The following is a 57,671-nucleotide window of genomic DNA, read 5'->3' on the forward strand; positions in this document are numbered from 1 at the left end:
GCTGAGTCGTACGGGAAATGATCGGCGTCTGAGTAGCATGGAAGCCGGAAAGAGCTCCGCAGGAAATAGTAAGAAACAACAGCGGGAAGATCGGCGCATTATCCGGGTGCATATTCGTAAGGCTGAGCTCAGGAATTGGTGCTCCTGTCACAATCAACGAGATGCCGACACCAAGAGCACTGACAACTAGAAGGGCGCCGAAGATCGGATAGAACCGCCCGATGATTTTATCGATCGGAAGCATCGTCGCCAACAGATAGTAAACGAAAATAGCTGCTAGAATTACAGGTAGAGACAACCAGCTGCTCGTCATATTGTGCAGAAGATCTGCAGGGGCGGTGACGAATACCGTTCCCACAAGGACCAGCAAAAGAATAGCAAAGGCATTCACCACATGCTTCATCACTTTACCAAGGAATTTACCGGCAAGCTCAGGAAGGTGCGCACCACGGTTACGGATCGAAATCATACCTGTCAAATAATCATGGACGGCACCGGCAAAGATACAGCCGAACACAATCCATAGAAACGCAACAGGACCGTATAAAGCACCAAGGATCGGACCGAAGATGGGACCGACACCGGCGATATTCAGTAATTGAATCAAGGAATTTCTCTTCTCTCCCATCGGCAGATAATCGACCCCGTCGCCGTGGGAATAAGCAGGCGTCTGACGTTTTTCATTGACACCGAAAACTTTCTCTACGTACTTACCATATGTGAAGTAACCGACAATTAAAATAGCAATACTGACCAGAAACGTAATCATGGATTTTCCTCCCCATCATTGTAATCGCTTACAAATAATGTACCAGGATAACGCTTTCATGAGTCATTTCCAGCTTAAGATGTCGAATAGGCGGTCCAACACGTCAAATACCCGTACTGAAAAACAGCACGGGTATTCCTATAGCTCTAATTGTTTACGCAAGCCTTTCACATAGTTTCTGCTGACAGACAGACGCTCCTCGGTTCCTTTCAATTCGAGCTGATACGCTCCGTTGAACCATGGAGTCAACCGATCGATATAGTCCAAGTTAACAAGATAGCTTTTGTGAATCCGATAAAAGGAATAAGACCGCAGCCGCTCTTCGATTTCCTTCAAAGGAGCCTTCGTCTCGTAGGTGCCGTTTCTTCCTGCAATCTTGGTCACCCGCCCATCGCGGTACACATACATGATATCTCCGGGGTCGATGTAATCAATACGCTCCTCCCCCTCGACAGCAAGCCTTGACGGGCCGGTTTGAGACAAAGTTTCCGTTTCCGGCTGCATCAGCCGGATCACCCGTTCCACCGTCTCGTTCAGGCGCTCTTCCTCAAACGGCTTCAATAGATAGTCCACCGCCTGGTGACGGAACGCTTCGACAGCAAAATCGGGATATGCCGTTGCAAACACAATAATGGGCTGTTTCTTTAATTCCTGAACAGCTTTCGCTACTTCCATGCCGTCCATCTTCGGCATCTCCACGTCCAGGAATAATACGTCCGGTTGAAGCTGGAGCGTCTTCATCACCGCTTCTTCTCCGGACCCTGCTTCTCCTACCACTTCGAGCTCTGGGTATTGATCCAGAAGAAAGTTCAATTCTTCTCTGCTGAAACGTTCATCATCAACGATCACTACACGTATTTTCTCCATCATCGTGTAATCTCCTGCCTTTCCACGGGCAATAAAAACGTAATTTCCGTACCCGCTCCATGCTCACTTTTAATCGAAAGTGTGGATCCTTTTCCATGCATGTGCTCCAACCGTCTGTTCACGTTATAAATACCAAAGCCGGTACCATTATGTGAATCGACGTAATCTGTTCCGAGCGTTTCCAAGCGTTCGGGATCGATCCCCGTGCCATTATCTTCTATGGAGACACGGACGCCGTCCTCCTCTGCTTTGACAGAAATCCGGATAACCGCTTCTCCATCCTGATCTTTAATTCCATGCTTCATACAGTTCTCCACTAAGGGTTGAAGCGTCAATGGGGCTATCCTTGCTGTCAAAGCAGCTTCATCTACGTCGTAATAGACGTGGAGCCGGTCCACAAATCGTGTCTCTTCGATCAACAGGTATGCCTTCACATGCTTCAATTCTTCTTCTAAGGTAATCCAGGTTTTCCGTGTCGCATTGAGGTTCTGGCGGAAGAACTTAGAGAGCGCTATTAACAAGGAGCGGGCACGGTCCGGCTCTGTTCTCGTCAAGGATACGATTACGTTTAAGGAATTGAACAGAAAATGCGGATTCACCTGCGCCTGGAGAGCTTTCACTTCCGCTTCTCTAGCAAGTTCCTGCGCTCTTTCCGCATCGGCAAGTTCCAGTTGTTGGCTGAGGAGCGCACTCAACCCTTGAATCAACTCAATCAGTACATTGGATATATCCTTTTCGGAACGCACATAGAATTTCAACGTGCCCACTACTTCCTGCCGCTTCATCAGCGGAGCGATGACTGCCGCTCCTAATGGGCATCCTGCCGTTTGACAATGAATCTCTTCGTGACCTGCTATCGCCATCTTTCCGTCTCTGATGACCTGCTTCGTCGCATCTGTCTGAATCGGAACTCCGGACTTATGATGATCATCAGCAAGACCTACATGGGCAAGGATATCATTCTTATCCGTCATGGAAATTGCGCTGACATCCACTTCTTCATAAATGATACGGCAGGCCTGTCCTGCCGACTGGGCAGACAATCCTTTTCTTAAATGAGAAACGGTGGACTCCGCCAGCTTTAATGCTTTCTGAGCTTGAAGAGCTCCTACTTTCTCTTCTTCATGAAGCACATTCCGTATGATTAACAGGAACAATGCAGCCCCGACACCGTTCGCGGCAATCATGGGTAAGCCGATTTCCTGAACAAGCCCCCACGCTCTTGAAAAAGGGGACGCAGTAAGGAGAATGATGCCCATCTGCACCGTCTCCGCCAATGCACCGACGAGCAGGGCCGTTGTCAGCTTCAATGGTCTGTCTTTCTTATGGAACAAGCCGGCAAGGAGCCCGGCCACGACAGCAGAGATTCCGCAGGCAAGACCGGTGAAACCACCAAGAGAAAACCGGTGCAGCCCCGCGATTACGCCTGCGCCGATTCCAATCCGGTACCCTCCGAATAATCCGGCAGCCACAATTCCGATGACTCTGGAATTAGCAAGCGCTTCCGATTCTCCTAAATTAAAGGCCCACCTCCCGAAATCCAATGAATTCGTATTGTAGGTAATCCCTGTATAGGTGCCGATGATACCGAACACCCCGAAAAAGACGACAGCCATGAACTGCTGTCCGGAATCCAAGGTCTTTTTATCGATCAGTTCCCGAAAAAAACGGAACCTCGTTATGATGAAAGCGACGGTCACGATGATACCGAGTCGCTCCAACATGGGAAGGAACAGTTCAAACATCGCTCGCCTTCCTCTCTGTACTTTTTTCACTTATTGTACCATGTTTGAAAACGGTTCATGTAAAGGAGCAAAACGAGATATATTCAGAAAATACAGGCAATCCCCCGCTTTCTTTGGTACACTTTTGGAAATGAGGTGATCCTAATGATGAAGAAAATAGCTATTATTCAAATGAACATTGTACTTGGCGACCCGGAGGCAAACCGGAAAGCGGCAGCTGTAAAAATCAAAGAGGCAGCTGAAAACGGGAGCTCTGTAATTGTGTTACCTGAACTATGGACGACGGGTTACGATCTATCCCGTTTCGATGAACTTGCAGAAACGATGAGTGGACCAACACATCTGTTAATGAAAGAAATGGCATGTGATTATGAAGTGACCATTATGGGATCGGTTGCCGAACGGGAAGATGACGTCTTTTACAACACATTTGTCGCGTATGACCCCTCGGGTGAGCGGATCCTGTCCTATCGAAAAGCCCACCTGTTCCGACTGATGGACGAAGAAAAGTTCCTGGAATCAGGGAACGAGAAAGGCTTGTTCCATTTGGAGGGCGCTCCGCTGGCCGCCGTTATCTGTTACGATATCCGCTTTCCGGAATGGCTGCGTTCCCATATGATTCATGGAGCCAAAGCACTGTTCGTCACTGCCGAATGGCCGAAGCCGCGCGTGGATCATTGGCGAAATCTTCTGATCAGCAGAGCGATTGAAAACCAGTGCTTCGTGATCGCCTGCAACCGTGTCGGCTCTGATGAAGCCAACACATTCCGCGGCCATTCCGTCATCATCGACCCATGGGGGAAAGTACTTGCCGAAGCTGGGTCCGAAGAAGAAATCCTATACGCAGAAGTAAATTGGGAAGCTGTAGAGGATATCCGAAAACAAATTCCTATTTTCCAGGACCGACGCCCGGATTTATATGAATAAAAAAGAACCTTGCATCGATTACTCCGGTGCAAGGTTCTTCTTATAAGCAGGTTCCTGATAAAAATAGTTCGGTGTTTCGATCCGGTTCTCATAACTGGAATGAAAAATGTGCGTCGAAGCAGGAGAAACCGGCGGAATCAGCCAAGACCAATCGCCGGTGACTTCACGGCCGCATTGGTGCTCTTTGTTCTCAAAGAGCTGGAATTGTTGAGCTGCCGTATGGTGATCAACCACGCTTACCTTATCTTCTTTGTAAGAATGGAGGACTGCCTGATTAAGCTCAATCAAGGCCCGATCCTTCCATAGCGTTCTATTCCTTTTCGTATCGAGCCCCATCGCTTCTGCAACAACAGGAAGCAGATTATAGCGGAATTCGTCTGCCAAGTTTCTGGCCCCAATTTCTGTTTCCATGTACCATCCGTTAAACGGCGCCGCTGTATAATGGATGCCGCCTATTTCCAAGCGCATATCGGAAATCACAGGCACAGCATGCCAACGAAGACCAAGGTCTTCGAACCACTCCAACTCCGGGTGACGAAGAGACACTTCCAATATGCTTTCCTGTGGAATATCAAACATCTCAGGTTCCTGATCACCGATTTGAACGAGAAGAGGCAGGACATCGAACGCCCCCCCTGAACCGGACCAGCCCCGCGCCATACACTCTTTCGTTATATCGATGGAAGCAGGATCCCCGACAATACCGCTTTCCTCTTCATAACCAGCGTATCGGATCAGCTGGTGATTCCATATTCGTACGGCTCCCTCTTCTTGTTCCGGTCGAAATATAGTGATGGTGGAGCGGATTCTTCCGTTATTCGTAGCATAATCCAGATGATCAATAAGAGCATGGAAGATATCCTCTTCTGTATTCAGGTGACGACGGTCAAACACCTTCAAACTGTTCCAGAATAATCGGCCGATACACCGGTTGCTGTTTCTCCAAGCGGCTTTCGCACCGTACTCCAGCTCTTCAAAAGTGTGGGTATAGGTCCCTGTCAGGCTGATCTCCTGTTTTATCTGCTCAAGCCTCTCTTCCGAACCGGTCGCCCCTTGTTCATGGTAGTATTGGCGGATGAACGATTCCGCTTTTTCATATAGATCTATATTCACAGCTTGAATCCTCCTGTACGTTCCTTACTGCTTTTATCCTACCATAAATGGTGGAACCTCTAGTAAGAAACGCTTATTCAGCTCGACGGGAAGCCTGTTGTATCGGATCCCATACGCTGTTGAACGGAGGAGCATACGATAAATCCAGGTCCTGAAGATCATCCACTGTCATGTCATGATAGAGAGCGGTTGCAAGGACATCCACCCTTTTATCCACACCCCTTCCTCCGATGATCTGCCCGCCGAGCAGACGCCGGGAAGACTGGTGATAGACGAGCTTTACCGTCATCGGATCATCCTTGGAATAATAGCCGGCTGCATGGGTGGAATCGATGGTGACCGACAAATGAGGAATCTTCTCCCTCTCTGCTTCTTTAGCACTTAAACCTGTTCGTCCAAGGGACAAGTGGAAGAATTTCAGAATAGAGGTCCCGACAATTCCGTGAAACGACTTGTGCTGGTCAACCATATTCAACCCGGCAATCTGCCCCTGTTTGTTCGCATGCGTACCAAGGGGTATATAATCAAGCTTCTGTTTGACCCGGTGGTACTGCATAGCGCAGTCACCAGCAGCATAGATGTCGAGAATACTTGTCTCCATAAAGGCATTGACCGAAACAGCATCCTTCAGACCCTTGAAGATGCCTGTTCCCTCAAGAAAAGAAGTATTAGGCGTCACACCGACTGCTACGATGACAAGGTCCGTGTCATACTCCCCTTGATCTGTACAAACGGTACGAACCCGCCCTTCCCCGCGGAAGGCTTCTACCGACTCATTAAGATGCAGATCCACTCCGTGCTTTTCCGCTTCCTCATGGATGGAGGAGGCCATTTCCTCATCAAACATTTCACCGAGCTGGGACCCCCGCTGAATCAGGCGGACTTCCTTACCGATCGTTACGAAACTTTCCGCCAACTCAAGTCCGATATAACCGCCCCCAATGATTGTCACTCGTTTCGTATCGGGAGTCATGTCTTTCCTAATGGCCTCCACATCCGGGATCGTCTTCAAGGTGTAAATGCCGGGAAGATCCTTTCCCTCCCATGGCGGCAGAACAGGAGAAGCACCGGAAGCAATTAATAGCCTGTCGTACTTTTCTTCAAAGGCTTCCCCGGTTCTGTCGTCGGTTCCATGGACGACCTTTCGATCACAATCCACCTTCTCGACCAAGTGGTTCGTCCGCACGTCGATTCCGTATTTAGACCGAAACGTCTCCGGGTCACGTGCGATTAAGTCTTCCGCATCGTCCACGTCTCCACTCAGTACATAAGGCAGGCCGCACTGACCGTAGGACGTTATTTCTCCCCTCTCAAACACGATGATTTCATGACCTTCACTATTGCGTACTATCTGCATCGCTGCACTCATCCCCGCAGCATCTCCTCCGATGATCAGTAACTTCATCTGCTTTCACCTCATCCTTATCTGCTTTCCTATTCTTTGCACCTATTGTTCCCACACGCGTCATCATCATGTTACACTATCTTTAATGTTTTTTTGTTCGACTTTTCCAACAACTAACCGAGGTGATACCTATGAAACAATTCCCGCAATCCAAAGCGTTAAAGCGTCTTCCTGATCAATTTTTCGCTACACTGATCGATAAACTGGCCGCATTTGAGAAAGAAGCGACCATGGAGGTCCTTAACTTGGGACAGGGAAACCCAGACCAGCCGACCCCGAATCATATCGTAGAATCGCTCCAGCAAGCTTCTGAAAATCCGGAATATCACAAATATCCACCCTTCCACGGTTTCGATTTCCTGAAAAACGCCGTCTCCGAGTACTATCAGCGGGAGTACGGGGTCGATATCGATCCAAAGACAGAGGTAGCCATCCTCCCTGCCAGTAAAACCGGCCTGGTGGAATTATGCCAATGTTTACTTGATCCGGGTGATATCGCGCTGGTTCCAGATCCCGGGTACCCGGATTATTGGTCTGGAATTGAAATGGTCGGCGCGGAAATGAAGTCCATGCCCCTTCTGGAAGAGAACGATTTTCTGCCGGATTACGACCAGATCGATGAAGAGAGCTTCCAAAAAGCGAAAATGATGTTCCTCAATTACCCTAATAACCCGACCGGTGCGATCGCCGATCGTGAATTTTTCGAACGGACCATTGCGGAAGCCGAGAAAAACGATGTCTGTGTCATCCACGACTTCGCCTACGGGGCGATTGGATTCGACGGAAAGAAACCTCTCAGCTTCATGGAAGTCGATGGTGCCAAGAACGTCGGAGTCGAAGTATATACCATGTCCAAAACCTATAACATGGCCGGGTGGCGTGTCGGGTTCGCTGTAGGCAATCCAAGTGTCATCGAAGCGCTTGAGCTTATTCAGGATCACTACTTCTGCAGCTTATTCGGTGCCTTACAGGAAGCATCCGCCACCGCTCTACTCAGCTCCCAGGCGTGCGTCCATGAACTGAGAGATACGTATGAAGAGCGACGTGACCTCCTCGTTACCGGTTTAAAAGAAGCTGGATACAACGTCATGCCGTGCAAAGGGTCCTTCTTCGTATGGCTCAAAGTCCCGGAAGGATACGACTCCCAATCTTTTGCAGATGCCCTTTTACAAAAAGTCGGGTTGTTCGTAGCTCCCGGAGTCGGATTCGGTACTCACGGGGAAGGATACGTACGGATCGGACTCAACAATTCCGAAGAGAAGCTTCAGGAATCTGTCCGCCGATTCGAGGAATTCCTTTCCTACACGGAAGCATAAAAAAAGACGAGCGCTTATATGGAGCGCTCGTCTTTTTATTGTCGCTGCAGCGGCATCGAGCAGCATCGGAAAGACCCGCCGGATTTAATGATCTCTGAAAAATCGACCGGGACGACTTCAAAGCCTTCCGACTGCAGGACCCCGTTCAACCGATCGTTTTGAGGAAGACTGATTACTCGTCCTTCTCCGATGGAAAGCACATTCGGTCCCATATAAAACTGCTCTTTCTTTGTAACAGGTATCAGTCGAAAGCGTGACTTGATCTTCTCCAGTCCTTCTTTCGTGAATGCGGGAGGATAAATGATCGCTGTCTCAGGGCTTATGATATTAAAAACACAGTCCAGATGAAGGATGTCTTCCTGCAGGCAGAGCGGCTCCATGCGATAATCCGGAAGGCGGGCGGCCAGTTCACTTGCCCCTTCTTCGCTCGTCCTCCCGCTTATCCCCACCCAGATCGTATCCTCGTCGATGATGACGTCTCCGCCTTCAATAGAGGACGACAACGGCCTTTCTGCAGGGATACCTTCTTGTGTCAGCCACTTCGATAACGCTTCGGTTTCGCCTCTTCTTACGGCCTGTTTCATGGAGGCGATGAAAAGCCGGTCGTGAATGGTAAAGGCAATATCTCTTGTAAACACCTGCTCATTCAGCCGGTGTTCTGCTGGTATTTCCAACACTTCTACACCGAATTCCTGCAGGACACGGGCAAAGGCTTCATGCTGCTTTAAAGCAATGCTGGTATCGATACCAACGTCACCATAGTGCTTCTGCGTTTCGTTAATGACCTCTCCAATTTTCATATAAGCCGGTTTGCAAACAAGTACTTTCTTAAGTGTCGCATATTCCGTCCTGCAACCCACTTTTTCACTTTCCGTCACACCTTCCATCTTGCCCACCCTCCAATTTCTACTTATGCTCAACCATTCCCTTATCTTTCTTACGTTAACCAATTATTCGACAAAACATGTTTGAAATCCTTTGAGGAACGTTGCCCAACCCTTTTTCATAACTTGTGGAGGAAGCGATGATTCTTTCGCTGGAACAATCCTTGAAGGAGGGGACGGACATGAATCATTTCAAGAATGACCTGCAGAACTTGAACGTCGGGGAATACCGTGCTCAACCATTAACACCAAACGATCAGGCAAATGTGTACGGCAACGACGCCCGCTTGTGTGTATTCGGTTGTTTCGGATGCTTTAACTGCTTCCGATGTGCTGGTTGTGGTGGTTGTGGCGGATGCGGAGGTTGTGCCGGTTGTGCAAGATGCGGCGGGTGCGGTGGATGCGCCCGTTGTGGCGGATGCGCAAGATGCGGCCGTTAAGGAGATGAGATTGATCGACCCCTGCTGTGTTCGGTGCAGGGGTTTTTTCTATTCATAAGAGACAAACAGCTCTACATAGAATCAAAATGGAGTATGGTTTACGGACGAGGAGGAGGAGAATGACTCAATTAGCACCGTCGATGCGGCCGAAACTGAAAAAAGGGACCTTTTATATGCCGGAATCCGAAGACATTATGTATTTCCGTAACAATAATGGATCATTTCGTATGGAAGGGGGAAGCATCACGACCTGGATCGATAAACTGGTTCCCATGTACACGGGGGAACACACCCTGAAGAGCCTGATGGAAGGCCTTCCTGAGGCGTATGCACAGCGAATCCACGACATCACCTCCACCCTTTTCCACAATGGGTTTCTACGGGACACGGCATCGGACAAATCTCACCATCTGCCTGTTCACGCAGCAAAAAAATTCGGCTCACAGCTGGAGTATTTGGAGACTCGTGCAGATTCCCCGGGATGGCACATGGAACAATGGCGAAGGAAGCGCGTGCTTATCCTTGCAGAGGGGCGCAAAGCCACTACCCTTACTACCGCCCTGCTGCAATCCGGATTGACGTCCATCCATGTCCATATGACCGAAAAGAATCAGAAGGAGTTCTCGAAAATGAAAGAGCTCGGAACCAGGGAAGCAGCTAACGATCCGGACATAAACCTGCAGATTTCCTTCTCTCAAACGGGCAGCTGGAAAAAGTTCATCCATGACGTTGATGCCGTTTTGTTTGCCGGTGCAGCCCAAGAGCGCGAAAAATGCGAATCCATCTATAAGTTCTGTTGTGAACATGAAACTCCATTCTTTGCCTTGATTGATTTAGGAAGGAAAGCGATGGCCGGACCCGTCATCCACTCTGAAGACGGAGGATGGACATCGATTTGGAAACACCTCCCGGCGGATTGGGTCAGCGACAATGCCCCACCGTTCTCTGGTGTGACGGATGGACTCCTTGCCCATTCCCTGGTCTTTGAATGGTTCAAGCATGAAGCAGGCATTAACGAGCCTTATCATTCGAACTATTTCTATATCCTTGATAAAGAAACGCTGGAAGGTGACTGGCACTCCTGCAAGCCGCTCCCCCGTATGATGCACTCGAAAATCATGAGGAAAACGCCGACCACCAGGACAGAAACGAAAGATCTGCTTCTTTATTTCCAATCCTTAGCGGAATCCCCTCTTGGGATCTTTCATTATTGGGAGGAAGGGGACGCAGAGCAGCTTCCTTTATCGCGCTGTACCATTCAGGTAAAAAGTGCCGGCAGCGATTTCCCCGCCCTTCTTCCAGCGGTGAATGTCGCAGCCTTAACCCATGAAGATGCAAGGTGTGAGGCGGGGCTTGCAGGAATTGAACGGTATCTCCACTCCATGCAGTCTCAAGGAGAGCAGATGTCGATCGGAGCGGGCGGCTCGATACACGAAGCATCCCTGCGCGCTGTGCATTACTGGCTTCAGAAGCAGACGTTCCGTAAACGAGGAGAATACTTGGTTTTCGACGATGTAAGCGATCCGGAATGTCGTTACTACTTGAGAGCTTTACAAATGGTCCGTCCGGAAATGGAATGGATATTGAGTGAAAGCGAAGCCGGTTTTCCTGTCATTTGGCAGAAATCCAAAAGAGGTGCCTGGCATGGGTGCAGCGGCGCAAACCTGACACTGGCCATACGGGAAGCGGGCAAACTCGCCTTGTGCGAAGACATACGTCCCCCTAAGGGTACTTACGAACAAATAACCGCTGCATCAACCATTTCCGTAAATATTCCGTCTATCCATGAAGAGAAAGTTTTAATTGATCAAGTAAACCAAAGCTTGGAGAAGAACGGAAAAAAACTGGAATTCGTAGAAGTCCATGCTTCTCCGTTTACCGAAGACGGAGTCGTAGCCGTCTGCGGCGTTGTAGAGAAGGAGGAGAAGACATGACTCCATCGGTTACCCTTATTGGAAATGGAAGGTTGGCGGCGTGTATTCAGGAAGAATGGAACCTTCCGAATGATCTTCTGTATATGTCTTCCTGGCAGGAGAATTGGACACAGGAAACAGACTTATTGATTCTTGCGGATGACCACTGGAATCCAAGACTGCATCTTCAGGCAGAAAAAGCCGCAAGAGAAAACCACATTCCATGGGTGCGTTCCTTTTTTTCCTTCGGAGAAGGTATAATTGGTCCATTCGTTCAGCCGGAGAGAAAAGGATGCTCCCAATGTGCCGATTACCGCCGGCGTATGGCTTCTAATCATCGAAGAGACCTCTCTTCTATAAAGCATTTTCTTGTTGAAACGGGAAGAACTACCGAAGAATGCCCGGATCCGTTCCGTATCAGGAGCATGGCCATTATGCTGATAGAAGAGGTTAGAGCATGGGCGGAAGACAGACCGTTACGCACCACAGACCATATTGCCTTGTTTTCCACCCAAACAATGAAGCGTTCTTTGCATTATGTTCTTCCGGATTCGAATTGCTTCGTCTGCGGCACGGTTCCGGTTGACGACAGGGAGAATGCAAAAATCGATATACAATCAAACAGAAAAATATCGAGCACCACCTTTCGGACGAAGACGATGGAAGAACTCAGCCGATCCCTTTCAAATGATTACCTGGATACTCAGACCGGCTTACTTAACAGTAGAATGATAGAGCTTGACACACCGTTTTCCGATGTCATCGTCAACCTGCCTCTTCCACACGCAGATGAAGGGTCGGCAGGAAGAACCAATTCCTTTCAAATGAGTGAGAATACAGCGATTCTTGAGGGACTGGAACGATTCTGCGGAACAGATCCAAAAGGAAAAAGAACGACGGTTTACGATTGCTTTCAGAACCTTCCTTCCGCAGTCCATCCATTTTCATTAGGGGTGCACGCCGCAGAAGATTATGAAACAGAAAACCACCCGTTCACTCCTTTCGATCCTGAACGGAAAACGAACTGGGTATGGGGGTATTCCTTCCTTCGCAAGGAACCCGTATTGGTTCCGGAAAGGCTCGCCTATTACAGCACCGGTTGCGGAGATGGATTTGTCTTTGAAACATCCAACGGCTGTGCGATCGGGGGAAGCAGAGAGGAAGCGATTTTTTACGGAATCATGGAAGTACTGGAGAGAGATTCTTTCCTCCTCTCCTGGTATGCCAGGCTTCCACTTAAGAGGATAGATCCCTCCACTATACCTGATCAGGAATTACAATGGATGCTGCTGCGATTAGAAGAGATTTCGGGTTATGATCTCCACCTCTATGACGCAACGATGGAGCATGGAATTCCGAGTGTATTTACAATCATTAAAAATCGAAATCAAAAGGAGGAGCGACTGAATCTCCTATGTGCCGGCGGTGCACACCTCGATCCGATCAAAGCCATTAAAGGGGCATTGTTTGAAAGTGCAGGAATGATCGAACCGTTGAACAAAATATTCCGCCGGAATAAAGCATCCTATATGCCGATGCTCCATGATGATGCATTGGTTAGAAGTATGGATGACCATGGCATGCTGTATGGGGTGAAAGAAGCAGAAAAACGGCTGGATTTTCTGCTCCAGCAAAAATTGCCAGGGCATACATTCAGTGAATGTTACTCTCCTCCGCCCCGCCGGGAGGACTTGAAAGAGGACCTGATGGATGTCCTGCAACGTCTGCACCTTAACGATTTAGATGTCATCGTTGTGGATCAAACAACGGAAGAAATACGAAAAAACGGGCTTCATTGTGTAAAAGTAATCATACCAGGGGCACTCCCAATGACATTCGGCCATCACCTCAGAAGAATCACTGGTTTGAAACGAGTATTAGAAGTACCGAAAGCCTTGGGATACAAAGAAAGAAAATTAAGATTGGAGGAACTGAATCCTCATCCACATCCATTTCCTTAGCAATCGACAGGAGGAGCTTCTATGCACCCCGAGTCCTTTCTGTACCGTCTCCATTTTCAAAGCCAGGCGGTCATCCCTTCCGACTGGGAGGTAGATTGGGAAGATGCCCCCCTTCCCTACAAACTGTATAAAGAACTGCCATCCTTCTTACTGGATCACCATATCCCTTTGAACCCAAGCCCTCTAGGCAGAAGGAAATTAGAAGGGGCGGAATGGATCGGCCATTTTCTTTGGTTCGCATATGGACTCACCCAGTTTGCCCACACGGCGACGCCGGCAGACTCGGAGGAGAAGACATCTACATCCTTCCCTTCGCTTCGCCGCTTCGCACCTTCAGGAGGAGGACTGTATCCGAGCGAGCTGTATCTTTATGTAAAAGAGACGCCTTTTGCACAAGGCGTCTACCATTATGATGCCGCCCATCATCGTCTCGTATTAATAAGAGAAGGAAACTTCGATGACTATATAACGAAAACCCTTGGACTTCGTCTGGATGTTTCTTCATGCAAAGCCGTATGTTTCATCACAACGGTATATTGGAAGAATTTCTTTAAATACCATAACTTCTCATTCCGGCTGCAAGGCTTGGATGCGGGGGCAGTAATCAGCCAGACAGAGGAAACAGCACGTCAATTCGGCTTGCATTCACGTGTCCATCTTTCGTTCCTTCATAAGGCAGCTGATCACCTGCTCGGCCTCAATCGTCTGGAAGAAACGACGCTGGGCATCCTGGCGTTATCGGAACAAGAGATACCTGCTGCAACTGGGAAGGAAGAGCTTACAGGTGCATCTCTAATCGAGGAAATCCCAGCGGTGCAGACAACGTGTTACCAACGGTCGAAACATATAAAACCACACCAGGATATCCTCCAGCTCCATGAAGCAGCCGTTCTATCTTCTTCTTCCCTCTTCCGTACCAATGCATCCGTACCGCAGCAAGAAAAATACGGTAAAGACATTTATCCACTCTCTGAGTCGCGCGCCACCACCTCTTCCTTCAAAGATGCATGTATGAACCGCTGCTCGCCCGAAGGGGACTTTATAGATAGATCTATGGATGCCGGGAAAATAGCGGCCCTTTTGAAACAGTCCACTCTTCCGGATGTATCATCCATTTCCATCTATTTATGTATAAATGGTACTGACAGAATAGGTGCAGGAGCATACGAATACGACCCTGCCTCCCACTCTCTTCTAACCATAGAAAAAGGAGATTTCCGCCAGATGCTGCAGTCCGGGATGACCATGCATAACGTCCCGCTTCACCATACGCCTTTATGCATTCATGTGGCAGGAGCAAGGAATGTAGACGCAGGCGGTTATCGGATGCAGTTGATTCATGCCGGAAGGGTGATGCAGCGAATATTACTGGCAGCGAGCGCTTTAGGAATGAACGGACACCCCCTGCTTGGATTTCACGTTCCCATTCCCGACTCGATTTATCAATTAGACATCCGGAACCAGACGACACTCATCCAGATTCCGATCGGTTACCATACCCCGAAAAGCAGACTGTCCGGTGTTCTCCATGCCTAAAAAAACCCTGCGTCTTTGTCGGACGCAGGGTCTCCTTATTAAAATGGGTACTCACGGTATCCATTCATAACACCAATCCATTTGACAGTCGTAAATTTATCCAATGCCCACTCGCCATTAAAACGGCCGAGCCCGGATTCTTTTTCTCCGCCAAAGGCGACATGAGCTTCATCGTTCACTGATTGATCATTAATGTGAATCATACCGGTTTCAATTTGCTTGGCAACCTCCACTCCTCTGTGGATATCTGTCGTAAAGACGGAGCCGCTGAGACCATAGGGAGAACCGTTGGCTATTTCAATCGCTTCTTCTTCGGAAGACGCCTTAATTACTGCTCCCACTGCTCCAAACACCTCATTTTGAGCAATCGGCATATCATTGGTCACTCCAGTAAGGATAGTTGGGTGAAAAACATTCCCTTCCGCTTTTCCGCCTGTAAGGATTTCCGCTCCTTGCTCCACACTCGCGTTCATATCTTTCTGAATGCGTTCTACCGCATCTCTGTTAATTAAGGGACCGACCACTGTATCTTTTTCTCCCGGGTCGCCTACCTTCAGGCTTTCCACCTTTTGCTTAAACTTTTCAACGAATTCATCATGGACACGTTCATGAACAATGATCCGGTTTAACGACATACAGATCTGACCCTGATGCAGGAACTTCCCGAATGTCGCCGCCTGAACCGCACGATCGATATCCGCATCCTCTAATATGATCATTGCATTGTTACCACCGAGTTCCAACGCCGTATCTTTAATATGCTTTCCAGCCAATTCACCTATGTGGCTCCCTACCTCTGTCGAACCAGTGAAGGAAATTAATTTTGCATAAGGGTGTGTTACAAACGCATCCCCGATTTCCGATCCGCGCCCTACTACGACATTGATCACTCCTTCAGGGAATCCCGCTTCTTCAAAGAGGTCGGCAATCAAGAGCCCCGATGTCGCCGGCGCGTCAGAGGCCGGTTTAACGACGACTGTGTTTCCCGTAGCAAGTGCCGGCGCAATTGAACGAACAGCTAAATGAAGCGGGAAATTCCATGGACCAATGACACCGATCACACCTTTAGGCGAACGGTATATCCTATTCTCTTTCCCCGGAGTATTAGACGGAAGGATCTGTCCAGCCATACGGTTGGGGAACGTAGCCGATTCCCTGATAATTCCTACAGTCGCTTGAAATTCCACCTCGGCTTTAACCATCGTACTTCCCGATTCCTTGACGAGCCAGTCGACTATTTCACCTTTTCTATCTTGAACGACCTCCAGCAGGCGGTCGAAATAGCCCTGCTTTTCCCTTGGGGTTGTGTTCATCCAGTACTTCTGAGCTTGATAGGCAGCTTCATATGCTTCGTTCAAGTCTTCCTCATTTGCTGAGGGGATAGAAGCGATCGACTGTTCTGTGTAAGGATTAATATTTTCGACAAATTTATCGCTGGACCCATTCTTCCAGCGTCCGTTTATAAACTGTTTCGTAAATGTTTTAGGGCTCATTCTATTCACACTCCATTTCAAGATTTCCACAGGAGTATGATACCCTCGCATCAGATTATCCAAACGGCAGCCAACGTCTCAGCCGCCTGCTGTCTGCTTTATCATATCGACATGCGGGATTCCATCCTCCAAATACACGTCGGATATTTCCTCAAAGCCGAAGGATCCATAGAAGTGGCGCAGATGTTCCTGACCATGAAGAAAGATCCTTCCAACTTTCCATTCTTCCTCCAACACACGAACCGCTTCCGTCATCATCGCCCTCGCATATCCTTTCCCCCGATGGTCCTCTGTCACCAGGACACGACCAATCGTGTAATGGCCATCCACATTTTCCGGAGAAATAATCCGGCAGTATGCCGCTATCTCCCCATCCACCTCCAGCCACAGGTGCAGAGAATCTTGATCTCTGCCGTCGACTTCCGGATAAGGGCATGCCTGCTCCACGACAAATACAGCCACCCGTGTCATTAAGATCCGGTATAATTCCTCTTTGCTAAGCTCATCAAATGATTTCCTGACCCATCTCATCTTCATCCCATCCTCACCTTTTTTCCTTTACTATATCGAAGCGGACTTTCCCATACAAAGAATTTTTTACAATTTCTTTCCGAATCGTTTTATCTGAATAATTTCAGGGAACCCGGCAATGGAAAAGGAATTAGGAGGATTGGTTATGTTCAGCAACATGCTTCCCATATCATTGAAAAAATATCTTCAGATGCCAAAGAGGCAGAGGAAGCACGAGGTGCAGATGGCTATATGGTATATGCCGTTCATCTATATCATTATGTCCCTCGTGGTCGTCGGGATCACCCTGACGCTTGATCTCGTCGTAGAAGTCAATCAATATACTCAAAACATATTTCAGATCAACGCTGAAGTTACCCGCATGCTTGTCAGTACGCTGATCGGGGGCATGCTGACGTTAAGCGCATTCACATTGAACTCCCTGCTTGTCGTCCTCACGACATTCAGCGGCCAGTTTTCACCAAGGATGCTTCTAAACTTCGTTTCGGATAAACGGACACAACATGCTCTCGGGATCTTCAACGGCAACTTCGTCTATGTATTGATTACCTTCTTATTTATCGGAAATGCCCAACGTGAATTCTTCGTAGCCGTACCGATTATTACCGTCCTGCTCACCTTTATATCTGCCGTCACATTCGTGTATTTCATCAACCATGCCACGACATGGATGCAGGTCCACAACATTACAAGCACCATGAAAAAAACGTCAGAAACAATGATTAACCAAACGCTGCATAGAGACCTTGAACCATACCGCAAAAAGAACCCGGAAGACTTGTTGGAAGCATACCAGGATGATGCCCGTCCGATTAAATCACCCGTATCCGGCTACATACAGCTGGTGGATTATCGGGAAATGATTGAACAGGCGAGAAAAGACGACATTATCGTCCATCTTCACGCCCAAGTCGGCGACTATGTATTGAAAGGGAATACACTCTTCAGCTACTGGGGGCCCGGCGCAGCGGGCAACGATTATAAAGAATATTGTTCTATGGTACATATCGGTCATAAGGAGACGGAATTGCAGGACATTCAGATGGGGATGCATAAACTGGCGGAAGTAGCGATTAAAGCACTGGGAAATGACGATCCCAAAACAGCGACCAACACGATCCATCAAATGGCCGATCTCATGCTTACCGTGGAGGACTACATCACCTTCACCCCTTATTTAATGGACCAAGAGGAACAGACGAGAGTCGTGCTTCTGTCTGAGTCGTTCGAATCCTATATTTACAGGGGATTCGGATTTATACGACATTATGCGCGCAGCAACCACCTTATCATTACGGAGTTGATCAGAGGTCTTGGGATGGTGGCAGAATCCATCGACGAATCTAAGCACCAGATGCTGTGGAAGTTCGCCTGCGATACGCTTGACCATATCGAAGAAGAAGTCATTTATACGCTTGATAAGACTTTTCTGCTGCAGGCGATGAACCACTTAGCAGAACTTACAAATAATACATTGGACTATTTCGCTATCGAACGCCGCTTTTACGACGAACTTCCAACTTCTTAAATCCGGAAAAAATAAAAAAGGAAACCCCGGACTGTAACAAGTCGAGGTTTCCTTTTTTGTATCCTTTTACAAATCAAGCGTTGCAGGCGTATCTTCCCCTTCGTTCATTAGACGAATGCTTTCCGGCATAATTTCAAGGACAATATAGTTCGGGTCATCCTTCCCATCAAACCAACGGTTCATGCGCTCCGACCACAACTCTTCTTTAATTTCCTGGTCTTCACGGATCTTCGCCTGTCCTTCCACTTCCAAGTACGTATCCCCGTATCCTTCGCCTTCATAGCCGATCAGAATATGGACATTCGGATTCGCTTCAATTTCATCCGCTTTATGTGTGTCGCTGTTCGTAGGAGTATAGAATGTGAATTGTTCATCATTCCAGAATGTCATATAACGGGTATGAGGTTTGTCATTCTTTACGGTAGCCAACGTACCGATTTTATGTTGTTCCATAATCTGCTTAATCTGGCTCTTTAATTCATCTTGTGTCAATGCAAACAAGCTCCCTTCTCCATATATGCTGCTCTGTCTTTCATACATTTCCAGTTTTCCCCGATAAACGAGAGCTAAACACAAAAATATGCCGTCGGTCATGACACAGCTCTTTAAGGGCAAGCTAAGAAGACCCGTTTCTGCACATGGATGCGCAAATTTGCATAAAATCGTTTTATCCAAAGCCTTCCTTGTTTTACACTGAAGGAAAGACAGGATTCGGGAGGAACAACCATGACTTTACAAATGAAAAATTGGAAATGGCTTTATATTGCATTGGGTTCTATATTTGTAGGGCTGCTCATCCTGATGATCAATTCAAAATCGAGCAGCTCGGAACCGTACCCGCGCGAAGAAGTAACACCGACCTTATTCATTCACGGGTTCAAAGGGGGGCCGAGGAGCTTCCAGACCATGATGGACCGGATGCAGTCCATGAATTGGGGAAAAAAAAGGATGACGGTCTATGTAGCGAACGATGGTACCCTCTCCATCCAGGGAAGCTTCCCCCAGACAAAGAACCCGTTTGTGCAGATATTGTTCGAAGATAATCGCGCCAGTATTTCCAATCAAACAAAATGGGTCGAAAACGTGATGATCCAGCTTCACTCCCGCTACAATGTTCAACAAGTAAATATTATCGGACATTCCATGGGCGGGTTAGCGTCGATCAATTATTTACTGAACGAACCTGCGGACGGCGTACCTGCCGTTAAGAAAGTTGCTGCTATCGCCAGTCCATTTAAAGGCATTCGGAAAGATTCCTATTTTGAATCCAATTACGGGGCCGCAACCGTGGATTTGAGACCAGACTCTGATGCTCTCCAGGATATGGTTAAGAATAAGGATCATTTCTCAGATAATGTAGACGTCCTTGCGGTGGCCGGAATCATCAACAAGGAGTCCCCGGAGCAGGAGCACTGGGATGGTCTTGTCCACGCCTCAAGCGTCCACGGACTGGAAGACATCGTTCCATTCGGCCGTTACTACGAAGAGAGAATTTACCAGCCTCAGGCAACCCACTCCGGCCTCCATGAGCTTGCGGAAGTCGACAGAATAGTGGCTGAATTCTTGTGGGAAACAGTACCCATGCGTTCGACAAGCGGTGAGCATCCTTAATCCAACAAAAAAAGTCCGGAGTTTGCTCCAATGCGCCTTGATGCATTGGTAAGCAACTCCGGATTGTTTTATTCTTTTTCGAAAATAAATACCCACATGAATGTAAGTGCCTGCTTTAATTCTTCTTCAAGCCCCTCCAAGAGACTGTCCTCGACACCACGCTTGTAAACCCCTTGTCCAGCTATTGATCTCCACCCTGTCTCTTCTGCCATCTTCTTCAATTCCCACGGCATCATCGTATTGCATATGACTTGTTCCCCGAACAAGCGGCGATAGCTGTTGGTCCTCGGCATTGCCGTCGGACCAAGCAGTGCGATACAAAGTCTTCCCCCAGGCTTCAGTATCCGCTTCATCTCATTAAGCCCCTGTGAAGGAATCTCCGTCCATTCCAATGAATTGACCGCCATGGCACTATCAAACGAATCATCTTCGAAAGGTAGAGCAGTTAGATCCCCCTGGACGAAGGTAAGTCCTTGTTCCCTGACTCTGGCATTCGCCTTATCAATCATGTCTTTCGACAAATCAACCCCTGTGACCTCATATCCTTTCTGCCAAAGCCGGAAAGATCCATAGCCGTCTCCACAGCCGAGGTCGGCTACTTTTCCTTTCAGGATATGATTCTCAAGAAAGGGAAGGATCGTACTTCGACTTCCTTCGTCCCACATTTCCTTGCTTTTTGAACTCCACATCCCGGCACGGTCGTCCCACTGCCTTTCTGCTTCTTTATGCCAATCGAACTTAACCATTTCCTCACTCGCCTTTCCGCTTCTTATATATATTTCTTCTTATAAAATTATACCTTACACCAATGCGCTGTGTCTGGGTTTTGATGCTTGGAGGTATTTGTTGTAGAATGGAAAAGGCTTGAATGTTATTTCGTTGTCCGTTATGATAGAAACACAAGATAAGCTAATAAAATTAATCTGAACAACTACATATAGTATTTGCGAACAGAAGATGCCACAAGGCTTAATAGGGAATCCGGTAACCAATCCGGAGCTGCCCCCGCAACTGTACGCATCCGCGAAATGGAAGATTCCACTGTGCCGCGCACGGGAAGGACCAGAGTAAGATCGGATGCCAGCCAGGAGACCTATCTTCGTTCGGCAGAGTTTCAACTTCTTCGGGGATTGAGAAGATGAAGCGATGGAACGAGGACTTTTTTGTGTCTCGCATCGTTTCATGGTTTCATCCACTCCCTTTCCCGGAGTGGATTTTTTTATTTTATATGTAGATATCAGATCAAGGAGTGAAACCATGAGCGTATCAGCAATTAAAGACCAATGGAAAGAAAGATTAGAAGCTTGGAAAACCGAGTTCCCTATGCTTGATCTGGATCGCATCATCCATAAAATTCCTAACTTAGGTTTTGAACATATGACGGAACAGGACCAGCGCCACGCTCTTATTCTCGAGTGTCTGGCTGAGGTCGATGAAATGGAACCGGATTGGACATTTGCAGCCAGCAGAATGCTGCTTGAGCAGATGTATGAGGAAGCTTCCAGTAACCGCGGAACAAACAAGGAATATGAAGATTTTCATGGTCTAATCTGCACGTTGATTAAGAAAGGCATCTATTCCGAGAAGCTGCTTACATATTACTCAGAGGAAGATATATACCAATTAGAAAAAGCACTCGCCCCTGAACGTGACCATCAATTCACCTACATTGGTTTGAAGACATTGAGTGACAGATATATTGCAAGAAGTAAAGAGAAAGAAGTTTATGAACTTCCTCAAGAGCGCTTTATGATCATTGCAATGGTCTTAATGTCACAAGAAGAAGCACCAAAACGGTTGGCACTCGTAAAAGAAGCCTACTGGGCTTTGAGTCATTTATACATGACTGTAGCCACCCCGACTTTAGCAAATGCGGGGAAACGTTATGGTCAGCTGAGCTCCTGCTTCATCGATACGGTAGATGACAGCCTTCAGGGCATCTACGACAGCAACACAGACATCGCCAATCTCAGTAAGCACGGAGGAGGGATCGGAGTCTATCTCGGCAAAATCCGCAGCCGCGGCAGTGATATCCGTGGATTTAAAGGGGTTTCCTCCGGCGTCCTTCCTTGGATGAAGCAGTTAAACAATACAGCCGTGAGCGTCGATCAGCTCGGACAGCGTCAAGGTGCCGTCGCTGTATATCTTGACATATGGCATAAAGACATTTTCCCGTTTCTTGACAGCCGATTGAACAACGGAGATGAACGGCAGCGGACGCACGACCTGTTCACAGGCGTATCCATTCCGGACATCTTCATGGAAGCAGTGGAGAATCGGGAAGACTGGTACTTGTTTGACCCTCACGAAGTACGCAAAGTCATGGGATTTTCGCTGGAAGATTATTTCGATGAAAAACGCGGCGAAGGCTCTTTCAGAGATAAATACCAGGCATGTGTAGAGAACCCGGAGCTTTCCAAAGAAACTGTGCCCGCCATTGAAATTATGAAACGGATCATGGTTGGACAGTTGGAGACCGGAACACCATACATGTTCTATCGGGACGAAGTAAACCGGATGAATCCAAACAACCATGCCGGCATGATTTATTGCAGTAATCTGTGTACAGAAATAGCACAGAATCAAAGACCTACCACTCAATCCGAACAATACGTGGAAGACGGGAAGATCATTACCGTCCATAATCCTGGTGATTTCGTCGTGTGTAACCTTTCCAGCATCAATCTGGGCCGTGCGGTTCCAGCCGGTGTGCTTCCACGTTTGATTGCAATCCAAGTACGTATGCTCGACAACGTAATTGAACAAAACACCATTCCTGTACTACAGGCGCAATTGACCAATCAGAAATATCGCGGCGTAGGTCTAGGAACCTTCGGCTGGGCCCACCTGCTTGCAAAGAAGAAGATTGCCTGGGAATCAGAAGAAGCACTCGCCTATACAGAGGAAGTGTACGAAGCGGTTGCTTATCACGCGATAGAAGCAAGCAGTGAGCTGGCTCAAGAAAAAGGAAGCTACCCTCTATTTGAAGGTTCTGACTGGCAGACCGGGGAATTTTTTGTTAAACGATCGTTTGACCAAGACCGCACATGGAACTGGAATGAGCTGAGAAATAAAGTAGCGACACAAGGAATGCGGAACGGATACCTGCTCGCTGTCGCTCCAAACTCCAGCACTTCCCTGATAGCAGGAAGCACAGCAAGCATCGATCCGATTTTCAAAAAGTTCTACTCAGAAGAGAAGAAAGACTACAAGATTCCAGTAACCGCACCAGAGCTCGATCACACGACTTACGGGTATTATAAATCCGCTTACGATATTGATCAGCATACTAGCATCAAGCAGAACAGTATCCGCCAGCGATTCATCGATCAGGCCATTTCCTTCAATATGTATGTAAGAAATACCATTCAGGCGAAAGAACTCCTCTCCCTGCATTTGGATGCATGGCGAAGCGGGATGAAGACGACATATTATACAAGATCGACTTCCAGTCAAGGCGAATACGACGACTGTGAATACTGTTCATCATAATAAGGAGGGACACCTATCATGCGCACAATAAACAAAAGAAAACTGGTGGATCATGAAGCTCCCAATGCTTCAACAGGTATTGTTAACGGCAGAAGCTCAAACGTATTGAACTGGGATGATACCCGTTACGCCTGGGCTTACCCTATGTATAAGAACATGCTTTCGAACTTCTGGATACCAAACGAAATCAATATGAGCAATGATCTAAAGCAGTGGCCCGAACTTACGGAACAAGAACAGGCTTCCTTCAAGAAAATCATCGGTCTCCTTGCTTTTCTTGATTCTATCCAAACCGATTACTCAGGTAAAATAGCCGACTACCTTACAGATTCCAGCCTGTCTGCACTCATGCAGGTCCTGGCCTTTCAGGAAGTCGTTCATAACCAATCTTATTCCTATGTCCTGTCCACTCTTGTCGATCAAAGGGAACAGGAAAATATATTCGAATACTGGAAACATGACGAAGTTCTCTTAGAGCGGAATCAGTTCATCACGGATGGATATCAAACTTTCGATGAGGACCCTTCTGTTGATACCTTCTTACGTTCCATCGTTTATGATGTCGTTTTAGAAGGACTATTCTTCTATGCCGGTTTCGCGTTCTTCTACAACCTGGCACGAAATAATAAAATGGTTTCTACAAGTACGATGATCAATTATATCAACAGGGACGAACAGATCCACGTCAACCTGTTTGCAAGAATATTTAAGGAAACACTGAACGAGAATGAAGAACTGGATAAGGAAGAATACCACCGCTTCGTCACGGAAACCTTTAAAGAAGCGTCCGAGTTGGAAATCAAATGGGCCCATCATATCATCGGTGACAGGTTCCCCGGCATTCCGATCCATGATTTAGAGGATTATATCCGTTTCATGGCCAACAAACGGTGTCAACAGCTCGGAGCAGAGAAGCCTTTCCCTTCCTATAAGAAAAACCCATTGAAATGGATTCGCGCTTATCAGGAAGTAGATGAAGGAAAATCCGATTTCTTTGAGCAGAAGTCCAGACAATACACGAAAGTTTCCGATACGAACGGATTCGATGACTTATAAAGCTGACCGGGCCTTGTGCCCGGTTTTTTATGTTAACTTTTCTTACATAACACTAAAAAACGCTCTTGATTTTTCAGAATATTTCATTTATAGTTATATTTATTCATTACCTTAAGTGTTAGGAAACCTAACATGATTCTAAAGGAGGACACTATTCATGAAGAAAGTAGAGGCGATCATTCGGCCGGAAGCGTTCCAGACACTACGCCACAACCTCGACGAACTAGGGGTGAAAGGACTGACAGTCTCAGAGGTGGCAGGGTGCGGACAACAGAAAGGCCAGGAAGGAATTTTCCGCGGCAACCGCTTTGAAATCAAGCTCTACCCGAAAGTGAAAGTGGAAATGGTTGTGGAAAATCATGAATTAGGTGCCATCATAGACGCAATCATGGAGTGCTGCGCAACAAACGAAGTCGGCGATGGGAAAGTGTTCGTTTCTACCATCGATGAAGTATTTCGAATCCGGACAGGAGAAACCGGAAAAGAAGCACTGGTCTAAAACCATTTTAGAAAGGAAGAAGATTATGAAAAAAATTATTCCTATATTCTTTATCGCACTCCTGGGCTTCCCTGTCGTCGCAAGTGCAGAAACGGCAGTCACAGCTGACTCTGTCCTGCAGTCCCTCGACATGGCCTGGATTATGATCGCAGCATTTCTTGTATTCTTCATGCATGCAGGATTCGCCATGGTGGAGTCGGGGTTCACACGCTCTAAAAACGCACTGAATATCCTCATGAAGAACTTCATGACAATGTCCATCGCAGCCGTCCTCTACTTTATTGTCGGTTACGGAATCATGTTCGGAACTTCAGGTGGCGGCATCATAGGTACAGATGGATTTCTCCTCAGCGGACAAGAAGATCAAATCGGATTCTTCGTTTTCCAAGCTGTTTTCGCAGCCACGTGTGCCACCATTATTTCCGGCGCCGTTGCTGAACGCATGAAACTAGGCTCTTATCTTATACTTACCCTTTTCATGACAGGTTTGATTTACCCGGTTGTAGGACACTGGATTTGGGGCGGCGGATGGATTTCCGAGCTCGGTTTCGTAGACTTCGCCGGTTCTACAGTGGTACACATGACCGGCGCTGTAGGAGCACTTGTTACCGTCCTGTTCCTGGGGCCTCGACTCGGCAAATACAGTGGAAAGACAGTGAACGTCATCCCTGGTCATAACATTCCATTAGGAGCACTTGGTGTATTCATTCTTTGGTTCGGCTGGTTCGGATTTAACGGAGGGAGCACACTTGCTGCCGACCCTTCCCTCGTACCTTCCGTCATCGCAACCACCCTGCTGTCAGCTTCTGCAGGTATCATCGGATCAGCCTTCTATTCTTACGCGAAATTTAAGCGTATCGATGCATCCTTAACTCTGAACGGAGCACTGGCAGGTCTTGTAGGTATCACAGCAGGGGCAGCCAACGTTTCCTTAATCGGTTCTGTTATCATCGGTTTAATCGCAGGCGTCATCCTTGTTGAATCTGTTCAATTTCTTGACCGCGTCGTTCGTGTGGATGATCCTGTAGGAGCCATCGCCGTTCACGGTATCTGCGGGATTTGGGGAACACTCGCTGTAGGCTTCTTCTCTATTGAAGGGGGATTGTTCTACGGGGACGGCTTCCGTTTACTGGGTATCCAAGCCGTAGGAATCCTCGCGGTAATTGCATGGACAGTTGTCGCAACCGGCATCGTTGTTTTCCTTATCAAGAGCACAATCGGCATTCGCGTCTCCCGGCAAGAAGAGATTTCCGGGCTTGATTTTGTCGAACATGGGTCTTCCGCTTACGAATCCAGCAGAGGAATCTTTAACGAAAACCCTGTCCTTGATAACGATTTTGGAGTAGGGCTTCTTCATCGCCTCGATGGATTACAGAACGAACAAACAGCTCCTCCGAAAGAAGAAAGAACAGCTCAATAAACCCACCCCGCCCTCTCATAAGGGGCGGGATTTTTTAGTTCCTATTATCTATTTTACGAACGTATGTTCTTATTTTAATCATTTTGTGGTATCCTTGTACATAGATACCGTTTCCTTCCATAGGTAAGGACGACCGTAATAGAAAGGGAGTGAGGCCAGCGATGAGTATTTACGAAGCTTTGATGACCATGTTGGCGTTTGGAACCTTCATCATTACACTCCTTGCGCTTATCATCAAAATCAATAAAAAATAGACCTTCCCTCAGGAAAGGCCTGTGTCTATCAAATTTTAGAACGGTATCCTCCGGCGACAGTAGCCGCTGTTGCCGGTTTCATTTTTATTATAGCACGCCCACAAAAGAACCATCCACCCCATTTTCGATCCCCGGAAACCTGATAAGACCCTCAACACCGTCGCCTCCCGGAGGATTTATTACTCCATTAGTCGAATGTATGTAAAAAGGTGTTTTTTAAAACCTGAGAACGATGTGTGTCGTCTATATGAAAGAGGTGGGACATTGTGATACGAAAACAGCACTCCAAGTCATCCGGCCAGGAAGCACCCGTTGTCGACCAAGCCCTTGTGGAACAATGGATTCAAGAATACGGCCACGATTTGAAATGGCTGGCTTTTTCGTACGTCAAGGACTACTCTACTGCCGAAGATATTGTTCAGGAAACGATGATCAAAGCTTACCAAAAGTATCCGACATTCAAACAAGAATCCACCACAAAAACATGGTTGTACAAAATAGCAATTAACCTGTGTAAAGACTATTTAAAGAGCTCTTACGTTAAAAGGGTCATCAAGCGGGGAACAGAAATGTTCCGTCACCTGCCGTCAGGAAGACACACCCCGGAAGAGACTCTATTACAACGCAGCGAGGAAGAAGCCTTGTTGGAAGAAGTGCTGAAACTCGACGACAAATACAGGGAAATGATCGTCCTTTATTACTTTGAAGAATTCGATGTCCACGAGGTGGCACAGGTGTTGAGAATAAGTCCAAACACGGTAAAAACCAGACTGAGGCGCGCGCGACAAATTCTTCAGGACCGTTTGACTGAGAAAGGAAGTCTCCGACATGAGTGATATAATGGATCGTAAATTAAAAAAGATCACACAAGAGCTCAAGTACGACCAAGTCCCTTTCGATGGACGCCACATGAAAAAAACTGTTCTGAAATCCTTACGTCAGGAAGAAAAGACTCCCTATAAGAGGAGAATGCTTTTCCCATTATTAGCTGTGTTCCCGACGGCTGCTCTCTTATCTCTATCCTACACAGAGAGCCAAACTCCAATGACAGCTTCCACGTTAGTCGGACAGACCATAAAAGGCGACTTCAAAACAGCTGGAAGCATCGAAGACGCTGAATTCGCAAACGCCGGAGCAGAACACAGCACCGACATAAAAGTATCTAAAATGATCCGCGCCACCTACATCATTCACGAAGGAAAAGCCTACATCCAAACAAATAAACAAGTATCCCCGAAACAGCTCCACGAGGTCATTGGCACAATGGAACACCTACCCTCCGCCAAGGATAAATTAAAGTCTGTGCCGACGCAGACGACAAAAACTTCTATTTACAGCATTAAGGAGGAAGATCCAAAAGAAAAAATTGCGATTCAAAGCTGGCGGGACGAAGGAACAGCTTCTACCGGTACCGGGAAACAGGGATACTACTTATTCCAAAACGCAGAGACCCATCCACTCCCTGACGTTTCCCCTTAATCTTCCTTATATAGATGTCGTTTCACATCGTCTAAAGATTGTTGTATAGTCGGCTTGATTTTCGGGTTATAGAAGACAGCTGCGGGGTGATAAAGAGGAATGACACGATAGGCTTTCTCCGTTTCACACCACCTAGGTCCGCCTTCTTTTGGACGATACTTCAGCAATGGTGTTTCCATCAACTGTCCGACGAGAACACTAATTTTGCCTTCTTCACCTGTCAGCCTTCGCAAGGCAACACCACCCAACACGAGGATAATATCCGGATCCACCTGTTCCACCTGGTAGTCCAGCAATGGTGCATGGGCTTCTATTTCTTTTTTATTCGGCTTTCTATTTGCTTTTCGCTTCCCCTTTTTGTTGGAATCCACCCATTTGTACGGGCGACTCCTTACTACGCTTGTAATGTACAGGTCATCACGTTCCAAACCAAGATACTCCAACTGCTTATCCAACTCTTTACCCGCCCGTCCAATGAATGGAACCCCTTCAACCGCCTCTTTCTCTCCAGGCGCTTCCCCTACCAACATAATTTCTGCGTTACGGTTTCCCTTACCAGGAACAAATCCTTCCACAAGACACCCTTCCATCCTTCGTTCTGCATCTTTTAACATCGATTTCGGCCACTCCATTTCCAGCATCCTCCTAACCTTTCCCGTTACATCTATGTTCATACAAAAACAAAAAGCGGCCGGCAATGCCGACCGCCCTCCGCTATTTTTGATGAACTGCTTCTGTCTCATTTTCCTTAATTAGATCAGCAGTCAATTGACCAGACAGCGTGACCATCGGTACTCCACCTCCAGGATGGGTGGACCCCCCTACAAAGTACAAACCCTCAAAAACCTGACTCTTCGAAGGGATCTTGAAACCGCCATTCGACTTACGATCAGCAGCAATACCATAGATAGATCCACCATTCGGTCCATATAAACGCTCTAAATCTTCCGGAGTAAAGCGATATTCGAATTCAATGGAATCTCTAACTCCTTCCATCCCCATCCGCTCCAGCTTATCCAGGACGGTCTCGCGATAAGCATCCCAGTCGACCGGCTTTCTTTTCTTATTTTCAAGTGGTGGAACGTGTGTCAGGACAAACAGGTTATCTTTACCTGCCGGAGCCTGCGATTCGTCTGAACGGGCGGAGATACCAATATAGATTGTCGGGTCATCCGCTGGTTTTCCCTGCTCATATATCTGCTTGAACTCCAGCTCTGGATCTTCTGAAAAGAAGAAGTTATGATGCTTAAGGTTGTTAAATTTACGATTTGTGCCAAGGAGGAGAACAAGACCTGAAACCGTGGGATCGAATTTCTTCTCCAGCGACTTTGTTTCTTTCTTCACTTTGGCCGTTTGCGGTGCAAGCTTGCGATAAGCAGGAATAGCCTCTAAATTGGATACCACAACATCCGCTTCATGCACCGTGCCATCTTCCGTCTCTACGCCGATTACGCGCTCATTTTCCACAACAAGCTGACGAACAGGAGAGTTAAATTGGACGTCCACACGCAGCTCCTCCATTAAACGTCCCATAGCCTCCGCAATATTATAGAGACCGCCTTTGACATAATAGATGCCAAGCCCCAGCTGTACATAGACAAGCTGATTAAGAATAGCCGGTGTTGCGTATGGGTTCGACCCCACATACATAACGAAGTAATTGAACAACTGCTCTAGATATTTGTTATCAAAGAACTTGCGGGTGGATTTAGCGACCGTGTTCATCGGATCCATTTGTAATAGTTCACTGAATTTGTGGTGACTCTTTAAATCTTTCAGATCTGAAATACTGTATTTATAGAAGCTCTTCATACAAAGCTCATACATATCTTGGCTGTAGGAGAGAAAATCCGTCAACTTCCTGTTCGGCCTGTCCGTTACTTTAGCCATTTCTTCCAGCATATTTGGAAGGTCACTCGTAACATCAATCGACGTCCCGTCTTCAAAGAAGGTTCTCCATTGAGGCTCCACCCGTTCCACTGTTATATAATCATCCAAACGTCGGTGGACGCTCTCAAACAGCTGTTCCAACACCCACGGCATAGTCAGGATCGATGGACCGGTATCAAAGGTGAATCCTTTTCCTTCTCTCTTATTCAACTTTCCGCCAAGGTTGCTGTTCTTTTCAATCACTTTCACATCATATCCGTCTGCAGTCAACCGAATCGCAGCAGACATCCCACCTAAACCAGCACCTACAACAACAGCTGTTTTCTTTTTCAAATGATCCACCTCCGAATTTAATAGACAAAAGGAATCAATCGGTATCGCCTGCGACACCAATCTTTGTACTTCTCTCCATGCTCCTCAACCAACATCGCTTCTTCCAGGCGGATTCTATGTAGTAATGCAGAAGCAACCAAAGCTCCGCAGACAAAGGCTGTGTATATGTTCCCTACACCTAAGCAAAAGCCGATGATGATGGAAAATAAACCTGTATAGAGGGGGTGCCTCAGCCAGCGGTAAGGTCCTGTGCTGACAAGCTTGTCTCCTTTTTTCACAGAGACATCCCTTGTAAACTGGTCCTTAAGGTGCATAATGCCCCAGTAACGAAGCCACACACCAGCCGCGTAAATAAGCAGACCCACCCACCATACCCAGCGGATAGACAGAATACCGAAGTTCCATTCACGCATGATCAACGTTGCGCAAACCGCCAGTAGAACGGTGATTAGAATGATCGGGAAGGAGCGACGTTCCGCTTCACCACCACCCTTTGTCGAATGATGGTTGCGGAACAAAGCAAACTCTCCAATCCAAAGAATTGTGACGAATAAAAACAGAAGCTCAAAGAGATTCATGCTTCCGGAAAGCCGTCCATTCTCACAGAAAGCCCCCTCCTTCCCATCCATTCTTCTTTCATAGCTGCTATCTATCATTATTCCCCCATTCCTCATTCCATAAACAGGAAAGTAGATACATACCGTGGTATGATAGGGCCGAGGGGGAAGGAAAACATATGGAACAATTTTACTGGTTTTTCATCATCAGCGTCATCCTGGCTACTTTTTTCATGATTTTCAGGAGATTGACCATCAAGACATACGTACTGATTACCATACTCGTAGTCTTGTATATCACGGTTTTGGTTTTAAGTTTTGCCGCCGACCTGCTATAGTTATAAACCTTTCCGCTGTTTATTAATTGCTTCCCTGATATGGTAGAGTTCCGCGTACATGGCGGTGGAGTAAACACTCATGATACTGAGGAACATCGATATTACAAATATGGAACCGTCTAAATCGAAGCCCAGCACGGCCGTAAAACCGACAATGGCACCGATGATTACTCCGATCCCTGTTAAAAGCAGGATTTTCTGCAACGTTACTGAATAAGACATTCCACTCACTCCTCCTAAGTTAACTATTTTCTACTATACCCATGAGTCTCCGCATCTACACGTCCATCCTCCTCGACAGCCTCGTCCAAAACTGGAGCTAACAAAAAAACAGGCAGCCACAGCTGCCTGTTTTTCATCATTATAATCCTGCACTCAAAATTACTTCCCCCTGTGGTGTTTCACTTGAAGCATCAGGCTCTTTGGAGACAGCGACCATATCCCACTCTGTATCTTCAGGCAGCTGTTCCATATTATACGTAACCGCTCCTTCTCCACTTTCATTAGCTTTAAAGGTACCGGCCCTGTACGGCGTCTCTCCATTGATCAGCCACACCTGATACACTTCCTCACCGTCCAGAGGCTCCAGTTGATCTGCCTGCAGACTGAGGACTTCCCCTTCTGACTGACGAACCATTGCTGCGGATGCGCTTGCTGTCGTCGTTTCCCCCTGAAGCGTAACTTTGCGAAGGACTTCGTCTGTACTGTCCGAAATTTCTTCAGGTTCCTGTTGCACTATCTGTTTTTCCTCATTCATTAAAGCCCATACGTTACCGGCAAGCGATACAATCAACGCCGCCACGAGCCCTCTGACAAACCACGAAGATTTCTTATTCCTCTTCACTTCTCCAAATGCGTGTTCTTTCTTCTTCGAGATCGGAAGGACATTTTCGGAATGTTCTTCTATAACAGAAGAATCTCCCCTTCCATCCTGCTCATGCTGGAAGACTTCTCCTAAAACACGTGCTTTCATGTCATCCGGAGGGGTGATAGGATCAGAAGCAAAAGGAAGCTCACCGGTTAACTCCTGCAATTCTTCCAGCTCTTCTCTACACTCGCTGCATGTATTCAAATGTTCTTCAAATTCCATCTTCTCCTGCTCACTAAGATGGCCATTGAAGTAATCCATTAATTCATCGCATAGTCTAGACATCACGAACCCCTCCTTTCTCTGATGATAACTGCCTCTTCAGGTGTTTCAACGCTAATCGCACCCGTCCTTTTACCGTTCCCAAGGGGAGACCGGTCTTTTCTGCAATCTCCCGCTGGGTCAGTCCTTTAAAATAGAATAATTGCACCATATTCCTTTGCTCTTCCGACAGAAGGCTGACGGCTGCCCTCACTCTGTCTCCACGTTCTTTCCATTCCACCAGATCTTCCGTCGTTTCCGTACCTCGGTCCGGTACGTCCGTTTCTTCTTCTAAAGAAACGTGCTCTTTATTTGTCTTACGTATTATATCAATAGCTGTATACCGAGTGATGGTAACGATCCAAGAGGAGAATTTCCCCTTCGATTCCTCGTATCTTGCTTTCTTTGTCCATAACTTTAGAAATACTTCCTGCAACACTTCTTCGGCTAATGTTGGATCACCCGACAGCTTGATGACAAAGGAGTATAAAAGCTTTTCATACCGATCGTAAATGGCTTCCAGTGCTTCCTTATCCCCTTCAAGCATTTGATGATATAACAGAGAATCACGTTGGCTCATAGCACACTCCCTTTATGGTGGTTATCAACATCATAGCATAGGGAGCAGGTCAATATCCTATGATAGAGTGATGCTGTACAGCTATCGTATGAAATAAACGGATGGATCACTTTTCTCCATAATTTACATAAAGAAATGGTTTATCCCCCTTCCATCAAGGGTACACAGACATACTAACAAAAAAAGAGCAGCCTAAGGCTGCTCTTTTTTTTCGTATCGATTATGCTTCTACAGCACGCACAGGTTCTTCTTCTATTCCGTGTTTCTTCTCTGACTCTGCTACAACGACCGCACACGCAGCATCACCAGTGATGTTAAGCGCTGTACGAGTCATATCAAGAAGACGGTCAATACCAATAATCAAGGCGATTCCTTCAACCGGTAGAGACACTTGATTCAATACCATAGCAAGCATGATAAGCCCTACACCCGGAACTCCGGCTGTACCGATACTAGCAAGCACGGCAACCAGGACGACCATAATCAACTGACCGAAGGACAAATCCGTCGCATACACCTGGGCGATGAAAATAGTTGCAACACCCTGCATAATAGCCGTACCATCCATGTTGATCGTCGCTCCAAGAGGCTGTACGAAGCTGCTGACCGGTTTTGGAACATTCAAATTCTCCTGAGCCGTCTTCATCGAAATCGGAAGCGTCGAGCTGCTGCTGGACGTACTGAATCCGACCGTCATGGCAGGGAAGAATCCTTTGAAGAACTTAATTGGACTCATCTTACCGAGAAACTTCACCGCTCCTCCATATGTCACAAGGCCATGGATGAATAGAGCAAGTATTACAACAAACATGTACATAGCCATCGCTTTCATTCCGTCAATTCCCATCGTTCCGATGGCAGATGCCAAAAGACCAAAGGCACCATATGGAGCAAAGCGCATGATCAAGTTAACAAGGTACATCATAATTTCGTTCCCCTGCTCGATCACTTTCAATACACCTTCCGTTTTCTTACCAAGCATCGCAAGGGCAAAACCAATAAAAATAGAGAAGGCAATGATTTGCAGCATGTTTCCTTCAACCATGGACTGAATCGGATTGGTCGGAATAATACTTGTAAATGTTTCAACGACGCTAGGCGCTTCCTGCGACTCATATTCGGCGCCGGCCGTATTAATATCAATATTTCCTGGTTGGAACAAATAAGCAAGACCAATAGCAATCGCAATAGCAATGGTAGTCGTAATCAGGAAGAAACCAATGGTCTTCCCTCCGATTCTACCCAACTTCTTCGGATCTCCTAAAGAAGCTGTACCGAGTGTAATAGAGAAGAATACGATCGGTACGACAAGCATTTTAATCAGATTCAGGAACACAGTTCCCAAGGGGCTGAATACATACGTATCAAGCGTTCCAAATAAATCCGGTGCAGCTATGTGCAGTGCCAGACCTACGATGGCACCAAGAGCCAAACCTATGAATATTTTCGTTGTCAACTTCATGGCGTTACCTCCTAAACATTATGAAAACGCTTTCCTATTATTTTATTATAAATACAAGTCGTATAAAAATGATAGAAAGCTTAGTGCTGCAAGCACGATGTGAGATACATGATATAAAAGGGGTTTTTCGTGATTCGGGCCATGAAAGCCCGCAAAGAGATGGTTGCAACCAACGTGGGTAGAAACATGCTACTATGGATTATAGCATATAAATTGTAAATGGTGAATAGAATTTGCTGGTAGTTTGCTATACAACTAAATGAACATGAATGATAATCTCCCTTCACCGGCCGGCGAAATGCTGTCATGACTAGTCCTAACCATATTATGAGAATTTTTTAAATTTATCACAAGTTTATGACATTCCATTGGAACATGCATATACTTCGATGCCGTTGCATAAAAAAACACCCCGGAAATCCATCACAGATATCCGGGGGGGAGATTACAAGGCCTGTTCGACAGAATGGGTGAGCTGAGTAATGATATCCTCACTGTCTTCAATTCCAATGGACAGTCGGATAACATAGTCATTAACGCCGATCTTTAACCGCTCTGCATCGGAAAGTGCACGATGCGACGTTCGGATAGGATAGGACAAGGTTGTCTCCACCCCTGCGAGTGTCGGAGCGATTTTGATCCAACCGAGGGAACGGAAGAAGGCATGTACGTCTACGCTTTCATTCAGTTCAATTGTGACAATGGCCCCATTCCCTCGTTCGGATACATATTCGGGATAGAAGACTTTCGCAATACCTTTATGTTTCCGGAGCGCCTCCGCTACCTGCTTCGCATTCTCTGACTGTTTCTTCATTCGCAGACCGAGTGTCTTCGCCCCGCGTTGGGTGAGCCAAGCTTCAAACGGACTTAAGTTTGCTCCGAGTGTGACGACTTTTTTCGCAGCTGCTTGAATGAGGTCAGCATCGCCGACCAGGACGCCGCATGTAGCATCACTATGACCGCCTATATATTTCGTTCCGCTATGTACGACGAGGTCGATCCCCATAGAATATGGCTGCAGTAAGTAAGGGGTCGCAAACGTATTATCAACCATTGTCCTGATACCATGAGATTGAGCCAGCTCTACCAATCTTTCCATATTCTCCACCCTCAAAAATGGATTAGAGATGGATTCAGTATATAACAATTTGGTTTCCTCTCTAATGGCTGCTTTCACACCCTCCAAATCAGTGAAGTCAAGCATCGTCACTTCAATCCCGAAGGTTGCAAGCTCCTTCGTAATCAAAGAGTGCGTACCGCCGTAAAGATCTTCTGCTGCAATGATGTGATCACCGGGTTTAGCTGCGCCGAGAATACCTGCGAGAATAGCCGACATACCGGAAGATGTGGCAACCCCTGCCGGTGCACCTTCTAATTCTGCTACCGTACCGGCAAGTTCATCCGTGTTTGGATTCCTTTCTCTGGAGTAGAGATAAGGACTTGCTCCTTCATAATAACTTTCTAAATGGTCAAGATCTTTGAATGTGAAGGCAGAAGTCTGATAAATGGGGGTGCGCTTACTATTCTGCACCTCCGTCTGATCTTGTTTATAATGAACAACTTTTGTATCAAATGAAGTAGGTTTCATTCACGTTTCCTCCTCTTATACCGCTTAATCACAAATTATAGCGATTCAAAAAGATTATTGTCAAAGTTTTTCGACATATCGGTTTATAACAGACTCTATAAATCGAAAGTAGCCCGGTTCATGAGGTACGAACGCTTCCTTTCCCGCATGACTAACGTTCCCGGATAAAAGAGAAACAACCTCTTTCTCCTCTTCCAAGCCCGCAGCCAATGATTTAAAGTCATGAAAAGAAAGCCTGACAACGTCCTGCACTTCCTCCCCGATCATCCAGGCAAGAGGCTCTTCTACTACATAAAGAAACACCCGGCATATTTCTCTGTCTATAACGGTCCCGTCTATAAGCACTTCTTTAAAGGAGCCAGAATTGATCAAATCATCCGGGGCTATGTCCAACCCAAGTTCTTCGTTAATTTCCCGGCAACCTGCCGATAACAGTCCTTCTCCCGCTTCTATATGCCCGGCCGCCGTTATGTCGTAGAGGCCTGGATAGTCCTTTTTATCATCAGAACGCCGTTGGAAATAGATCGATTTCTGCTTTGGATCATAAAACCAGCAATGGAACGTTTCGTGCCAATCCCCATCCATATGGACGAGAGCTCTTTCTTTTGTTCCTGCTGTATAACCATCTTCATTAAATATAGTAAGGTATTCTTTCACTGGACCTACCCCTCTTCTTTATGTCTATCCCTATTAATAGTAGCAGACGCCGGCTGTGTACTCTCCATAAAAAATGCGCAAGCCTCATAAGCTTACGCATTCCGCTGGGACTGGTTTACTGAAGAAGTACCCCTGATAGTCATAACAACCCTTTTCCTGCAGGTACACAATATGTTCTTTGCGCTCCACCCCTTCTGCTATCACATCAAGGCCGAGACTCTGAGCCATACTGATAATGGCATTGACGATCACGACCTCGTTCCTGTCGCTGTCTATCTGATTAATGAAAGATCGATCGATTTTGATCGCATCTACAGGAAGACGATGAAGGTAGCTGAGGGAGGAAAATCCGACACCGAAATCATCCAAATGAATGGAAATCCCGCTGTTTCTCAAGGTGTTCAGCGTCTCAATACTGCGGTCGAAGTCCTGGAGTACCATCGTTTCCGTAATTTCTATGATCAGGCTTTCCGGAGCCAGGCCGGAGGCAGTCAATGCCCCCATGATCTTATCGGTCAAAGCCACATCAGCAAACTGATAAGCGGACAAGTTGACGGCCACCTTCAAGTGGGGTTCTCCATATTCCTGCCATTGCTTCGCCTGTCTGCAAGCTTCCCGCAGCACCCATTCTCCAATATCCACAATCATGCCGGTCTCTTCAGCAAGACTAATGAAATGATGAGGAGATAGAAGGCCGTGCTCGGGATGATTCCAGCGAATCAAAGCTTCAAACCCTTTAACTTGAAGCGTTTCTCCGGAAATCTGGGGCTGATAATAAAGAAGGAATTCCCCCTCTTCAAGCGCCTGGTGAAGGGCCTGCTTCAGTTGAAGTTCCTCTCTCATCTGTTCTCCCATCCTGGAATCATAAATTTCATATCGGTTCTTGCCGTTCCGCTTCGCCTTGTGCATGGCTGCATCAGCACGTCTCAGCACTTCCTCTGCATCACCGGAATCGGGCGTGGAGGTTGCTATTCCTATGCTTACGGTCGTATAAAACTCTTTTCCTTCAATGATGAAAGGGCGACGCATGGAATGAATGATCTGTTCTCCAAGCAGGCAAACGTCTTCCAACGTAATCGATGACCGAATAAGGACAGCATATTCGTCACTGCTGATTCTGGACAAGACACATTCCTGTTTCGCAAATGTCTTCCTCAAATAGCTGGCGAACTGACGGAGCAGTTCATCTCCTTTTGCATGTCCCCAGGAATCATTGATCATTTTGAAATTATCAATATCAAACAACAGAAGGATCGCCGATTCTTCCAACGCGCCGGGCAATATATCAGAGAAATAGTTTCTAGTGAGCAGCCCGGTGAGAGAATCATACCGGGAGAGCACTTCCAGTTTTTCTTCTGTTTGAATCCTAGACATCTCGTTTGCAATACGATCTGCAAATATCTGAAGCAGAGGACGGATCATTGGGTTGTTCGTCTGTTTCCGTTGATCCATAACAGCTAATACTCCGATGGGTTCTTGATCTGAACTCATCAAAGTTTTGCCCAGGAAGCTTTCTACTTCATAACGCTTCAAAATACTTGCGGAAGGAAAGTATTCCTGAGCCCTGCTCGGGTAAAAACAGTCGACGGAAGTAGCAAGCAGTTCCAAAGGCGATTCCTCTACCTGGTATGTATCTCCATTAGACGTCTCCCCTTTATGAAAAATCGAAGAAACGAACAATTCGTTTTTCTGCTGCCCCTTCCATTCCCCGATAAAGGCAGTATTAACCTGGAGAACGGCCGCTAAATATTTCACGAGGAAATCAAAGAACGCCTGCCCGTTATAGCGCAGGAACCCTTCCCCTATTTCGACGATAGCGTTTTTAATCCGGCCAAGATCCATTTGATAAATCCGGTCCGTCGCTCCTATACCTGAATAGCCGATCCTGTTTCCGACCTCATTATAAAAAGGATGAACGATATCCTTGAACCAATGGCTCTCTCCTCCGTTACTCCAACGGTAGTCGAATTCCAAAATTCGTTCCGATCTTTCCGAACGTGCCAGTCGCTCAAAGTATGACCAGTCCTCTTCATGAAGCTTCTCCTTCACCTGCTGTTTATCCATGACGGCCAATTCTATTCCAAGCATTTCCTGCAACGGTTCATTCAAATATATCTTCTCATCACTAAGCTGATAGAACCAGACAGGTATGGAAAGCTGTTTGAGCGTCTTCCACGGGTGTTCCGCAATCTGAGCCATTACCGTTCACCTACTCCGAAAGATATTTTCCTCACATTTTACTTATCGGAATTTCCAGATGGAAGTTTAATCACATCCGGTGAAGGAATACTATAAAAAAGGAGGATCACCCATGAATAACAAACCTAAGAAACAAAAGGAACAAGAAACGAGCAATGAGGCAGCAGAACTATTCAACAAGAAGCCCCGGCTGGACAAAGCATTTGCTCCTGATGAAGAAAAACAAGCGGAAGATCATTCCGAAAGCGACGCTCTCTTTCATCATTATTCCGATAAAGAATCGAAGTAAGCGGCTCTCATAGAGCCGTTTTTCTTCTGGCCGGCGTGAAACATAAGAGGTTATAAAAGAATAATAAACCTCCTACATATATGGAAATGAATATATTTAATATATAGAAGAACAATTCTCCACAGCCCGACCTCCCCGATAAAACCACTTCTTGTTTTCTTCCCTCACACCTGCCGGTTTCTGATAAAATAAAGGTATAAAATGGCAGGAAGGAGACCTTGCGGATGAAGAGATTTCAGTGGATGCTTCTATTGGCAGCAGTGCTCGTAGTTGCTGCAGGAGCCTATTGGATGGAGGGAGGGACAATCAAAGTCTCTCACGAAGCAGATTCCAAACCAATGAGGAAAGCAAAAGATGTGAATTTGGATGAACTGCCGATCACTTTACCCGAAGTAGACAATGAAGATGCTGTCGATCATTTCTACGAGCGTCTAAATCCCAGCCTCAAGACGGCCAGACAGAACGGATTAACTGTAAAGGAAGCGCAATCGTCTCCTGTCCCCGGCAGAGATGGAAGAATGCAGATCAATGAGGTGTGGCATAACGGCCGTACCATTACAGTTATGTATAGTCTGGATTTGTCCGCACTAATCGATAAAGATTCTAAGAACCACAGCTATTCTCCAATGATCGAATCCGTTACGATTCAAGGGAATAAGGCCATAGATACCCAGACGCTTCCCGGTTTATCAGTCCCGATTGATTCCGACAATGCAGTAATCTTCCAGAATCGCGTCTATGGGTCGTTACAATTACCAGCCATTTCGAAACAGGACTGGGGGTATGAGAACATCCCGGAAGAAGTACATGATTTCGATGAAACCCTGAAAACTTCTATCGGTATTCGGATAGGTGGAGAACGAATAGAAACCGAAGCGATGCCGATTCGTTATCTCCATGACAAAGACAGCCATTTGCTCGCCACTTATGAAACAACCGAGTCCTATACGGAACATGGTGTAACGTTCACTCCAATGGAACTAAAAGCCGGCGTCCTGTCTAACAGCATCCGTTTCCGCATGGAGGACCCGGGAGCAGCGTTCAATGAGTCCCTGGAGGGGATCATCCAAACAAATGCAGGGGAATCTTATACGATCGTCCCTTATATTCATCGTTTAAAAGAAGGTGTCTACGAGGGTTATTTTCCACCCTTCTCAGAAATTCCAGACGAAGTTACCTTCCAATTACAACAAGTACACTTTAAGGAAATCCATCCCTATTCGTTTGAAGTGGATATGAATAAGTTTAAAGGAACCTCGGATCATGAGACATGGACCGCCAACAAGAAGATAGCAGAGATTCATGATACAGACATCATTTTACGCCGAGTGGACAAGCACGGGAATGAGCATATGAACGCGGAACTGTTCTATGATCCCCATTCGAAGGACCAGCCGTCCAAAGTTATCGGAGCTATGTCTGAAAACACAGGTCCGGAAGCTGCCGAACAGCAGAAAGATGTTTTTATAAGCAGTGAAGATGGAAAATCCATCGACGGATTCCTGCATGGGTACCAGGATGAAGGAAATATAGATTTCGGCCTTCATGAATTCGATCAATCCGACCGTTTAAAAATCACCGTTGAAAAAGTAGTCTACACGCAGAAGCTGGACCATTCCTTCACTTTCCATCGGAAATGACGGATGATTGAGGTGTGCCAAGACCTTTCACAAAATGCCGAACCTCATCATTGAAGCGGTCATAGTGAGTGGCGGGAGTCTGGTGATAAGCATTTTCGATGACATACATTCTTGCGTTGGGACATGGGTGATAGTACTTGGAATGTTCACTTATCCAAAATTCCTTACTACCGTACACAAGGAGCATCGGTTTATCGATCAGGCCGACACGGTGACTGCAGTCATAGTGAAGCGCACGATCGTAGAACGAGTGCCAGGCAGAGGGGTTGGACTTCGCCATGTGGTCATTCAGCTCCTGTTTAATGGTTTCATCACGGAAATGAGAGTGGCTGAGAAGTCGGGCAAGGGTTTCCGGGCTTTTCTCCACCCAGCTCATTCCCCCGTAGAATTCAAACTTCAGACCACCTGTGCTCACTTTTGGGAAACCTCCGGCAAGGATGAGGGCTGTCAACCGTTCCGGGTAAGTCAATGCGAACTCCTGCGCAACCATCCCTCCACAGGAATACCCTACAACCACAGCCTGCTGAATCCTCAAATGATCCAGAAGCTGCAGGATTTCTCCTGCATACCAGCTTATATCCGGTCGGTCTGTCGCCAGATCAGAATCTCCATTTCCGCTCAAATCAGGAAAAATCACTCGAAAGTCACAGGAAAGTTCCTTTTGGAATTTAAAGACTTTCCTCCCCATCCCGGGCGGATGGATGAAGACAAGCGCCTGCCCCTTCCCAACCTCTTCATAAAATAAACGAACTCCTTCTTCATTCGTATAATAAGGCATGGTTTCATCCCCTAATCATATAGTCATGGAGCCTTAGTCTTCCTTTATATTAGAGATTTTATGTTGCCCGCCGGAACAAAATTGACACCTGTTTTATGCTGTGCTTACATAAACGTATGACGTAACTGGAAGGGGAACATCATGAAACGGCGCCTGTTTATCTTCGTGTTGTTCGTAGCCGTACCAGCATGTATATTCGTTGCCTGCGGCTCCAAACAATTGGAGGATACATTAGATATAGAAGTACAATCATTTGAAGGAAAAACACAAGAAGGAAAGGCCTTTTCCACAGAAGAAATGAAAGGCAAGGTGTGGCTGGCCGATTTTGTCTTCACAAGCTGCGATACGGACTGCCCGCCGCTGACACGAAATATGTCAGAGGTACAACAGCAGTTGAAACAAGAAGGTATCGATGCAGAGATCGTTACATTCAGCGTCGATCCCACTGTCGACACACCGGATAAATTAAAAGAATTTGCATTAAAAAACGGTGCTTCCCTCGATAATTGGACATTTGTTACGGAGTACACCCAGGAGCAGATCGCAGATTTCGCTCAGGAAAGCTTTCAGACCCCTGCTGTTAAAACAGAAGGAAATGATCAAGTCACCCACAGCAATGCTTTTTACCTTGTTGGGAAAAACGGAAAAGTCCTGAAAAAATATAAAGGAGACGTTGCTGTTCCCAAAGAACAAATCCTAAAAGATATAAAAGCCATTACCTAAAAAAGCCCCCCTTGCCGGGAGGCTTTTTCATTTAGATATTTAACTGAACAGATTACGGAAGAAATTGACGATCGCTTCCAGGAAGCTGAGAATAGCATTCTTCAAGCTTTCCCAGAACCCTTCATCCTGAACTAGGTCTTTGATATTGCCTGTAAGATCGTCCAGTTGGTTCTTCACTGCGTCAAAATTGATGTTCAAATCCCTCATTTTCTCAAACAAATCCGTGAGCCGCTGCCGATCTTCCGGACTGAGTTCGATGTTCAGGGAGTTAAGTTTCTCCTCTACGATTTGTTCCACTTCTTCTTTCGTTGCCGGGTCCTGCTCGGCAATCTCTTTCTTAATCTCTGTCAATAATTCACTGATTTTCGCTTCGTCTACTCCGGATTCCTTGGCAATAGATGTAGCGACATCCAGTTCCTCACTCGCTACCTGCATTCTTTCCTTATCAAGCTTGACGCCTTTGGCATCATACGCCTTATAAATACCCGTAAGTGCGGAATGTCCAGATACTTTCACAGAGGATGCAACGAGCACATCTGCGTTCTCCACCCCTGCTGTCAGTAAAGCGTTTGTGTACATTTCTTTCGTTACTTGTGTTATGTTATCAGGTGTTACGATTTCCAAATGAAGGCCGGAATCTTCTTTGTGGATAATCTTCACGGACGAATACATATTCGCATTCGGATTTCCACCAATATATTCATTAAGATCCTGCCCATTGACCGTAAACTCGTCCACCTGATCATGCTGATCGACTTCAAGCAGTTCTTTTACTTCCGCTTTCTGCTCCGGGGACAGCGCCTCCCCGTAAACGACGATCGGCAGACCTAGTTTTTCGTTAATTCCCTGGTCGCCTGTCGACGCATAACTGGTCATAGGTAGTACTGCAAGCGTGAGCAACGTGACAATCGTGAACCATATACCTATACGTTTTATCATTTTTCAAGCTCCTCATTTCCGATGGTTATCCCTCCATTGTATGTGGAGATCCCCAACGATTATACCCGCCCTCCATTCCAGCATAACACGGGCTGCCTAAGTAGACGTATGATACATAGAAAAAGTTTCACTACCTATATAATTATTCTGCAGAGGACGTGATACAAATGTTGAGAAAAATCGGTTTATACTTGTTCGCTGTCGCTTTTTTCTATGCGGGTGTCACGCACTTCATTTACGACCATGGATTCGCCCGCATGTTCCCTTCCTGGGTCCCCTTTAAGCTCGAGCTGGTATATATGTCCGGAATTACAGAGTGGCTTCTTGCACTGCTTCTTATTTTCCCACAGACGAGAAGGGCAGCAGGCTTTGCTACCGCCATCTTCTTAGTAGCTGTCCTTCCCGCCAACATCTATGCTGCTATTTATGATATCCCTGCTCCTTGGACGGACGAGACAACCTCTACCGCCCTGTGGATTCGTCCCTTTTTGCAGCCTCTTCTGATCTGGTGGGTGCTTGTCGTTTCCAAAGATTCGAACCAACAGAAAGCGTCTGGTAGAATGGATAGGGAGTAAACAAAGGAGGAAGACTGATGCGTTTATCGAACAAGAAGGTTATTGCTTTCGTAAGCCCGGACTTCGAAGACTTAGAGCTTTGGTATCCCCTTCTCCGGCTTCAGGAAGAAGGAGCCGTCGTCCACCTGGCTGGAGAAGAAGCGGGGGTGGAGTACCCGGGGAAATACGGCGTACCTGCCACTTCCGACTTATCCTTTAAGGATATCGATCCAGCAGATTACGATGGTGTGCTCGTCCCTGGTGGTTGGTCGCCTGACAAACTCCGCCGCTACGACAAAGTTCTGGAGATCGTCCGCCATATGGATGAACACAAAAAGCCGATTGGACAGATCTGCCATGCCGGTTGGGTTTTAATTTCTGCCGGTATTTTGAACGGAAGAAAAGTGACGAGTACTCCCGGTATAAAAGACGATATGACTAATGCAGGTGCCACGTGGTATGACGAACCTGTTGTTACCGACGGCCACCTGATCAGTGCAAGACGACCGCCTGATCTGCCACCCTATGCAAAAGCATTTGCAGATGAGCTGGCTGAAAATTAATAAACAAGCGCGAAGCCTCCTGGCTTCGCGCTTGTTTATTACTCAGAATCCGGATGGATCGCCTTACCAGCCAGCATGGATATAGTTGAATCATCCATCGGCGGGTTGTGCAATCCAGCTCGTACATCCCGGTAATATTTCTCAAAAGGATAATGTTTGGAAAGGCCACGCCCTCCTGCAATCCTCATTGCAAGATCAACCACTTCCGATGCCGCATTTGTTACGGCAAGTTTGACTGCCGACAGCTCCGGCTGCATGTGTTCCCGTTCTTCCGGCTCCTCATCCCATCTTCGCGCTGTGGCGTAAAGAAACGAATGCGCCTGGAGCAGCTTCCATTCCATTTCCCCGATCTTATCCTGAATATGGGATACCTCTGAAATGGGCGTGTCCAAACTGTTCGGTTGAAAATTGCGGGCGAACTCAATAGCATCATTCCTGGCAGCCACGGCAATTCCCAGATAGCACGCAGGAATGTGAAGGAGCCATCCCTTCGGTTTAGATTTCCCTTTGACAGCTGTCTCTACCAGATCTTCCACAGACAGTTCGACATCTGTCAGTACGAGATCATCGCTTCCTGTCCCTCTCATCCCAAGTGTGTCCCAAGTTTTCTCAACCGTTACACCCGGTTGATGACGATCGATTAAGAACCAGCCGACTTGATCCAAATCCTCCACGTAGGCTGATACAATGTAGTAGTCGAGAAGTTCTGCCAGGGAAGTGAAGGATTTTCTTCCATTCAGGATATAAGCATCCCCGTCTCTTACCGCGGTCGTCTCCGGTACTCCCCCGCGGGTCGGGCTGCCTGTGGCAGGTTCTGTCGCTGCTCTGTTAACGACTTTCTGGTCCTGGACTACCTCTTTAGCCAAACGATCAAACTGCTCCTTCTTCCATAGCTGTTCCTCTGAAAGCTCCATCATCACACCCATGTGCCAGCCGATGGACAATGCGACCGAACCATCCCCTTCAGCAATTTTTTCCTGCATCAGAATAAGTTCGTACAAGGATACCGCTTCGCCGCCGTACCCAGTAGGCAGGGCAAGTGCCGGATACTCTTCCCGCTTGATTGCAGCAAGCGTCTTCGGGGAAAACGAAGCCGTATGATCGGCATCCTTTTTATGCATTCGCGCTTCCTCTGCAATCGCTGCCGCTTTATCAAACAAGCGCTGCTGCCGCCCATTCTTGATCCATGGCTTCCATATATCTCCCATCACATTCCACTCCCTCTTCCATTGTTCTACGTTAAATCATACCCGACAACTCGGAATAACGCGAGCGCCTTGCTTCTCCTTTTAACGATACCCTCTAAGTGGAAAAAAATTCTTCGTGAATGTTCCATTCTTGACCTTCACTTCTTTTCCTTGCCCGATCATTTAAAAAGGAAGCCGCCAAAAAAAACAAGGCCTCTCTTTAGGAGAAGCCTTGCTTCTATTTTGTTTCCACATTCAAATGCTGCAACGCTTGTTTAACAGACGCGTAGGTCTGTAAGGATAACTCACTAAAGTCCGCATAAGGTGCGCTTTGAATAGCGAAAGATGGTTTTATTCCTGTTATGACCAATTTAGTACCCATGAGATCGAGAAGCTGATTCATCTGGTAAATTCCCATATGTATCGCTTCGTTATACGAATAAACTGCCGACATATCCATAATCAGGTAGTCCTCTTTCGATTCTTTCACATGGTGACTGACTGTTTCAAGCATCTGCTGAAGCCGCTCATCATCCACTGTACCAATCAAAGGAAGGACAGAAATATTATTCTCAATCGGAACAATTGGTGTAGAAAGACGCTTGAGTTCAGATAAGTAATGTCCGATCAACTCTTCCTGCTCCCGACGTTTTGTCACATCCTTCTGAACACCGACAAAATATGTCTGGTCCATCTGTTCGATGTACACCGGGAATATTTGCAGCTCGTTCCAAAACAAGGATCCATCTTTCCGGTAGTTCCTCAGCTCCACCAAGACAGGCTCCCTGTTAGCCAACCCCTGTCTGATCAACTTTATTTTCTCCGGTTTTGTTTCTTCTCCCTGCAGGAAACGGCAGTTCTTCCCTAATATTTCTTCAGGCTGATAGCCGGTCAATTCCTGGAAACCCTTATTGCAATAAATCATCGGATTGTCTTCCTGTTCCGGATCTGTAATAACGACACCGGCCCCGACGCGGTCGATCGCCGCTTTGATGAATTCGTTCTGCTGTATTTCTTCCAGCTTAGCAAATGAGATTTCACTCACTATGAACAATCCCCTCTAGTATGGAATGAATACTATCATGATAAAATGAATCCCTATAGTTGTGCAAGCGACACCCTGCATGAATTTCCAACCAATTTCGACAAATAAATGGATTCTACCTGTTTTATCCTAAGAATCCTTGAAAAAAATGTGCAGGTGTTCGATGTAGGCCCGCACCTGCGGCAGTTCACTCATATTTTCTTTCGTGCATGCCCACGTTTCTCTTGCTGCGATTTCTCCTCCCACCATCAGCGGTTTATGATGATAATAATCTTTCTCATTTTTTATAATGCTTTCCGGCAGCACTGTAGCACCAATCCCGCGCTTCATCATCTGCTTCGCCGTTTCGAATTGATCCACTTTAAACGAACGTTTGATGCCAGGGTTTTCTGCCAACCACTTATCGAGGAGTATCTGAAATCCCTGGTCGCTCTTAAACTCGATAAACGGCCGCCCCTCCATTCTTTCAAAGGGCAGAGAATCAAACAAATACAAACGATCATGAAATAAATGATGTGTTTCGTAGCCGGGAATCGGATCTCCCCGGACAATACAGATATGAAAATCCTCTGCCGTCTGCCTAATTTCTTCACTTGTGCCGGTAACTAGGTCAATCGATACATCCGGATACTTATTCATGAATGATTGAAGCTGCCCCGCGAGGAAATACTGGCTGAACAAAGAGGAGGCACCAATGGATACTGTCCCGGCTATCTCTCCTCTGGCAGCAGCAAGTTTTTCATGAATCTTTTTTTCTGACTGGATCATAAAATCCGCGTGTTTCAGCACCAATTCTCCTGAGGGGGTGGGGATGAGCTTCTTCGGCGTCCTTAAAAAGAGCGCACTTCCAAAATACGCCTCTATGTATTTTAACCGCTGAGTAACTGCCGGCTGGGATATCAGTACTTTTTTTGCTGTCGCATGAATGGTTCCATACCGTTTCAAAGCCAGGAGTAGTTGGAAATCTTCCAGTTTCATCGCTATCCCTCCATAACTTTTACTTATCACTTTTCATTATAAACCAGTATTATTCAAATACCTATAAAAGCAGTACGATAAAGACAGTATTTAGGAGGTGCGGAAATGGATCGTTTTCTTACACAAAAGCTGATGAGCGCTTACTTTCTCTATGAGTGCGGCAGAGCTATGTACTTTGTCCTGATTACCTGGTTCCTCTATCAGTGGACAGACAATGCTTTATATACTGGTCTCCTCGTAAGCTTCGGGTTCGTACCAGGGTTATTTTCCAATCTTATTTTCGGAGTAATCATTGATCGCGGAAACCGGAAACGCCTTGCCGGAATTGCAGGCTTGCTCAGCGCGTGTTGTTTGTTGGGGTTATGGAGTACGTTTTTCTTCGGATGGATGCACCTATGGATATTCATTAGTTCTCATATGATCATGCAGACACTCGGTTCGTTATTCAGACCTTCATTACAGGCACTTGTTGCAGAAGTCTATCCAAAGGAATCGCTGCCGCGGATATTCTCATGGTCCAATACAGCGACGATCACTGGAAGTTTGACAGGAGCTTCATCAGGAGGGCTTCTGGCCGGCCTGGTAACCATGAACGTATCCATAGCCATCGTACTCTTTCTTTATACAGCTGGATGGATCGCCGTCACCCGCCTTGCTTATCAGCCTTTGTACGAGCGAGGATTAAGACCTCCATCCTCCTTTTTGAATGAGTTGAAAGGCGGATTCATTTACGTCCACGCCAACAGAATGCTTTACGGCCTGTTTGTTATGACTATGATCGGCCAACTGACCTTTCATACGACACTCGGTTTTCTCAGTGTGTATACAAGTGAGCACCTGCAGCAGGATGCATTCGTTTATGGACTTCTGGACAGTGTATTCTCCATTGGAGGAATCACAGCCGGGGTTCTGGGCACGTGGTGGTGGTCTACTTTCAGGAACCGCCTGGGTATCATGTCTCTGCTGCTTATGGCGGCAGGGCTCCTCATCGTTGTCTGGACCCAGCAGGTCTGGGTATCTTTTATCGGATTCTTTCTAATCGGTCTCAGCACTTCCTTTGTCCGCGCCTTGCTGCAATCCATCCAGCAGATGGTGACCGATGCTGACTTTCATGGACGAATGTCGAGTTTACGCATGCTCTGCAACCAGACATCTGTCGTCGTGACAGGGCCGATATTCGGCCTCATTGCAGAAGGATACGGCGTCCGTTATGTTTTCCTCATGCTGGGTATTCCGGTTGTTTTCGGCATCGTCTGGTCTGTCATTCAATCGAAGCACCCGGCATTCCTTGAGATCACAGCTAAACAATCCGCTTGAACAAAGCAAAAAAGGTATGCCTCGGGATAACCCGAAGCATACCTGCTATTGGATGTCTTTATGTTTGTAAGATTATCTTATCTCGTCTCTTCCTTCGGTGTGCGATAAACCTTCTCTACCTCAACTCCCAGTGCCTTCAAATAGTCGACGATCTGGTCTAATCTTTTCATTTTTTCACCTCAGTATGAAATAAGATTTGGTCTACGTTCGTAAAGATTCATCTGTCTACCATTAAGTACGTGCGGGGACCGGGCGGCGTTTCAATTTTTTATACTATTCTTTACCCTCGGATCATCTTCGTTATGCCATTCTTTGCACATTTGGACATTTTTTATCGAAATGCCTCGAACGACCTTTGTTTGTTCCGCTACTGCTGCAAATCCGTGACTCTCAAAGAAAGGAACAGCAGGGAAGCTTGCTTCGGTTGTTAACAAACACCTACGCTGTTGAACCGCTTCTTCCATCAGCTTATGAAGCAAAAGGGAAGCGACCCCTCTGCGCCGGCTGTACTTATGGACATAAAGAAGGTCCACGACGTCTTTGTACAGGCTTCCAAGGCCGATGACACGCCCGTTTTCCCTGACCACCCACGTACTGCTTTCCTTTAACCGTTCGCACAGCCCCTGTGTATCAAGGAACCCCGCAGCCCAAGCCTCCCGTTGTTTTTCCGAATAAGGAGAACAGTCATCGTCGCAAATGGTCTCTCTGATCATCTGGATAATTTCCTGTAAATCATCACCCTTATACCATTTCTCTACGTTCAACCAAATCCCTCTCTCTTTCATCTTATCAGAATAAGATGCCGGTAAATTTAATAATTCTTTGACAATTGGTGGAGCGCTCGCACTTCCTCCAAGAACTTGTCCACAGAATCGCTGATTTCTTCTCTGTTCATCGGAGTGACGATAGAAAAATACCGCGTCGTTGTTTTTATATAGGGAAGCTGCATGATCAGGTGTTCGACACCTGTGTGACAGACAACTGTTTTAGATAAAAAGGACAAACCAAGACCCGCTTTCACCCCTTGGACAACTCCGTGATTACTTCCGATTGTAATCATCTTCTTCGGACGAATGTTGAAGCTCTCCAACATGGAATCCATCATCGCTCTTGTACCTGATCCTTCTTCCCGGGTGATCCACGTCTGATCCTGGAGATCAGCGAAAGTAATAGACGATTGTTTTCGAATCGGATGGGCCTCCGGCACGAGGACGACCATTTCATCTTCCATGAACGGCTCCGAGCTTAAACCATGCTGGGTAACCTTCCCCTCTATGAGTCCCACATCCAAGTCATGGTGCTGGACGGCCTCATTAATCCGCTTCGAGTTTTCAATTCTTACCTGTAAATCAACAGACGGGTAAGCCTGATCGAAGGCTTTTAAAATAGGAGGAAGAATGTATTCCCCCACCGTATAACTCGCACCGATACGAATCAGTCCACCAAGCTCCCGCTGGTATTCTGATACTTCCTGAACGGCCTTATCAATCAAACCGATTGCCTGCCTTGAACGCTGATAGACAATCTCCCCTGTCTTTGTCAAATGAAAACGCTTCGGCGATCGATCAATCAACGTAGCATCAAAATAACGTTCTAAATTCTTTATGTGGGAACTTACTGTCGGTTGGGACAGATTTAAGCTGGCTGCTGCTCTTGTAAAGCTTTTTTGATCCACCACTGCCACAAAGGTTTTCATTGCTTCAAAATCCATAGTCTCACCCAATCATTATGTTTTTTAATTATAACTATTATAAAGTTTTATTTTACTAATAGATAGTCCGGGCGTATGATGGGGAATGGTCAGAAGGAGGATACACCTATGAATCAACAAATAAAAAATTTCCTTCCCGGAATTGTTTTTACCGCCATCCTTGCTGCTGCAGGATTCCTTGTGGCTGAGCTGCCGCTTGTTAACCAAGTGGGGCCGTTGGCAGCAGCAATTGTGCTTGCTGTCATTTACAGACACTTCTTCGGATATCCCGAGCGACTGCACACAGGAATCCGCTTTTCGACGAAGAAGCTGCTTCGTTTAGCTATCATATTATTCGGTTTAAAACTGAACATCGATGTCATTCTTCATGAAGGATTACCTTTACTATTCCGCGGTACACTCGTTATCCTGTTCGCTGTCGGCTTGATGATGCTGCTTGCGAAAATCTTCAAAGCAGACAAATCGCTTACTTTGCTGCTCGGTATCGGCACCGGCATATGTGGTGCTTCCGCAATTGCAGCGGTTTCTCCAATCTTGAAAGCGAAGGAAAAAGACACCGCTCTAAGCGCAGGTATCATATCGGTGATCGGTACCCTGTTCGCCATCGCATACACGATTATCCGCCCATTATTGCCGGCAGACGCAGAGACCTACGGAATGTGGGCGGGCTTGAGTCTTCACGAAATCGCACATGTCGCACTTGCAGGAGAGCCTGCAGGAGAAGACGGACTTGCCATGGCTCTCCTTGCCAAGCTCAGTCGTGTCTTCCTGCTCGTACCGGTCAGCCTGATTCTCGTATGGATCATGAACCGAAAAAAAAGGAATGAAGAAAGCGGCCGTGCTATCGCTTTCCCATGGTTCCTTCTGGGGTTTATTGCTTTGAGCTTGTTCGGCAGCTATATAGATGGAACGCTGTTTACAATACCCGCTACTGTTATGAACGGTATATCGACAGGAACGTCCTTTATTTTGACAATGGCGATGGTTGGTCTCGGCTTGAATGTGAGTCTCTCTGATGTGAAGAACAAAGCATGGAAACCGACGCTGTTGCTGCTTGTCACATCGGTACTTCTTTCCTTATTCACCTATTGGATCGTTGCCTGAAAACAGGTATCTCCCAGCGAAAAAAGAACCCTCGTGTGGGTTCTTTTTTTCTTCCTGCGATTCATGCTCGTCCACTATGTGCATATAGTATAGGGACACTTTTTTGAAGGAAGGAATATCATTCACATGGGAATGTCTCAAACAAGGGCCGGGGCCTCCTTTTACGCTTTCCTGTCTATTACATTCTGGGGGATCTCTTTTGTATCCACGAAGGCCGTCTTGGATAAGATGGATCCCTTATCGCTTCTCGTCGTACGGTTCGGAATCGGGTCCCTTTTCTTATTTCTGCTTATTCTTCTTTTGAGAGAACCATGGAAGGTCCGCATCTCCAACCTTCCGCATTTAATCATCCTCGGGGTTCTGGGTGTATTTATTCATCAAGTTATCCAAGCATCCGCTTTATTAACTATCCAAGCATCCGATGCAGGCTGGCTCATCGCCTTTTCCCCAATATTCACTATTTTCCTCTCCTTTCTATTTCTTCAGGAGAGGATCACTATAGGGAAAGTTCTGGGAATCACTTTATCCGTCACTGGAGTTCTGATGATCACGACTTGGGGACGGGGAATGAGTCTGGAATTCTCTCTATCTATTGGATATATTCTAATGATTCTAAGCACACTTAATTGGGCGGTTTACACCATATTGCTTCGAGCACTTGCCGTCCCGCTGCCACCTCTCGTCCTCACCTTTTATATGAGTATGATCGGGTTTATTCTTACCCTTCCCTTCTTTGTCAGAAATAACGGTATCCAGCAGCTTTACGGTCTCACATCTGCTGATTGGAGCCACCTTCTTTTTCTGGGCATCTTCGTTTCCGCCGTCGCTTATTGGTACTGGGCGAAGGCTCTTGAAGTCATGAAGGCTTCTCAAGTCTCCGTATTTCTATACTTTGAACCACTGGCTACTCTTGGTGCAGCGGTTCTCATCTTAAATGAACGATTAGCTCCTGCTTCTATCGCAGGAGGCTGTCTTATTGTTTTCGGTGTCATGATTGTACAAGGAAGATTTATCAATGGGAAGAATTAAGGAGGAAGAACTAATGAACCTTTTGGAACGTATGAAGAGAGCGTTCTCCACCATGTCTTCATGGAAGCCGGAAGAGATCAAGCAAACACTGCTGAACCTGGATGTATCGTTAGAGGAAGTGACTGCTTTTCTCCGAGATCCGGCAGGGAAACCATACGCCCGGAAAGTCTTGTATCAGGACGATCATGTAGAAGTGATCGTCATGAATTGGAGTGCCCTAGCTTGTGCACCGCACGACCATGGCCAATCAGCCGGATGGATCCAAGTCCTAAGCGGCCGGACCAAACAGACCATTTACAGAGTGGAGAACGACAGTCTTCCTGAGCCGCTTTTTACAGAGACGCAAAATAAAGGGTCTTGTTTCTTCGCACCTGTGCGGGGTGTCCACCAAATGGCGCAAGAAGGGGGAGAGCCACTCATCACGCTTCACCTTTATTCCCCACCCATCCGCGGAATGAAGGTGTACGATCTGGAAGCATGTGCTGCCTGTATTGTATCCACTGACTGCGGCGCATGGTGGCCGGATGATCAGAAGCAGAAAGTAAAAGAAATCCAATTAAAAAAGAAGCGGACTTGAGGCCCGCTTCTTTTAATTTATTGATCCAGTTTATACTTATCTTCATCCTCCGCAAAGCGGTTGTACCGTGTCTGCAGCCAGTAAAAGATATGGGAAACGAACACTTTAAGAATGGCATATCCCGGTATGGCGAGGATGATTCCGACTACCCCGAACAAATGGCCTGCCGTAAGCAAGACAAAGATGATCGTAACCGGATGGATATGCAGGCTTTTCCCCATAATCTGTGGAGAGATAAACTTCCCTTCAAGCAGTTGGACCACTGTCCACACAATGGCCAGCTTCAATACCATAAATGGTGATGTCACGATGGATATGATCAAGGCGGGCGTAATTGCAATTGCCGGTCCTAAATATGGTACGACACTTGTCACACTGGCGATTGCTGCAAGTAAAAGAGCATAATCCAAGCCGATAATCAGGAACCCGATGTACATCATCACTCCGATACAGAAACTGACGATGATCTGGCCTTGAATGTAAGCACTAAGCTGATGATCAATGCCCTGAAAGACACTCTTCACTCCGGGACGAGCTTTCGGAGGAAACATACGGAGAATTTTCTCCGGCAGATGATGCCCGTCTTTCAGAAGGTAGAAAAGGATGAATGGAAGCGTAACTAAAGCAACGACCACACTTGTCACCGTGGATATGATGTTCGTAATCCCTTCGACCGTCTGAGAAGCATAGGATGATATATAATCAGGTACCTGGTTCAACAACTCATCTACATCATTGAACATATTTGTGTAGTAGCTGGAGAAGATGGAATTCTTCAACCATTCATCTGCTGACTTGATCATATCGCCAAGGTACTTCGGTAAATCCTCCGCCAGACTGATCAGCTGTTTCTCCAGGAACGGAATGATCAGGACAATAAGCAGCGTGATCAGACCTACCAGCACAAGCAGCGTCATCAAAATGCCCCATATCCGTTTGATCCGCCAAGATTCCAGTAAATTAATGATCGGACGAAGCAGATAGTAAACAACTACAGAGAGAATTAACGGCAGTGCCACCGTTTTTACAAATATGAAGAAAGGCTCGAAAATAAAGCCGACACTTGAATAAATGAAAATGTTCAAACCGATTAACAGCAAGATCCCTAAAACATATAATAATTTCCTGCCGCCGAAAAATCGGATAAACGGTGTGGAATCCCAACGATTCATAATCATTACCCCTTCACGAATAAACAACTCTTCTTTATTTTTCCTCAGTTTATCATAATAGAAACCCCATAATGAACACTTTTGATTCACCGGTCGAGCGATTCTTCCTTTTACTCTACCATTGAACCAAAGACCTTATCCCTATATGGAATCGATTCCATATAATCTATAAATAACGAATAATTTACAAAATCATACAGAAGAGTCGATATTATTATCTCATTTTTTTCTTTAGTTGGAAACCTTTGCATAATTAAAATTAAGCTTAAGACCCTTGGTACATCCCCTCTTTCATTTTAATTCCACTAATGGCTGATACTTTTGGCCTGCATTGACCATATGGAATCCATTCCATAAAGTTAACCATGTGCTCCGGAGCATAATACTACTACATATTAGGAGGCAACAATGAAACGTACTTATTCTTCTTTATTATCTAAAATTGCGTTAACCGGTCTTGTTCTCGTTGGAACATTGGCACAAAGCCCTCTTCAAGCAAATGCACAAACAGACGAGGACACTCCAGTTTGGTCGAGAGAAGACGCCCAAAACTTCCAATTGACGGAAGAGAATACAGCGCCTAATCTCGATTCTTTCACTGATGTGGCACCTGACTACTGGATATGGGATACCTGGCCTTTAAGAAACCGTGATGGTTCTATTGCGAAAATCAAAGGTTACTATGTTACCTTTGCCCTGACTGCAAGCAAGGATTATACGTGGGGCGGACGCCATGATCACGCCGTTATTCGTTACTTCTATTCCAAGAATGGAAAAGACTGGACGATGGGTGATGTTCCTTATGATCAGGAAAAAGCCTTTGGTTCCCGTCAATGGGCTGGATCTGCAATGCTGGATAAAGACGGAAAGGTCCACCTTTTCTACACAGCTACTGGACGTAAAGGGGAACCGACTTTCGAACAACGTTTAGCAAAGACAACGTTTGAAATGGATGCCAAAGGGAACTCCGGCGTCACTGTATCTAACCAGGGGGAACATCAAATCCTGGCAGAGGCAGATGGAAAATACTACGAAACACAAGAACAGAAAACCGGTGATATCATTTATTCCTTCCGTGACCCTTGGTTCTTCCAAGACCCTGAAACAGGGGAAGAGTACCTCATTTTTGAAGGAAACAGTGGTGGGTTTGATAAGACATTGAAGCAGAAGCACATCGGATCTACAGGTGAGGATGTTCCAGCCGGTGCAGAGAACTATAACGGGAACATCGGTATCGCTGAAGCGACAAACGATGATCTGACTGATTTTGAACTCCTTCCTCCACTTCTGGAGGCAAACGGGACAAACCAACAATTGGAGCGTCCGCATGTTGTGAAGAAAGGTAATGATTACTACCTGTTCACGATCACACATGAATTCACCTTCGCCCCAGGTCTAAAAGGGCCGGACGGGCTCTACGGATTCCATGGTGAATCTCTATTCGGAGATTATGAACCGATGAACGGAAACGGTCTTGTTGTGGCGAATCCGAAAGAAGATCCATTCCAAACCTACTCATGGGCTGTTTTACCACACGGACAAGTCATTAGTTTTGTGAATGAATTTTATGATGAGAATGGAAACTTCCAATTCGGCGGCTCTTTTGCCCCAACCCTTAAGATTAACCTCAAAGGGGATACATCCAAGATCACTAACGTTATGGGTGAAGGTGAAATCCACGGATAATGAAGAACCAATGGAAAGAAGCTAGGTTTTTAAGCAAAACCAGCTTCTTTTCTTTTAAATAAGGAGGTAAGACTAATGGTATTTAGAAGAAAAAGCTTGAAACATATCGTTATGGCGACTGTATTGAGTATGGGAGCGGCCGGCTTCGCGGGAAGCGTCTCTGCACAAGAAACACCAACATCCAACTGGACGATCGAGGATGCTTTGAAAATCGAGCGTACGGATGCAACCACAGCTCCTTATATCGAACCAGACTTTGAAAAGATGGCACCGGAACTCCACGTTTGGGATACTTGGCCATTACGGGAGAAGGACGGATCACTTGCTAAGGTAAACGGAAATTACGTTATCTTTTCCCTTACAGCACCGTCTGATCTGCTACCCGGAAAGCGTCATGATGTAGCAGCTATCCGCTATTTCTATTCTAAAAATGGTCAGGATTGGACGCTCGGCGGAGAAGCATTCCCTTCCGAAGATGCTTATGGTTCAAGGCAATGGGCTGGTTCCGCCATGATGGAAAACGGGAAACTCCATTTGTTTTATACGGCGACAGGCCGTAAAGGAGAAGAAACATTAACTTATGAACAACGCCTTGCACTGGCAACAGGCGATATAAAAGCAGATGGAAATGGCGTTTCCTTTACAAACTTCTCCCATGACATAATCCTGGAGCCGCATGGTAAGTATTATCAAACACAGGAACAGTCTCAACAAGGCGATATCGCTTATACCTTCCGCGATCCATGGTTCTACGAGGATCCGAAAAGCGGTAAGGATTACATCCTTTTCGAAGCGAATTCGCCCGGAGCTCCAGCAGAGAGAAGTTTAGATAAGGCATATATAGGCAGTGATGCATTCAGCAGCACCCATGAAGTATTTATGGAGGATTTCGCTAAACAATTCAATGGAAGTATCGGCATTGCGGAAGCTAAGAATGACGCCTATACAGAATTTGAAGCACTCCCTGCTCTTCTTGAAGCTAATTACGTAAATCAGGAGCTGGAACGCCCTCATATCGTGAATAAAGGGAATAAGTACTATTTATTCACAAGTACACATGAACATAAGTTCGGCCCAGGCGTGGACGGTCCTGACGGGCTTTATGGATTCACATCGAATTCCCTATTCGGAGGTTATGAACCTCTAAACGAAAGCGGCCTTGTTCTTGCTAATCCGGATGGCCATGACTACCAGTCGTACTCTTGGACCGTCATGCCCAATGGGAAAGTGATCAGCTTCTACAATTTCCATGACTTAGATGGGAAGAACATAGCAGATTTAGGAGGAACCACACCGGAATACCAAATGTCGCATTTCGGCGGTACGCTTGCACCTACAATCAAGCTGTCCATTCATAACGACACTACAAAAATAAATGGAGATTCAAAACCTGGAAAAATCAGATAA

General features: G+C 46.5%; 55 protein-coding genes and 1 riboswitch (1 of these 56 running past the window's edge). Of the genes, 27 read left to right on the top strand and 28 right to left on the bottom strand.

Annotation, left to right across the window (positions count from 1 at the left end; translation table 11 throughout):
• The 3 genes from AXG56_RS17765 to AXG56_RS17775 all read right to left on the bottom strand — a co-directional run.
• Positions 1-769, bottom strand: partial view of a carbon starvation protein A gene (locus AXG56_RS17765; RefSeq protein WP_062515734.1) — the 5' portion only. It extends 674 nt beyond the left edge of the window; 769 of the gene's 1,443 nt are visible here — the first part of the coding sequence; the start codon lies at positions 767-769; the stop codon falls past the left edge of the window.
• Between the two features lie 138 nt (positions 770-907).
• The gene (locus AXG56_RS17770; RefSeq protein ID WP_062515735.1) at positions 908-1,639 is read right to left on the bottom strand and encodes a LytTR family DNA-binding domain-containing protein; all 732 of its coding nucleotides are present in this window, start codon (positions 1,637-1,639) and stop codon (positions 908-910) included.
• A complete protein-coding gene (locus tag AXG56_RS17775) occupies positions 1,636-3,381 on the bottom strand; it encodes a sensor histidine kinase (RefSeq protein ID WP_062515736.1) in 1,746 nt (581 codons plus the stop codon). The genes AXG56_RS17770 and AXG56_RS17775 overlap by 4 nt, the downstream gene beginning before the upstream one ends.
• A gap of 144 nt (positions 3,382-3,525) precedes the next feature.
• Between AXG56_RS17775 and AXG56_RS17780 the strand changes: the two genes are divergently transcribed.
• On the top strand, positions 3,526-4,308 hold the full coding sequence (locus AXG56_RS17780) for a carbon-nitrogen family hydrolase (protein ID WP_062515737.1): 783 nt from the start codon (positions 3,526-3,528) through the stop codon (positions 4,306-4,308).
• Between the two features lie 18 nt (positions 4,309-4,326).
• Here the strand turns inward: AXG56_RS17780 and AXG56_RS17785 are convergent, their stop codons facing one another.
• Positions 4,327-5,421: a nitric oxide synthase oxygenase gene (locus tag AXG56_RS17785; RefSeq protein ID WP_008633069.1), complete on the bottom strand. Its 1,095-nt coding sequence runs from the start codon at positions 5,419-5,421 to the stop codon at positions 4,327-4,329.
• Positions 5,422-5,494: 73 nt separating this feature from the next.
• Positions 5,495-6,826, bottom strand: coding sequence for an FAD-dependent oxidoreductase (locus AXG56_RS17790; protein WP_026577007.1), 1,332 nt, complete (start codon positions 6,824-6,826; stop codon positions 5,495-5,497).
• Between the two features lie 131 nt (positions 6,827-6,957).
• Between AXG56_RS17790 and AXG56_RS17795 the strand changes: the two genes are divergently transcribed.
• Positions 6,958-8,142 (top strand): pyridoxal phosphate-dependent aminotransferase, encoded by a 1,185-nt coding sequence (locus AXG56_RS17795; protein WP_026577008.1) that lies wholly within the window; start codon positions 6,958-6,960, stop codon positions 8,140-8,142.
• Positions 8,143-8,177: 35 nt separating this feature from the next.
• On the opposite strand, the gene AXG56_RS17800 is transcribed toward AXG56_RS17795, so the two are convergent.
• Positions 8,178-9,029, bottom strand: a complete 852-nt coding sequence (locus tag AXG56_RS17800) for a dimethylarginine dimethylaminohydrolase family protein (protein WP_062515738.1) — start codon at positions 9,027-9,029, stop codon at positions 8,178-8,180.
• Between the two features lie 179 nt (positions 9,030-9,208).
• On the opposite strand from AXG56_RS17800, the gene AXG56_RS19240 reads away from it, so the two are divergent.
• The 4 genes from AXG56_RS19240 (at position 9,209) to AXG56_RS17815 (ending at position 14,876) form a co-directional block, all read left to right on the top strand.
• The gene (locus tag AXG56_RS19240; protein WP_081594805.1) at positions 9,209-9,466 is read left to right on the top strand and encodes a heterocycloanthracin/sonorensin family bacteriocin; all 258 of its coding nucleotides are present in this window, start codon (positions 9,209-9,211) and stop codon (positions 9,464-9,466) included.
• A 119-nt stretch (positions 9,467-9,585) separates the two neighbouring features.
• Positions 9,586-11,400 (top strand): hypothetical protein, encoded by a 1,815-nt coding sequence (locus AXG56_RS17805; RefSeq protein WP_062515739.1) that lies wholly within the window; start codon positions 9,586-9,588, stop codon positions 11,398-11,400.
• Positions 11,397-13,340, top strand: a complete 1,944-nt coding sequence (locus AXG56_RS17810; protein ID WP_062515740.1) for a TOMM precursor leader peptide-binding protein — start codon at positions 11,397-11,399, stop codon at positions 13,338-13,340. The genes AXG56_RS17805 and AXG56_RS17810 overlap by 4 nt, the downstream gene beginning before the upstream one ends.
• 21 nt (positions 13,341-13,361) lie before the next feature.
• On the top strand, positions 13,362-14,876 hold the full coding sequence (locus tag AXG56_RS17815; RefSeq protein WP_062515741.1) for a SagB family peptide dehydrogenase: 1,515 nt from the start codon (positions 13,362-13,364) through the stop codon (positions 14,874-14,876).
• Positions 14,877-14,914: 38 nt separating this feature from the next.
• Here the strand turns inward: AXG56_RS17815 and AXG56_RS17820 are convergent, their stop codons facing one another.
• Together AXG56_RS17820 and AXG56_RS17825 are read right to left on the bottom strand one after the other, a co-directional pair.
• Positions 14,915-16,369: an aldehyde dehydrogenase family protein gene (locus AXG56_RS17820; RefSeq protein ID WP_008636279.1), complete on the bottom strand. Its 1,455-nt coding sequence runs from the start codon at positions 16,367-16,369 to the stop codon at positions 14,915-14,917.
• Between the two features lie 78 nt (positions 16,370-16,447).
• Positions 16,448-16,900, bottom strand: a complete 453-nt coding sequence (locus tag AXG56_RS17825) for a GNAT family N-acetyltransferase (protein WP_062515760.1) — start codon at positions 16,898-16,900, stop codon at positions 16,448-16,450.
• A 145-nt stretch (positions 16,901-17,045) separates the two neighbouring features.
• Between AXG56_RS17825 and AXG56_RS17830 the strand changes: the two genes are divergently transcribed.
• The gene (locus tag AXG56_RS17830) at positions 17,046-18,428 is read left to right on the top strand and encodes a DUF2254 domain-containing protein (protein ID WP_062515742.1); all 1,383 of its coding nucleotides are present in this window, start codon (positions 17,046-17,048) and stop codon (positions 18,426-18,428) included.
• A 66-nt stretch (positions 18,429-18,494) separates the two neighbouring features.
• Here the strand turns inward: AXG56_RS17830 and AXG56_RS17835 are convergent, their stop codons facing one another.
• Positions 18,495-18,920, bottom strand: a complete 426-nt coding sequence (locus tag AXG56_RS17835; RefSeq protein ID WP_008636282.1) for a pyridoxamine 5'-phosphate oxidase family protein — start codon at positions 18,918-18,920, stop codon at positions 18,495-18,497.
• Between the two features lie 234 nt (positions 18,921-19,154).
• Here AXG56_RS17835 and AXG56_RS17840 point away from each other — a divergent pair, with 234 nt between their 5' ends.
• Positions 19,155-20,039 carry an alpha/beta fold hydrolase gene (locus AXG56_RS17840; RefSeq protein WP_062515743.1) on the top strand — a complete coding sequence of 295 codons (885 nt, stop codon included), beginning with the start codon at positions 19,155-19,157 and terminating at the stop codon, positions 20,037-20,039.
• A gap of 68 nt (positions 20,040-20,107) precedes the next feature.
• Here AXG56_RS17840 and AXG56_RS17845 read toward each other — a convergent pair whose 3' ends face one another.
• Positions 20,108-20,785 carry a class I SAM-dependent methyltransferase gene (locus AXG56_RS17845; protein ID WP_026577016.1) on the bottom strand — a complete coding sequence of 226 codons (678 nt, stop codon included), beginning with the start codon at positions 20,783-20,785 and terminating at the stop codon, positions 20,108-20,110.
• A 192-nt stretch (positions 20,786-20,977) separates the two neighbouring features.
• Positions 20,978-21,155: riboswitch (cobalamin riboswitch) on the top strand.
• 141 nt (positions 21,156-21,296) lie between these two features.
• Between AXG56_RS17845 and AXG56_RS17850 the strand changes: the two genes are divergently transcribed.
• From AXG56_RS17850 to AXG56_RS17875, 7 genes are all read left to right on the top strand, one after another.
• Complete coding sequence (locus AXG56_RS17850) at positions 21,297-23,531, top strand: ribonucleoside-diphosphate reductase subunit alpha (RefSeq protein ID WP_062515744.1); 2,235 nt, start codon at positions 21,297-21,299, stop codon at positions 23,529-23,531.
• A gap of 18 nt (positions 23,532-23,549) precedes the next feature.
• Complete coding sequence (locus AXG56_RS17855; protein ID WP_026577018.1) at positions 23,550-24,587, top strand: ribonucleotide-diphosphate reductase subunit beta; 1,038 nt, start codon at positions 23,550-23,552, stop codon at positions 24,585-24,587.
• A gap of 157 nt (positions 24,588-24,744) precedes the next feature.
• Positions 24,745-25,086, top strand: coding sequence for a P-II family nitrogen regulator (locus AXG56_RS17860; protein ID WP_008636308.1), 342 nt, complete (start codon positions 24,745-24,747; stop codon positions 25,084-25,086).
• Between the two features lie 25 nt (positions 25,087-25,111).
• Complete coding sequence (locus tag AXG56_RS17865) at positions 25,112-26,506, top strand: ammonium transporter (protein ID WP_062515745.1); 1,395 nt, start codon at positions 25,112-25,114, stop codon at positions 26,504-26,506.
• Between the two features lie 161 nt (positions 26,507-26,667).
• The gene (locus AXG56_RS19245) at positions 26,668-26,760 is read left to right on the top strand and encodes a putative holin-like toxin (protein WP_008636312.1); all 93 of its coding nucleotides are present in this window, start codon (positions 26,668-26,670) and stop codon (positions 26,758-26,760) included.
• A gap of 266 nt (positions 26,761-27,026) precedes the next feature.
• Positions 27,027-27,596 carry a sigma-70 family RNA polymerase sigma factor gene (locus AXG56_RS17870; protein WP_051348838.1) on the top strand — a complete coding sequence of 190 codons (570 nt, stop codon included), beginning with the start codon at positions 27,027-27,029 and terminating at the stop codon, positions 27,594-27,596.
• Positions 27,589-28,239 carry a hypothetical protein gene (locus AXG56_RS17875; protein WP_062515746.1) on the top strand — a complete coding sequence of 217 codons (651 nt, stop codon included), beginning with the start codon at positions 27,589-27,591 and terminating at the stop codon, positions 28,237-28,239. The genes AXG56_RS17870 and AXG56_RS17875 overlap by 8 nt, the downstream gene beginning before the upstream one ends.
• Here the strand turns inward: AXG56_RS17875 and AXG56_RS17880 are convergent.
• From AXG56_RS17880 to AXG56_RS17890, 3 genes are all read right to left on the bottom strand, one after another.
• Positions 28,236-28,871, bottom strand: coding sequence for a uracil-DNA glycosylase (locus AXG56_RS17880; RefSeq protein WP_008636318.1), 636 nt, complete (start codon positions 28,869-28,871; stop codon positions 28,236-28,238). The two genes, AXG56_RS17875 and AXG56_RS17880, sit on opposite strands and share 4 nt — an antisense overlap.
• An 82-nt stretch (positions 28,872-28,953) precedes the next feature.
• Positions 28,954-30,462, bottom strand: coding sequence for an NAD(P)/FAD-dependent oxidoreductase (locus AXG56_RS17885; protein ID WP_008636325.1), 1,509 nt, complete (start codon positions 30,460-30,462; stop codon positions 28,954-28,956).
• 17 nt (positions 30,463-30,479) lie between these two features.
• On the bottom strand, positions 30,480-31,118 hold the full coding sequence (locus AXG56_RS17890) for an isoprenylcysteine carboxylmethyltransferase family protein (protein WP_008636327.1): 639 nt from the start codon (positions 31,116-31,118) through the stop codon (positions 30,480-30,482).
• An 80-nt stretch (positions 31,119-31,198) separates the two neighbouring features.
• On the opposite strand from AXG56_RS17890, the gene AXG56_RS19580 reads away from it, so the two are divergent.
• Positions 31,199-31,357 (top strand): hypothetical protein, encoded by a 159-nt coding sequence (locus AXG56_RS19580; protein WP_161484935.1) that lies wholly within the window; start codon positions 31,199-31,201, stop codon positions 31,355-31,357.
• Here the strand turns inward: AXG56_RS19580 and AXG56_RS17895 are convergent, their stop codons facing one another.
• The 7 genes from AXG56_RS17895 to AXG56_RS17925 all read right to left on the bottom strand — a co-directional run bounded on the left by AXG56_RS17895 (position 31,358) and on the right by AXG56_RS17925 (position 38,972).
• Positions 31,358-31,579 carry a hypothetical protein gene (locus tag AXG56_RS17895; protein ID WP_008636328.1) on the bottom strand — a complete coding sequence of 74 codons (222 nt, stop codon included), beginning with the start codon at positions 31,577-31,579 and terminating at the stop codon, positions 31,358-31,360. It lies immediately after the preceding gene.
• A 139-nt stretch (positions 31,580-31,718) separates the two neighbouring features.
• Entirely contained in the window at positions 31,719-32,510 is a 792-nt protein-coding gene (locus tag AXG56_RS17900; protein WP_062515747.1) for an anti-sigma factor, read from the bottom strand.
• Entirely contained in the window at positions 32,503-33,066 is a 564-nt protein-coding gene (locus AXG56_RS17905; RefSeq protein WP_062515748.1) for an RNA polymerase sigma factor, read from the bottom strand. The genes AXG56_RS17900 and AXG56_RS17905 overlap by 8 nt, the downstream gene beginning before the upstream one ends.
• A gap of 220 nt (positions 33,067-33,286) precedes the next feature.
• Positions 33,287-34,528, bottom strand: coding sequence for a dicarboxylate/amino acid:cation symporter (locus AXG56_RS17910; RefSeq protein WP_008636333.1), 1,242 nt, complete (start codon positions 34,526-34,528; stop codon positions 33,287-33,289).
• Between the two features lie 445 nt (positions 34,529-34,973).
• Positions 34,974-36,116 carry a PLP-dependent aspartate aminotransferase family protein gene (locus AXG56_RS17915; RefSeq protein WP_026577023.1) on the bottom strand — a complete coding sequence of 381 codons (1,143 nt, stop codon included), beginning with the start codon at positions 36,114-36,116 and terminating at the stop codon, positions 34,974-34,976.
• Between the two features lie 60 nt (positions 36,117-36,176).
• A complete protein-coding gene (locus AXG56_RS17920) occupies positions 36,177-36,773 on the bottom strand; it encodes an NUDIX domain-containing protein (protein WP_051348840.1) in 597 nt (198 codons plus the stop codon).
• An 84-nt stretch (positions 36,774-36,857) separates the two neighbouring features.
• Positions 36,858-38,972, bottom strand: coding sequence for a bifunctional diguanylate cyclase/phosphodiesterase (locus AXG56_RS17925; RefSeq protein ID WP_008636342.1), 2,115 nt, complete (start codon positions 38,970-38,972; stop codon positions 36,858-36,860).
• A gap of 112 nt (positions 38,973-39,084) precedes the next feature.
• On the opposite strand from AXG56_RS17925, the gene AXG56_RS19585 reads away from it, so the two are divergent.
• Positions 39,085-39,261 (top strand): hypothetical protein, encoded by a 177-nt coding sequence (locus AXG56_RS19585; protein ID WP_008636343.1) that lies wholly within the window; start codon positions 39,085-39,087, stop codon positions 39,259-39,261.
• A gap of 224 nt (positions 39,262-39,485) precedes the next feature.
• Entirely contained in the window at positions 39,486-40,901 is a 1,416-nt protein-coding gene (locus AXG56_RS17930) for a hypothetical protein (protein ID WP_062515749.1), read from the top strand.
• On the opposite strand, the gene AXG56_RS17935 is transcribed toward AXG56_RS17930, so the two are convergent.
• Entirely contained in the window at positions 40,882-41,679 is a 798-nt protein-coding gene (locus AXG56_RS17935; protein ID WP_008636345.1) for an alpha/beta fold hydrolase, read from the bottom strand. The genes AXG56_RS17930 and AXG56_RS17935 overlap by 20 nt on opposite strands.
• A 141-nt stretch (positions 41,680-41,820) precedes the next feature.
• Between AXG56_RS17935 and AXG56_RS17940 the strand changes: the two genes are divergently transcribed.
• Positions 41,821-42,402, top strand: a complete 582-nt coding sequence (locus tag AXG56_RS17940) for a cytochrome c oxidase assembly protein (RefSeq protein ID WP_008636346.1) — start codon at positions 41,821-41,823, stop codon at positions 42,400-42,402.
• Positions 42,403-42,441: 39 nt separating this feature from the next.
• On the opposite strand, the gene AXG56_RS17945 is transcribed toward AXG56_RS17940, so the two are convergent.
• Entirely contained in the window at positions 42,442-43,341 is a 900-nt protein-coding gene (locus tag AXG56_RS17945) for a DUF1002 domain-containing protein (RefSeq protein WP_008636347.1), read from the bottom strand.
• Between the two features lie 167 nt (positions 43,342-43,508).
• Between AXG56_RS17945 and AXG56_RS17950 the strand changes: the two genes are divergently transcribed.
• The gene (locus AXG56_RS17950) at positions 43,509-43,916 is read left to right on the top strand and encodes a hypothetical protein (protein WP_062515750.1); all 408 of its coding nucleotides are present in this window, start codon (positions 43,509-43,511) and stop codon (positions 43,914-43,916) included.
• Between the two features lie 17 nt (positions 43,917-43,933).
• Entirely contained in the window at positions 43,934-44,458 is a 525-nt protein-coding gene (locus AXG56_RS17955) for a type 1 glutamine amidotransferase domain-containing protein (RefSeq protein WP_026577027.1), read from the top strand.
• Between the two features lie 38 nt (positions 44,459-44,496).
• On the opposite strand, the gene AXG56_RS17960 is transcribed toward AXG56_RS17955, so the two are convergent.
• From AXG56_RS17960 to AXG56_RS17970, 3 genes are all read right to left on the bottom strand, one after another.
• Positions 44,497-45,666, bottom strand: a complete 1,170-nt coding sequence (locus tag AXG56_RS17960) for an acyl-CoA dehydrogenase family protein (protein WP_026577028.1) — start codon at positions 45,664-45,666, stop codon at positions 44,497-44,499.
• 217 nt (positions 45,667-45,883) lie between these two features.
• Entirely contained in the window at positions 45,884-46,690 is an 807-nt protein-coding gene (locus AXG56_RS17965; RefSeq protein ID WP_008636934.1) for a PAS domain-containing protein, read from the bottom strand.
• A 129-nt stretch (positions 46,691-46,819) separates the two neighbouring features.
• The gene (locus tag AXG56_RS17970; RefSeq protein ID WP_062515751.1) at positions 46,820-47,668 is read right to left on the bottom strand and encodes a LysR family transcriptional regulator; all 849 of its coding nucleotides are present in this window, start codon (positions 47,666-47,668) and stop codon (positions 46,820-46,822) included.
• 105 nt (positions 47,669-47,773) lie between these two features.
• Here AXG56_RS17970 and AXG56_RS17975 point away from each other — a divergent pair, with 105 nt between their 5' ends.
• Positions 47,774-48,985, top strand: coding sequence for an MFS transporter (locus tag AXG56_RS17975; RefSeq protein WP_062515752.1), 1,212 nt, complete (start codon positions 47,774-47,776; stop codon positions 48,983-48,985).
• Between the two features lie 260 nt (positions 48,986-49,245).
• Here the strand turns inward: AXG56_RS17975 and AXG56_RS17980 are convergent, their stop codons facing one another.
• Both AXG56_RS17980 and AXG56_RS17985 read right to left on the bottom strand, forming a co-directional pair.
• The gene (locus AXG56_RS17980; RefSeq protein ID WP_062515753.1) at positions 49,246-49,749 is read right to left on the bottom strand and encodes a GNAT family N-acetyltransferase; all 504 of its coding nucleotides are present in this window, start codon (positions 49,747-49,749) and stop codon (positions 49,246-49,248) included.
• Positions 49,750-49,796: 47 nt separating this feature from the next.
• Positions 49,797-50,681, bottom strand: coding sequence for a LysR family transcriptional regulator (locus AXG56_RS17985; protein WP_235601528.1), 885 nt, complete (start codon positions 50,679-50,681; stop codon positions 49,797-49,799).
• 123 nt (positions 50,682-50,804) lie between these two features.
• Here AXG56_RS17985 and AXG56_RS17990 point away from each other — a divergent pair, with 123 nt between their 5' ends.
• From AXG56_RS17990 to AXG56_RS18000, 3 genes are all read left to right on the top strand, one after another.
• Positions 50,805-51,800, top strand: a complete 996-nt coding sequence (locus AXG56_RS17990; protein WP_062515755.1) for a YeiH family protein — start codon at positions 50,805-50,807, stop codon at positions 51,798-51,800.
• A gap of 126 nt (positions 51,801-51,926) precedes the next feature.
• Entirely contained in the window at positions 51,927-52,829 is a 903-nt protein-coding gene (locus AXG56_RS17995) for a DMT family transporter (protein WP_008636948.1), read from the top strand.
• Entirely contained in the window at positions 52,816-53,406 is a 591-nt protein-coding gene (locus AXG56_RS18000) for a cysteine dioxygenase family protein (RefSeq protein ID WP_008636949.1), read from the top strand. Before AXG56_RS17995 ends, AXG56_RS18000 begins: the two co-directional genes overlap by 14 nt.
• A gap of 17 nt (positions 53,407-53,423) precedes the next feature.
• Here the strand turns inward: AXG56_RS18000 and AXG56_RS18005 are convergent, their stop codons facing one another.
• Positions 53,424-54,578, bottom strand: a complete 1,155-nt coding sequence (locus AXG56_RS18005; RefSeq protein ID WP_152413379.1) for an AI-2E family transporter — start codon at positions 54,576-54,578, stop codon at positions 53,424-53,426.
• A gap of 408 nt (positions 54,579-54,986) precedes the next feature.
• Between AXG56_RS18005 and AXG56_RS18010 the strand changes: the two genes are divergently transcribed.
• Positions 54,987-56,264, top strand: a complete 1,278-nt coding sequence (locus tag AXG56_RS18010) for a glycoside hydrolase family 68 protein (protein ID WP_026577035.1) — start codon at positions 54,987-54,989, stop codon at positions 56,262-56,264.
• A 75-nt stretch (positions 56,265-56,339) separates the two neighbouring features.
• Positions 56,340-57,671, top strand: a complete 1,332-nt coding sequence (locus AXG56_RS18015) for a glycoside hydrolase family 68 protein (protein ID WP_062515756.1) — start codon at positions 56,340-56,342, stop codon at positions 57,669-57,671.

This window comes from Halobacillus sp. KGW1, from assembly GCF_001592845.1.
In the GTDB taxonomy this organism is placed as follows: domain Bacteria; phylum Bacillota; class Bacilli; order Bacillales; family Halobacillaceae; genus Halobacillus.

Excerpts from the sequence above, each read along its gene's own strand:
- AXG56_RS17985 (WP_235601528.1), bottom strand. The coding sequence starts at position 50,681 with ATGAAAACCTTTGTGGCAGTGGTGGATCAAAAAAGCTTTACAAGAGCA.
- AXG56_RS17790 (WP_026577007.1), bottom strand. The coding sequence starts at position 6,826 with ATGAAGTTACTGATCATCGGAGGAGATGCTGCGGGGATGAGTGCAGCG.
- AXG56_RS17855 (WP_026577018.1), top strand. The coding sequence starts at position 23,550 with ATGCGCACAATAAACAAAAGAAAACTGGTGGATCATGAAGCTCCCAAT.
- AXG56_RS17875 (WP_062515746.1), top strand. The coding sequence starts at position 27,589 with ATGAGTGATATAATGGATCGTAAATTAAAAAAGATCACACAAGAGCTC.
- AXG56_RS17905 (WP_062515748.1), bottom strand. The coding sequence starts at position 33,066 with ATGAGCCAACGTGATTCTCTGTTATATCATCAAATGCTTGAAGGGGAT.
- AXG56_RS17935 (WP_008636345.1), bottom strand. The coding sequence starts at position 41,679 with ATGCCTTATTATACGAATGAAGAAGGAGTTCGTTTATTTTATGAAGAG.
- AXG56_RS17945 (WP_008636347.1), bottom strand. The coding sequence starts at position 43,341 with ATGATAAAACGTATAGGTATATGGTTCACGATTGTCACGTTGCTCACG.
- AXG56_RS17825 (WP_062515760.1), bottom strand. The coding sequence starts at position 16,900 with ATGAGATGGGTCAGGAAATCATTTGATGAGCTTAGCAAAGAGGAATTA.
- AXG56_RS17775 (WP_062515736.1), bottom strand. The coding sequence starts at position 3,381 with ATGTTTGAACTGTTCCTTCCCATGTTGGAGCGACTCGGTATCATCGTG.
- AXG56_RS17925 (WP_008636342.1), bottom strand. The coding sequence starts at position 38,972 with ATGGCTCAGATTGCGGAACACCCGTGGAAGACGCTCAAACAGCTTTCC.
- AXG56_RS17950 (WP_062515750.1), top strand. The coding sequence starts at position 43,509 with ATGTTGAGAAAAATCGGTTTATACTTGTTCGCTGTCGCTTTTTTCTAT.
- AXG56_RS17820 (WP_008636279.1), bottom strand. The coding sequence starts at position 16,369 with ATGAGCCCTAAAACATTTACGAAACAGTTTATAAACGGACGCTGGAAG.
- AXG56_RS17850 (WP_062515744.1), top strand. The coding sequence starts at position 21,297 with ATGAGCGTATCAGCAATTAAAGACCAATGGAAAGAAAGATTAGAAGCT.
- AXG56_RS17910 (WP_008636333.1), bottom strand. The coding sequence starts at position 34,528 with ATGAAGTTGACAACGAAAATATTCATAGGTTTGGCTCTTGGTGCCATC.
- AXG56_RS19585 (WP_008636343.1), top strand. The coding sequence starts at position 39,085 with ATGAATAACAAACCTAAGAAACAAAAGGAACAAGAAACGAGCAATGAG.
- AXG56_RS17860 (WP_008636308.1), top strand. The coding sequence starts at position 24,745 with ATGAAGAAAGTAGAGGCGATCATTCGGCCGGAAGCGTTCCAGACACTA.
- AXG56_RS17805 (WP_062515739.1), top strand. The coding sequence starts at position 9,586 with ATGACTCAATTAGCACCGTCGATGCGGCCGAAACTGAAAAAAGGGACC.
- AXG56_RS17955 (WP_026577027.1), top strand. The coding sequence starts at position 43,934 with ATGCGTTTATCGAACAAGAAGGTTATTGCTTTCGTAAGCCCGGACTTC.
- AXG56_RS18000 (WP_008636949.1), top strand. The coding sequence starts at position 52,816 with ATGGGAAGAATTAAGGAGGAAGAACTAATGAACCTTTTGGAACGTATG.
- AXG56_RS18005 (WP_152413379.1), bottom strand. The coding sequence starts at position 54,578 with ATGAATCGTTGGGATTCCACACCGTTTATCCGATTTTTCGGCGGCAGG.
- AXG56_RS17845 (WP_026577016.1), bottom strand. The coding sequence starts at position 20,785 with ATGGTTAAGTTCGATTGGCATAAAGAAGCAGAAAGGCAGTGGGACGAC.
- AXG56_RS17810 (WP_062515740.1), top strand. The coding sequence starts at position 11,397 with ATGACTCCATCGGTTACCCTTATTGGAAATGGAAGGTTGGCGGCGTGT.
- AXG56_RS17880 (WP_008636318.1), bottom strand. The coding sequence starts at position 28,871 with ATGGAGTGGCCGAAATCGATGTTAAAAGATGCAGAACGAAGGATGGAA.
- AXG56_RS18015 (WP_062515756.1), top strand. The coding sequence starts at position 56,340 with ATGGTATTTAGAAGAAAAAGCTTGAAACATATCGTTATGGCGACTGTA.
- AXG56_RS17940 (WP_008636346.1), top strand. The coding sequence starts at position 41,821 with ATGAAACGGCGCCTGTTTATCTTCGTGTTGTTCGTAGCCGTACCAGCA.
- AXG56_RS19240 (WP_081594805.1), top strand. The coding sequence starts at position 9,209 with ATGAATCATTTCAAGAATGACCTGCAGAACTTGAACGTCGGGGAATAC.
- AXG56_RS17890 (WP_008636327.1), bottom strand. The coding sequence starts at position 31,118 with ATGATAGATAGCAGCTATGAAAGAAGAATGGATGGGAAGGAGGGGGCT.
- AXG56_RS17800 (WP_062515738.1), bottom strand. The coding sequence starts at position 9,029 with ATGGAAGGTGTGACGGAAAGTGAAAAAGTGGGTTGCAGGACGGAATAT.
- AXG56_RS19245 (WP_008636312.1), top strand. The coding sequence starts at position 26,668 with ATGAGTATTTACGAAGCTTTGATGACCATGTTGGCGTTTGGAACCTTC.
- AXG56_RS17970 (WP_062515751.1), bottom strand. The coding sequence starts at position 47,668 with ATGAAACTGGAAGATTTCCAACTACTCCTGGCTTTGAAACGGTATGGA.
- AXG56_RS17895 (WP_008636328.1), bottom strand. The coding sequence starts at position 31,579 with ATGTCTTATTCAGTAACGTTGCAGAAAATCCTGCTTTTAACAGGGATC.
- AXG56_RS18010 (WP_026577035.1), top strand. The coding sequence starts at position 54,987 with ATGAAACGTACTTATTCTTCTTTATTATCTAAAATTGCGTTAACCGGT.
- AXG56_RS17915 (WP_026577023.1), bottom strand. The coding sequence starts at position 36,116 with ATGAAACCTACTTCATTTGATACAAAAGTTGTTCATTATAAACAAGAT.
- AXG56_RS17900 (WP_062515747.1), bottom strand. The coding sequence starts at position 32,510 with ATGTCTAGACTATGCGATGAATTAATGGATTACTTCAATGGCCATCTT.
- AXG56_RS17865 (WP_062515745.1), top strand. The coding sequence starts at position 25,112 with ATGAAAAAAATTATTCCTATATTCTTTATCGCACTCCTGGGCTTCCCT.
- AXG56_RS17990 (WP_062515755.1), top strand. The coding sequence starts at position 50,805 with ATGAATCAACAAATAAAAAATTTCCTTCCCGGAATTGTTTTTACCGCC.
- AXG56_RS17830 (WP_062515742.1), top strand. The coding sequence starts at position 17,046 with ATGTTCAGCAACATGCTTCCCATATCATTGAAAAAATATCTTCAGATG.
- AXG56_RS17960 (WP_026577028.1), bottom strand. The coding sequence starts at position 45,666 with ATGGGAGATATATGGAAGCCATGGATCAAGAATGGGCGGCAGCAGCGC.
- AXG56_RS17930 (WP_062515749.1), top strand. The coding sequence starts at position 39,486 with ATGAAGAGATTTCAGTGGATGCTTCTATTGGCAGCAGTGCTCGTAGTT.
- AXG56_RS17770 (WP_062515735.1), bottom strand. The coding sequence starts at position 1,639 with ATGATGGAGAAAATACGTGTAGTGATCGTTGATGATGAACGTTTCAGC.
- AXG56_RS17975 (WP_062515752.1), top strand. The coding sequence starts at position 47,774 with ATGGATCGTTTTCTTACACAAAAGCTGATGAGCGCTTACTTTCTCTAT.
- AXG56_RS19580 (WP_161484935.1), top strand. The coding sequence starts at position 31,199 with ATGGAACAATTTTACTGGTTTTTCATCATCAGCGTCATCCTGGCTACT.
- AXG56_RS17795 (WP_026577008.1), top strand. The coding sequence starts at position 6,958 with ATGAAACAATTCCCGCAATCCAAAGCGTTAAAGCGTCTTCCTGATCAA.
- AXG56_RS17995 (WP_008636948.1), top strand. The coding sequence starts at position 51,927 with ATGGGAATGTCTCAAACAAGGGCCGGGGCCTCCTTTTACGCTTTCCTG.
- AXG56_RS17815 (WP_062515741.1), top strand. The coding sequence starts at position 13,362 with ATGCACCCCGAGTCCTTTCTGTACCGTCTCCATTTTCAAAGCCAGGCG.
- AXG56_RS17840 (WP_062515743.1), top strand. The coding sequence starts at position 19,155 with ATGACTTTACAAATGAAAAATTGGAAATGGCTTTATATTGCATTGGGT.
- AXG56_RS17780 (WP_062515737.1), top strand. The coding sequence starts at position 3,526 with ATGATGAAGAAAATAGCTATTATTCAAATGAACATTGTACTTGGCGAC.